Below are 57,671 nucleotides of genomic sequence, written 5' to 3'. Positions count from 1 at the left end.
AGTCGGCCGTCACCAGGCGTCGAACGAGCCACGCCAGTAACTCCCCGAAGCCGGGAGAGTCCGAGAACGCCCCGGGGCGGCGGCCGGACACGCCGGAAAGCGGGCGCCGCTCGTGACGCGTGGCCTCGGCCAACACGGCCACCAATGCTCGCAAACTCAGCCGGCCGGCTCGGCCGCGTACGACGTCACAGGCCGACACGAGTCCGGGTATCCCGCTGCCGAGGCGGACCACCACCTCGGCGAGCTGGCGCTGCAACTGCCCGGTATACGTGGCGATGACGACCCGGTTGCGCGGGGCTGCGGCAAGCCAGTCGAGTGCCGCGGCGATCAGCACGAGGCTCTTGCCCGTGCCGGTCGGGGCCTCGACCAGAGTGTCATGCCCGGAGGCCAACTCCGCGGCGATCAGGTCCGCCATCTCCTGCTGGGCGGGGCGTTCCTCGGCGGGAGGCTCGCCCGGCCGCCGCAGCCGGTCGGCGAGTAGGTAGGGCGACAACCGCCCGTCACGGATGAGCCCCACGGGGATGGACGGGTCGGTGGTGGCGCGGCCACGGCGCACCCCGGCGGGAGACAGCGCGGACGCCAGGGTGGCGCTCACCCTGGCGTCGTCCCATGTCGATTCGTCCGTCGATTCGCCCGCCGTCGCTGCGGCTTCGCCCGACCTACCCTGCGTCGCGGACGCCTGTGCAGACAGGGCGGCGAGGACCGACCACGCCGCGGACCCCCTGGTGACCGAGAAGAGCAGATCGCGCAACTCGGCCGGCCAAGCGACCACTTCGCCTGCCAGACGGCGCAGCAGCCGGGCCGTGACGAGTGTGTCATGCAAGGCGTCGTGGAGACGCAGGCCCTCGATGTCGATGGCGAGCTCGTCCGCGAGCTTGGCCAACCGATGGTCCTTGGCGTGCGGCCAGGCCAGGTGTGCGAGGTAGAGGGCGTCGACGCGACGCAAACCGTCGATCGGGGGCAGGCCGACACGGCTCGTCTCCGCGTCCAGCCAACGGAAGTCCGCCGTCGTTCCGTTGTAGGCGATGAGGATCTCGTCCTCCGCGAGCCAGGCACGGAATTCGGCAAGGACGTCGACGGCCGGCCGTGCGGTGCGCCCGTACTCGAAACGCGTACGAGCGCTCCGGAGCAACAACTCCCATTCGGTATCCGGGAGTTGCACGTACGCGGCGAAAACGTCCTCGTGGTCGGACGCTCCCGCCGTGCTCGGCGCGCCCAGGGGCACGCGGACGGCGCCGAGTTGGTACATCCGTCGTTCGCCCTCGGGCGCGGAAGCGGTGGGGCGGACCACACATTCCAGGTCGACGATGACTACGGACTCGGGCGGCCCGGTGGTCCGCGTCGCGTCGGACGTGTCGGCTGATGCGTCCGTGGTCACCAGGGCGTACTTGTCGTCCGCGAAAACCACCAGACCCGCCGCCACCGCATCGTCCACCGCGGCTCGGAAGGGGCTCTCGCGCACCGCGCCGAAACGTGCGCGGGCCACGCCCAGCAGCGCATCCCACCCCAGCGGCCCGTTGTCGGACAAGAGCCCGACAACGCGCTCCACCCCCGCAGACATCCCACTCCCCATTGGCACCCCACCCCTGAGGACCACTGTTGGTTTTATACCTTGCTGCCACCACCGTTCGGGTGGTGTTCGTGGAATCAGCCATTCACACAGCTCTCTTCGCCACTCGGCGCCGTTACCTGCATGACGCGATATCCCGATGCGGCTCGGGCACGAGACCCGGCCGTGGCGACGAAATCGGGCCCGGCGCGAGCGACGTACCGCTGATCGCAGTAGCGTCGCGACTGCCTGTCACACCTCGCGTCTGCCGAGGTAGTGGTGGCTACGTGCGTCGCGCTGTACCCAGGCCGGGAGGTCGGGCCCATCCGCGACGTAACCCGGCCTGGGCCTTCGAAGTACGTGAGCATCCGGGCCGTCCAGCACGCCGCGATGAACCGGCTCCCGGGATCCTGCGGAGCAATCAGCGCAGTGCGGGCCTACCAGCCGCGGATCCTACGCCCGTAGTCGGTGTCGGGACCGAGCAGCGCGTCGGCGACCCGCCCACCGGAGTCCTTGGCACCGCCGCCGAAGTTCAGCGTTCCGGCCGCGTTCGCGCTGGCGGCGACGCCGTCCCAGTATCGGGCTTCACGCTCGAAGCGCACCGGCTCGACCAACCGCAGCAGCTCCTCGGCGTTCAACCGAGTACCGCCAAGGGCCCAGCTGGTGGCCTGATGAACGGCGATCCCGAGCCCCGCGAGCACCGCGGGCGCGGAGACGGCGTCACGCGCCTCGAAGTGCGGGAAGAGCCCGCCGATCAACTGCGAAAGCAGCGGCACAACCTCGCGCTCGGCCTGCTCGGCGCTCACCCCGTCGGGCAGCTCGCCCTCGTGCATGGTCGCAGAGGAGAGCCCGAGCCCGCCCCTCCCGTGCAGGGTCGTGATCACCAGGACCCGCAGGGCGGACAGGGTCACGACCTCCGGGTCGGCTTTCGTCAACTGCCGCTTGCGCGCCTGCACCAGCTGGCTGAACGGGACGATCTTCCCATCGTGCTCGACCTTCACCGCCTCGGCGATCCGGTGGGCGAGCTGAGTGCCGATGTCACGCTGGTCCATCGACATGGCCAGATTCTTCGCGACCGGCACGCCCTCGACGTTGCGGTCGTAGAAGATCTGTCGCGCGTCCTCGACGCTGAGCCCGAAGTACAGCTCGAACGGCAGCCGTACGCTGCTGAGCTTCTCGTACGTCGTCCCGAACCGCTCGGGGTTGTCGAACAGCTCGTGCCAGGCGGTGACCTGCGTCTCCCCGTCGATGGCCACGACCGGCGACCCCGGCAGCACGGTGACCGTACGGATTCCGCTGCCCGTGATCAGTTCCTCGCTCACCGCACCCGGCTGCCCGTCCAGCCACAGCGTGATCGGCGGCGTGGACCATGCCGCCCCGTGCCCGCCGTCGATTCCGGTGGCGATGTAAGAGGCGTACGAGGTCACGTTCCGCCCTTTCTGCGAGGCCTTCAGCATCCGCTGCACGAGCCCGCGAACTTCGGCGTGCCGGCGCACCGCGCCGGAGGCGTACTTCAGGGCCCGGGTGGAATGCCGTAGGTGGTAGTCGGCCGGAACCAGGCCGGCGCGGTTGGCCTGGGTAACCGCCTTGACATATGCGGATCTCGTGGCGGCGTCCGGGCCCTCGAAGCGCAGCACACCTCCGGACGCGGTGATCCGATCGACGAGGTCCCGTGCCGCCGTGTTGGCGGCGACGACCTTGCGTCCACGGGTTTGGCCACGCTGCCATTGCCTGACACCTCTGTGACTGGCTTGAGCGGTGCCGGAGCAGTCGCGGCTTGGTGCGAGGCGGAGTTGGGGGCAGGCTCCTGCACCGTGCTGTGCTGCCGTCGGGGTGCCGGGTCCGGGCGATCGGGGTGGTGACCGTGCTCAGGATGGAACCGTCCGGCGTCGGTGATCGACGCCCGGAACAGTCCGCCGCGTTTGCTGACCTTCACCAGCCCGCGGTTGCTCAGCCCGTACGCCGACTGCCGGTACGGCAGATCAGCGGCGGCGCCGAGGTCCGCTCCCTCGCTCACGCGCTTGAGTAGTTCGCGTTGGGCGGAGTTCAGCGGATCCCATCGACGCATGTCCACAAGCTCGCACTGCGGCGGTCGGTCCCACAGCGCTTCACGCGAAATCCTGCCGCGCGTGGCGATGGTCGTCCGTGGATCGGCCGTGCAGCCGCTGATCACCCAGTCGTACACGCGCGTGGTGAATGGCCATCCACCACGCGAACGGTCACGGTGGAACAGGACACGATCCGGCAATTCGTCACGGATCTGGTGCTTGTCGACAAACTTGAGCGCCGCCCGCATCGCCGTGCGCGCTTCACGCACACCGTTCGACCGGAACTACAATACGCACCGCCGGCACCGGGAGCTCGACCGGACAGCACCGCACCCGAACCGAGCATCCGATCCCGACGAACTCCAGCGCCTACGCATCCGCCGACACGATCGACTCGGTGGCACCATCCACGGGCATCGGCACGTAGCTTGACCTGCCCGGATGGTTCATTCGGCACCCACAGCCCCGAGCAGGCGCCCTACTCGGGGATCGGCGCCGGACGCGCCGGCGGGGGATGCGGCGTGGTGGCTCAGCCGCCGAGGGCGTCGGTCACCAGTTTGAGGACTGGTATCGGCCAGGGCGCAGGTGTCCAGCGTGGCGCTGCCCTTGCCCGACCCCTGGTTGACGTCGTCCACGAAGGTCTCATCAAGCCGCTCGACGCCTGGCTCGCCGAAGTCTTCGCCCCCGACCGCCTCGCCGACACCATCGAGCAGATGTACAGCGCACAGCTCGACCCCGACCAATCCCTCGCAGCGAACGAGGCAGCTCTTGTGATCACCGACTGCGACCGAATACTTACCCACTATCGCGCGGCCCTCGAAGCCCGCACCGACCCCCAGCTCATCGCGACCTGGACCGCAGAGGTTCAAGCCACCCGCGCCCAAGCCCTCGCTCGCACCCACAGCCTCACGGGCGGTCGCATGGAGAGGGAGGAGGTGGAAGCCCTCGTGCGTGAGATCGGGGACATTCCGGCCGCACTCGCCGAAGCCGAACCACAGCTCAAGGCAGGCACCTACGACGTGCTCGGGCTGCAGCTCACATACGACCCCGGAAACGCAACAAGTGCGGGCCGAGGCAAGCCTCGAACCGCACAAGTTGGGGTTATCGTCTGTGTCCGAGGGGGGACTTGAACCCCCAAGCCCTTTCGGGCACTAGCACCTCAAGCTAGCGCGTCTGCCAATTCCGCCACCCGGACCGGGTGGTCTCCGCGTGTGTTTCGTGCGGCGACGTGGAGAACCATATCAAAGATCCGGAGGGGCGTCGGACCGGGACCAAAGGGGGCTGACCTGGGGCTTGGCGGGGGTGGTGGATTCGGGGGCGGGGTGGGAGTGGGGTGGGTTCGCCAGGGTTCGCCATGCCTCGTTCGGTGGATGGGGTACGGCAGAATGGTTGGCGATGTCGAGCGACGACGGGCTCGTGAGTCGGAGGCCCTTCAGCTACCCGACCGCGCCGAACAGTGCCTTGTATCGGGCGGTCATGGGTGTTTTCGTCGCGGCCAAGCAGCGGTTCCTGGTGCATTTGCGGCCCGAGGACGTGCAGGTGGCGCTGGTGGAGCCGGTCGAGCTCTCGGTCGTGGCGACGGCGCTGGAGCGGCTTGCGGACTGGGGGAATCTGCGGGCGGATGCGGACACCGGGCGGGTGACGTCCGTCGAGGATTTCTATCGGCATCGGTATCTGTATCAGCTGACGCGCGAGGGCGAGGCCGTCGAGGAGGCGTTGAGCGCGTACGACGCGGCGCTCGGCAGGCGGGGTGCGCTTCAGGCGGTGGCCCTGGAGGACATCGCAACGCAGTTGCGTGCCCTGATCGAGTTCGGTGCGGCCGACCGGCTGGATGAGGGCAAGGTTCACCTCGCGCTGATCACCCTGGTGCACCGGTTCAATGATCTTGCGGACAATGCTCGTGCCTTCATGGGGTCGCTTCAGCGGACGATCGATCTACACGACGCCGACGTCGAGGTGTTCCTCGCCTACAAGGATCGGCTGATCGACTACCTGGAGCGGTTCATCGCCGATCTGGTCACGCGTGGTGCGCAGATTGCCGGGCTGCTCGACGAACTGGGTGACCCGCGTCGGGCCGACGGCGCCCTGGGTCGGCTCCTGGGCAGCGCTGCGGAGCGTGAGGCGGGTGATGCCGCGCCGGATCCGACGGAGGTACGTGCGGACGGGGTCGGTGCGGAGGCCGCCGTTCGGCTCGCGCTGTATGAAACGTGGGTCGGGCGCTGGCAAGGGCTGCGTGCGTGGTTCATTGCCGAGGGCGGGCACGAGTCGCAGGCCCGGCTGTTGCGCAGTCGTGCGCGCAGTGCGGTGCCGCAGTTGCTCACCGTGGTCGCCGTGCTGAACGAGCGGCGGGCCGGCCGCTCGGATCGCTCGGCCGACTTTCGGGCCCTCGCGTTGTGGTTCGCGCAAGCCCCCGACGATGCCGCCCGGCATCGGTTGTGGCGGTCGGCGTTCGGGTTGCACTCGTCCAGGCATCTGACCGTGGACGCGGAGACGTTGCAGGCCCGCGAACTGGATCCGCCCGCCGCCACGACCCCGTGGCATGATGCCCCGCCCATCCACATCAGCCCGCAACTGCGCAAAACCGGGTCGTACGAACGACGCGGCAAGCCCAATCGCATCGCGGATCGGTCCGAGGCACGTCGGTTCCTCGCTGAACACGCGCGCCGCGAGCGGATCCAGCTTGCGGCGGCGCGAGCCTTGCTCGCCACGCACGGGGTGACCCGGCTCGGGCGGCTGCCGGAACTGGATCCCGTCACCTTCGGACTGTTCCTGCAACTCCTCGGTGACGCGCTCGCACTCTGGCGCCCCGAGACCACCCATGTGGTGGCCACCGGCCACGACGGCTCGATGGAGATTCACCTCACCGTGCCCGACGACGACGCCCGGGCCGAAGTGCACACCACCGTAGGGGTGTTCAGCGGCCCCGACTTCCTGATCGAGATCATCGACCTCGGGGAGACCGGGGAGACCGGGAAGACCGGGAAGACCGAGGAAGCTCACGAAGCCGAGGAAGCCCACGAAGCCCACGAACCCATGGACGGCGCCCCAGGCATGGCCGAGACCCCAGGGACCGCGGAAGCGGAAGGGGTCGGCGCGTGACGCGGGTGCTGGGATCGGCCCTCGACGAGGATCGTCGGGCCAAGCGGCGTCGGGCCGCGCGAGCCCTCCTGCGCGCCCCGCTGCTCCGCGCCCGAGGGGAGAGCGGCGAGGAATTCCGCCTCGTACAGCAGTTCGCCGCCGAGTTGCGGCCCTGGTTCGAGCGCAACACCGGGTGGCGGCTGTACGTCGACGCCGAGGTCGCGCGCCTGTACAAGGTGCCCGCCGATGCGGGCTCGGCCACTCATCCGGCACGCGATCCCCGTACCAAACTGGCTTTCGTGGCCCGAAGGTACGTGCTCACCTGCCTCGCGCTCGCCGCGTTGGAGCGTTCGGACCACCAGATCGCGCTCGGGCGCCTGGCCGAGCAGATCGTGATCGGTGCCGCCGATCCGGCGCTGAGCGATGCCGGCGTCGAGTTCACGCTGGAGAACCGCGAGGAACGCGCCGACCTGGTGGCCGTTGTCCGTCTGCTGATCCGGCTCGGGGTGCTGACCCTGGTGGCCGGTGACGAGGAGGCATATCTCAAGGCCACGGGGGATGCCCTGTACGACGTGGACCGTCGGGTGATGGCCGGGTTGCTCACCTCCAGGCGAGGCCCCTCGACGATCACCGAGGCCGCATTCGAGGACCGGCTCGCGGGGCTGGCCGACGACCCCGTGCTCGACAACGACGACCTGCGCAATCAGCGCATCCGGCACCATCTCACCCGCATGCTCCTGGACGACCCGGTCCTGTACTACGCGAACCTGTCCGACGCCGAACTCGCCTATCTCCAGAAGCAACGGCCGCACATCACCGGTGCGATCACGGAGCTGACCGGACTGGTTCCCGAGGTGCGTGCCGAGGGCATCGCGATGGTCGATCCCGACGACGAACTGACCGATATCAAAATGCCCGACACCGGCACCGACGGACACGTGACGTTGCTGCTCGCCGAGCGGCTGGCCGCCGAGCCGGGCAGGGTGGTTCCCGTCGCGGAACTACGGCTGCGAGTCCGGGAGTTCGCCCGCGAACATGGTGGCTTTTGGCGTAAGGCCGCAAGTGAACCGGGCGCGGAGCACGAACTCGTCGAGCAAGCCGTGGGCAGATTGACCGCGCTGGGCCTGCTCGCCCGGATCGACGGCGAGGACGGAACGCCCGCAATCGTCGCGCTCCCGGCGCTCGCTCGCTACGCCGTCGGTGAGACCGTTCTCCTCGAACCGGGGGCCAAGTCACCGACCCCGCGCGCGAGGCGAACGGGAGCGAAGGGCACCCGCCGATGACCCGACCCCCGCGCACCAGGCGAACCGGACCGAAGGGCAGCCGCCGATGAGCCCGATCCTGCCGCAGCCCCGCCGCGAGCGCTGGCAGCCGTTGCGTACCGGCCTGGTGGACCTCTTCCACTACGACGTCGAGGAGTTCCACTTCCGGGACGGGCGCCTGCTGCTGCGCGGCAACAACGGGACCGGCAAGTCCAAGGTGCTCGCGTTGACCCTGCCGTTCCTGCTCGACGGCGACCTGTCCGCGCACCGGGTCGAACCCGACGGCGATCCACGCAAGCGGATGGAATGGAACCTGCTCCTGGGCGGCGAACACCCGCACAGCGAAAGGCTCGGCTACACGTGGATCGAATTCGGCAGGCGTGCCGAGGACGGCACCGTCGAATTCCGCACGCTCGGTTGTGGGCTCAAGGCGGTGGCGGGCCGAGGAATCGTCCGGCACTGGTACTTCCTGACCACCCAGCGCGTCGGCGCGGGCCTGTCCCTGATCGACGGTACCCGCACCGCACTTACCCGGGATCGGCTCGGTGAGGCACTGGCCGGCCACGGGCTGGTCTACGACCAGGCGGGCAACTACCGCCGGGCGGTGGACGACGCGCTGTTCGGCCTCGGTGAACAGCGCTACGCCGCGCTCGTCGACCTGCTCATCCAGCTGCGCCAGCCGCAACTGTCCAAACGACCCAGCGAGAAGGCGCTCTCCAAGGCGCTCACCGAGGCCCTCGCGCCGATGGACCAGGCCGTGGTCGCGGACGTCGCGGAAGCGTTCCGCAGCCTCGACGAGGATCAGGCCCGGCTCGCCGCGATGGCCGAGACCGAGCAGGCGGCCACCGCGTTCCTGACCCACTATCAGCGCTACGCCCGGGTCGCCTCGCGCCGCCGGGCCCGATCCCCGCGCAGCGAACAGGCCCGCTACGACGGGCTGCGCGGCGAGCTGACGCGGGCGCAGGCGGAGGAATCCGAGGCCGAACTCCGGGTCGCGGCCGCAGAGAACCTGATCGCCGAATGCAATGCCGAGGCAGCCCGGCTCCAAGCGCAGGACGAAGCCCTGCGCGCGGGGCCGGAAATGCGCAGCGCCCGCGAACTCGACCGAGCCGCCGAGACCGCGCGTCTGGCCCGAGCGGATGCGGCCCAGGCCGAAGCGGACGCACGGCGCGCGGACGAGGACGAACGGCGCGCGAGCGACCGCGCAGCCCAAGCAACCGCCCGGTCGTCCGCCGCCGTCGCCGATGTCGCGGCCGTCCGCGCCGAGGCCGCCGACGCGGCCGAGCAGGCTGTACTGACCGCCGCACACGTCGAACACGTGGCCGGCGCCTCGGTCGACGAACCCCGGGTACGCCGGACCGCCGACGACCTGGTCGACCGCCGTCGGCGTACCGTCGAACTGCTCGCCGAACTGCACCGCGAGGCCGATCGCCTCACCGCCGTGCGCGTTGCAGCCCGGCTGCGACTCACCGACATCGAGAGCGAACTGGCCGCCCAGGCCGAGGAGCACGAACGCGGTGCCGAAGCGGTCCGGACCGAGACGCGCGCCTTCGTCGCGGCCGTACGCGAGTACCTGGCCGGTTGTACCGAACTGCGGCCCGCGGATCCGGTCGGCCTGCTCGACGAACTCACCGTGTGGGCAGGCACGTTGACCGGCCCGGACCCGGTTCGCGCGGCCACTGCCGCGGCGGCTCGCGAGCGGCATGCGGTGCTCGCGGCACAGGCGGCCGGGCTGGCCGCCGAACTGCGCGAAGCCGAACGGCAAGCCGGGCGGTTGCGGGCCGAACTGGCGGAACTGCACGCAGGTGGGACCCGCCCGCCCCGCCCGCCGCACACCCGAAACGACGACGCCCGCGCGTCGCGAACAGGCGCTCCCCTATGGCGCCTCGTCGACTTCACGGACGCGGTGCCCGACGGCGCGGTCCGAGCCGGGATCGAAGCGGCCCTGGAGGCGTCCGGCTTGCTCGACGCGTGGATCGACCCGGACGGTGCGGCGACCTCGGCGAAGACGGGCGACCTGCTCGCCCGGCCCGGGCCGACCGTGGCCGGGCACACCCTCCGCGACGTGCTGCGCCCCGCCGTCGACCGGGGTGACCAGCGGGCGGGCGCGGTACCCGATGCGACCGTGGGTCGGCTGCTCGCTTCGATCGGTTGGGGGTCGGACAGTCGTGCGGTTACCCGGGTCGCCGCGGACGGCAGCTTCACCATCGGCGCCTTGACCGGCCGCTGGACCAAGCCGAGCGCGGAGTACCTGGGTGCGGGCGCCCGGGAGAGTGCCCGGCGCACCCGGATCGAGGCACTGACCGCCGAACTTGCCGAGCTCGACGCCCGGTGGGTCGAACTCGAGGATCGGGCCGGGATGGTGACGGCACGTCAGCACCGGCTCGACGAGGAATCGGCGGCGCGACCGGGCGACGAGACGCTGCGCCGGGCGCACGCGCAGTTCGCCGTGTCCGGCACCCGGCTGGCCGCTCTGGACACGCGCCGGGCCGAGCAGGAGCGGCGTGTGGTCGACGCGGCGACGGGCGCCGACGAGGCCGCGGCCGAGACCCGCCGCGCCGCCGCCGACACGGGGTTGCCCGCCGAACCCGACGCCCTCGCCTCGGTCTCGGCCGGCTTGGCCCGGTATCGCGAGGCGCTGGCCGCGCTGTGGCCCGCACTCCGCGAGCACACCGCCGCCTCGACCGCTGCCGCAAGCGAGCTCGTCGAGGCCGAACGGGCGACGGTGCACGCGGCCGAGCTGCGTGAGCGGGCCGAAGCGGCACGGCGCCGGGCGCTCGCCGCCGAAAGCGGTCACGAAACCCTGGCCGCCACCGTCGGCGCGGCCGTAGCCGAGCTGCAACGCAGGCTCACCGAGACGCGAACGGCCGCGCGCGCATGCGAGGAGGCGACCCGACGGGCGCACCGCGAGCAAACGGACGCGGTCAAGTCCGGGGGAGTAGCCCAAGGGCGCCGCGAGCAACTGGAGCGTGACGTCGCCGAGTCCGCGCGCATCCGGGACGAGGCGGTGGCCGCGTTGCGCCGGTTCGCGAGCACCGGCCTGCTGACGGTGGCCCTGCCGGAACTGGACGTGCCCACACCGGACTCCGGCTGGGCCCCCGATCCCTCGGTCCGGTTCGCGCGGCGCATCGAGCGCGAGCTGGAGCAGATCGAGGATTCGGACCAGGCGTGGGAGCGGGTCCAGCGGCGGGTGGCGGAGGAACTCAAGAACCTTCAGGACGCCCTCGGACGCCACGGACACACCGCCTCGGGGCACATGCTCGAGGACGGTGTGGTCGTCGACATCGTCTTCCAGGGCCGCACTTCGACGGTGGCCGATCTCGCCGTCTCGCTGGCGGCGGAGGTGGAGGCCCGGCGGCGGCTGCTCTCGGCCCGGGAGCGGGAGATCTTGGAGAACCATCTGATCTCCGAAGTGGCGGGCACTCTCCAGGAGTTGATCGGCGCTGCGGAGCGCCGGGTGGCCGTGATGAACAGTGAGTTGGCGGCCCGCCCGACCAGTACCGGTATGCGGCTGCGACTGGTGTGGCGCCCGGCCCGGGAGGCGCCGACCGGCTTGGCCGCCGCACGCAGCCGGTTGTTGCGGCAGACCGCGGATGCCTGGACGGCCGAGGACCGCGCGGCGGTGGGCGACTTCCTCCAGGCCGAGATCGCGCGCGTGCGCAGCCGGGACACCGGCGGCACGTGGGTCGAACAACTCACCACGGCCCTCGACTACCGCTCCTGGCACGAGTTCGGGATCGAGCGGCATCAACACGGCCAGTGGAGCACCGCGACCGGTCCGGCATCCGGTGGCGAACGGGTGCTCGCGGCCTCGGTACCGCTGTTCGCGGCGGCGTCCTCGCACTACGCCTCGGCGGCGAATCCGTACGCGCCCCGGTTGGTCACACTGGACGAGGCGTTTGCGGGGGTCGACGACGACTCGCGGGCCAAGTGCCTGGGCCTGCTCGCGGCCTTCGACCTGGATGTGGTGATGACGAGTGAGCGCGAATGGGGCTGCTATCCCGAGGTGCCGGGTCTGGCCATCGCCCAGTTGTCCCGGGTGGACGAGATCGCGGCGGTGCTGGTGACCCGATGGGAATGGAACGGCGAACATCGTTTCCGCAGCGTCGATCCGGAGCCGATGGAGCCCAGTCCGGTGCCGGTGCCCACGCCGAGGTCCGGCGGCTCGTCCGATGCCGCGCAGGACGGGCTGTGGGCGTGACTCTGTGGGGCGTGACTCTGTGGTGCGTGGCGCAGTGGGTGTGACGCAGTGGGTGTGACCGGGACGCACCTCGAACGGCTGCTCGGTGGGCCGGATCTCGCATGGTTGGTGGATCGTACGCGACAGCGCCTGGAACGTGCCCGGGCACTCGACGGATCGATCACTCTCAAGGAGCCCACGGCCACCCAACGGGCGGCATTGGAAAGGTTGTTGGGCCGGCCCGCTCGCGATGGCGGTTCGTTGTCGGTCGCGCTGCCGGCGGTCGATCGTATTCTTCGTGAATCGGGCGCATGCCCAGCCGGCCTCGCGGCAGCCGTCGAGATCCTCCGCGGCCCGGTGTCGATCCGCCACGAGGTTGCCTCGGCGCAACGCAGCGCATGGGCCCGGGCCTTCCGTGCACTGGATGAACTGGTCGACAGACGACCGCAGTTGTCCGGATGGGCGACGGACATCCGCGCGTCCGGTCTGGTCCGGCGGCTGTGCGGCACCCCGGAGGGCGCCGGGCACGTGTTGGCCGACGTCGTGGCGGTGCTCGGGGCATTGCCGGTCGAGGGCGAGCCGATCGGCGTCTTCGCGGCGCGGGTCTGCGCCGACGCGCACGCGCTCGACGAGGATCGTCCCGTGGCCACGCTGGTCTTCGGAGCGGCGCGGGTGCTCGCGGAGGTGCCGGCCGGGAGTGGTGCCGAGTGGCGGCGGGAGGTCTGGGCGGCTGTCGGGCTGCTCAAGGACGACCTGTCGAGCACGGTGCTCACCCTCGGACTGCCCGGTGACGACGCCTCACCCACGGGGCGGGCACTTGCGATCCTGACCGCGGCCGGGCAGCCGGCGGTGTTGACGTTGCGGCAGATCGTCGGCGACCCGCCTGCGGCGCCGGCCGCGGGGACCGCGGTGTTCGTGTGCGAGAACCCGGCGGTGGTCGCGGCGGCGGCGCACCGGATCGGGGTGCATTGTCCGCCTTTGGTGTGCGTGTCGGGTCAGCCCGGAACGGCCGCCGTGCGGCTGTTGGCGGCGCTGACCGCCGGCGGAGCGGTGGTGCGGGCGCATGGCGACTTCGACTGGGGCGGCCTGCGGATCGTGTCCGGTCTCGCCGCGCGCTTCCCGGTCGAGCCGTGGCGTTACGGCGCCCGGGACTATCGCGCGGCCGTGGCCGTGCGGCCCGGCACCGCGCTGACGGGTACGGCGACGGTCGCCACCTGGGACCCGGAGCTGGCGCCGGCGATGCACGCGGCCGGGCGCCGGGTCGAGGAGGAGGCGGTACTCGACCACCTCCTCGCTGATCTCCGGTCGACGGGGCGAGCGGGAGGACGGTGAGGGGGAGCCCGGTGGAGGGGAGCATGGTGCGGGGATGCGGTGAGGGGAGGCGGTGAAGGGAGGCCGCCCGGTGTGGTCGGCGGGGACGGTGAAGCAGGTCGGGGCTGATCGAGGCCCGATTCGGGCGGCCGGCCGGTCGGTCGGTTGAACGCGGTGCGAACTGCCGTGTTCGAAACGCCTGTTCCCATGCCGGTTCTCCTGCTGCCGCTCAGGCCGGTCCGAGCAGCCGCGCCTCTTCTGCCGCCGAAAGGTCCCTGGGCAACGGGGGTTCGCCTCGGGCGCGGTCCCAGGCCAGTACGTCGGCTGCGGTCGTCGAGAGTGGTGTGGTCGGCAGTCCGGCGGCGCGGGCGCGGGCGGCGCTGCGTTGGCGGGTGTGCCATTGCTCCTTCGGGCAGACCAGGGGGAACGGGCCGGGGACCGCGTCGGGGGAGACCGGCACGATCTCCACCTCGGTGCCCGCCACCTGTGCGCAGACGCCGATCAGGTCGGCCAGTGTGGTCGGTTCGGCCGGGCCGACCGCGTGGAAGGCGCCCGGTCGGTCGTCGATCAGCAGGCGGGTGACCAGGCGGGCCAGGTCGCGCGAGTCGACCACCTGGATCGGCTGTTCGGGCCGGCCCGGCAGCGCGATCCGTCCGCCGCGGGCGGCCCGGCGGGACCAGTACGTGAAGGTGTCCTGCACGTCGTGCGGGCCGACCACGTTGCCCGGCCGCACGATCGTCGCGCGCTCGCCGTACCGGGCGAGTACGTCGTCCTCGCAGGCGACCTTGCACGGTCCGTAGGTGTCGTTGTCGAGCACCTCGGTGTCGCGAACGGGTGCGCGCCGAGGGGTGTCCTCGTCCGAGCCGGGGCCGACGCCGGACTGGACGTAGACCGCCTGGCTGGAGACGAACAGGTACCGGCCGACCCGGTCGCCGAGGACCGCCATCGCCTGTCCGACGTGGCGCGGGACGTACCCGCTGACGTCCACCACCGCGTCCCACTCGCCCTCGCGCAGCGCGGTGTAGTCGCCGGTGTCGCGATCGCCGATCCGTCGGGTCGCCTCGGGGAAGAGGTCCGTTCCGGTGCGGCCGCGGCCGAAGAGGGTCACCTCCGCGCCCTCGCGCAGCGCGTCCTCGACGATCGCTCGCCCGACGAATGCGGTGCCTCCGAGTACAAGAATTCGCATGGTTCGCGACCGTACCGGGTCGGGCGGGCGGAAGGTGGCGATCGTGGTCTTGTCAATCATGGTTGACAAGCGTGCCGTGTCAACGTAGGTTGACATGCATGACCGAAGCAACCGACCTCGCCAGTCGTGCGGGGGATCGCGATCCACGGGTGGGCCTACGGGCCGTGGCCGCCCTGCGCCGGCTGCTCGAACAGCTCGAGGCCGTACAGGTGCGCAGTGCGCGCGTGCAGGGCTGGTCGTGGCAGGAGATCGCCGCGGAACTCGGGGTGAGCCGGCAGGCAGTGCACAAGAAACACGGGAGGAACTGATGTTCGAGAGGTTCACGGGCAGCGCTCGGGGCGTCGTGTACGGGGCCATCGAGCGTTCGCGGCGGGCCGGGGACGCCTGCGTGGAGGAGGAGCACATGCTTGCGGCGCTGTTGGACGCCGAGGGTACGCGGACCTCGGTCGCACTCGCCACGATCGGCTTCGTGGCGAGCCGCGACGAGATCGAACGCGGGTTGGCCCGGGCCCGGCGGCGTGGCGGCATCTCGCAGGCCGACGAGGCCGCGCTCGCCGACCTCGGGATCGACGTGGGCGAGATCGTCGCGCGCGTCGAACAGACGCACGGCGAGGGCGCGTTGGCGCCGGTTAGGCGGACCCGGCGGCTGTGGCCGTTCGGCGGGGGTCGGACCGGGCACGTGCCGTTCACGTCGGGTGCCAAGAAGGTGCTCGAGCAGTCGCTGCGCGAGTCGGTCGCGCGCGGAGAACGGCACATCGGCGACGAGCACGTCCTGCTCGCGCTGACGGCCCGGCCGGGGGTGGTGGCGGACCTGCTCGCGGAGTACGGCGTCACCCACACGGCGGTGCTGAGGGCACTGGCGCCCCAGGCCCAGGCGGGTTGACCGGAGCCTTCGTCCGACAGCAACCCGACGCCAAAGGACTGCGAGAGCCGGGCCCTTCGTGAGCCCGGCTCCCACACGCCCGCCGACAACACCGACCGACCTACGTGGCGACAGGTGACCTACCGACCGGCAGGCCTACGGACCAGCAGGCCTACCGCCCAGCAGGCCTACCAGCAGGCCTACTGACTAACAGACCTACCGCCCAACAGGCCCACCGACCAACAGACCTATTTACCAGCCGACCTCACTCCACCAACCCAGCCCGCCGCAACGCATCCGCGATCGCCCCGCCGCCCCCGGCCGGCCCCTGCGGACCCCGGGTCTGCTTCGGCGGCGCGGCGCCCCGTCGTCCCTGACCCCCGCCGCCCGCACCGCCCCCGCCGCCCGCACCACCATTGCCCCCCTGGCGCGCACCGCCCTGCCGCCCGTCTCCCGACCGCCCACCCCGCTGCCCATCGCCGCGCTGCCCGTCCCCGCGCCGCCCATCGCCCTGCGGCCTACCCACGCGTGAGCCACCTTCGGGGCGCGGCCCGCGCTCCGGGCGCGGCCCGCGGTCGCCGCGGTCCGTACGCGCCCCGCGCTGTTCCGCCTCGTCCTCCAGGCGCAGTGTCAGCGAGATCCGCTTGCGCGGGATGTCTACGTCGAGCACCTTGACCCGGACCACGTCGCCCGACTTGACCACGTCGTGCGGGTCGCTCACGAACGTCTTCGACATCGCCGAGACGTGCACGAGGCCGTCCTGGTGCACGCCGACGTCCACGAACGCGCCGAACGCGGCCACGTTGGTGACCACGCCCTCCAGGAGCATCCCGGGTTGCAGGTCGGACAACTTCTCGACGCCCTCCTTGAAGGTCGCCGTCTTGAACGCCGGTCGCGGGTCGCGTCCCGGCTTCTCCAACTCGCGCAGGATGTCGGTCACCGTCGGCAGGCCGAACTTCTCGTCGGTGAACGCCTTCGGGTCCAGCGCGCGCAGCCGGGGCGCCGCACCGATCAGGGTCCGGACGTCACCGCCCGCCGCCGCGGCGATCTTGCGCACCACCGGGTACGCCTCCGGGTGCACCGAGGACGCGTCCAGCGGGTCGTCGCCGGCCGGGATCCGCAGGAAGCCCGCCGCCTGCTCGAACGCCTTCGGGCCGAGCCGCGCGACGTTCTTCAGGTCGCGCCGGGTCTTGAACGGGCCGTTGGCGTCCCGGTGTTGCACGATGTTCTCGGCCAGCGTCGCGCCGATCCCGGAGACCCGGGTGAGCAGCGGCGCGGACGCGGTGTTGACGTCCACGCCGACCGCGTTCACGCAGTCCTCGACCACCGCGTCCAGCGACCGGGACAACTTCAGTTCGGACAGGTCGTGCTGGTACTGCCCGACGCCGATCGACTTCGGGTCGATCTTGACCAACTCGGCCAGTGGGTCCTGGAGTCGGCGGGCGATGGACACCGCGCCGCGCAACGACACGTCCAGGTCCGGGAGTTCCTGGGAGGCGAAGGCCGAGGCGCTGTACACCGACGCGCCCGCCTCGGAAACCATCACCTTGGTCAGGCCCAACTCGGGGTGCTTGGCGATCAGTTCGGCGGCCAGCTTGTCGGTCTCGCGCGAGGCGGTGCCGTTGCCGATCGCGATCAGGTCCACCCGGTGCGCGGCGGCCAGCTTCGCGAGGGTGGCGATCGACTCGTCCCAGCGGCGGCGCGGCTCGTGCGGGTAGATCGTCTCGGTGGCGACCACCTTGCCGGTGTCGTCGGTCACCGCGACCTTGACCCCGGTACGCAGACCCGGGTCCAGGCCCATCGTGGCGCGGGTGCCGGCCGGCGCCGCGAGCAACAGGTCGCGCAGGTTGGCCGCGAACACCCGGACCGCCTCGTCCTCGGCCTCCTGCCGCAGCCGACTGCGCAGGTCGATGCCCAGGTGCACCAGGATCCGGGTACGCCAGGCCCAGCGCACGGTGTCCGCGAGCCACTTGTCGGCGGGGCGGTCCCGGTTGACGATGCCGAAGGTGTGCGCGATCGAGCGCTCGTACTCGGTCGGGCCGTCGACCTCCTCGTCCGTCGAGGGGGCGAGGGTGAGGTCGAGTACGTCCTCCTTCTCGCCGCGGAACATGGCCAGGATCCGGTGCGAGGGCAGTCGGGTGAACGGCTCGGCGAAGTCGAAGTAGTCGGCGAACTTGGCGCCCGCCTCCTCCTTGCCCTCGCGCACCTTGGCCACGACCCGTCCGCGGGTCCACATCTTCTCGCGCAGCGCGCCGATCAGGTCGGCGTCCTCGGCGAACTTCTCGACCAGGATCGAGCGCGCGCCGTCCAGCGCCGCCTGGGCGTCGGCGACGCCCTTGTCCGCGTCGACGAACGCCTCGGCCGCGGCGCCCGGGTCGCGCGAGGGATCGTTCAGCAGCCCGAGCGCCAGCGGCTCCAGCCCGGCCTCGCGGGCGATCTGCGCCTTGGTCCGGCGCTTGGTCTTGTAGGGGAGGTAGATGTCCTCCAGCCGGGCCTTGGAGTCGGCGGCCAGGATCTGCGCCTTCAGCGCGTCGTCCAACTTGCCCTGCGCCTCGATCGCGGCGAGCACGGCGGTGCGGCGCTCGTCCAACTCGCGCAGATACCGCAGCCGCTCCTCCAGATTGCGCAGCTGCGTATCGTCCAGGGTCCCGGTGACCTCCTTGCGGTACCGGGCGATGAACGGCACGGTCGCCCCACCGTCGAGCAACTCGACCGCGGCCCTGACCTGCCCCTCCCGAACCCCGAGCTCCTCGGCGATCCGCCGATGCAGATCCACCCGCGCGACCTGCTCCGAACCCTGCTGCCCAGACACCGACATCGTCACGTCCCGATCCACCTCATCACCAACCATGCCCCGGCATTCTCCCGGGCCCGCCCACGTTTGTCGTGCAGCGGGGCCGTGGTGCGTCCCGAACGGACACTCGCCGCGACCCGGTGGCCGCACGAGGGGAACGAAACCGGGCCGAGGCCGGACGCGCCCATGGCTACGACGGGTCCTCGCGCAGGGCTGGGACGCGGGTGGGGCGGGGGCGTTTTTGGGCTTCGAGGAGGGGGAGGGTGCGCATCGGGACGACCTCGGACAGGACGATCACGCTCGTGGAGCGGACCACCTCGGGGATGCGGTTGATGTCGATCAGGATCTGTTGCAGGTCCTGATTGGAGGTGGCGGCGATCCGACAGTGCACGTCGCCGATGCCGGTGGTGCCGTACGCCTCCAGCACCTGGGGGACCGCGCTCAGTGCGGTGGCCACGCCGGACAGGCCGCCCTGGGCGATCTCCAGTGTGACGAAGGCCAGAACCGGGTATCCGGCGGCGACCAGATCGACCTCGGGGCCGTAGCCGGTGATCACTCCGGCGGCCTCCATGCGCTCCAGGCGGGCCTGGACCGTGGCACGCGAGACCCCGATCACCCGGGACAGCTCCAACATGCCCGCACGTGGGTGCTGCCGGCCCGCCCGAATGAGACGCACGTCCAATTCGTCGAGCTTACTGCGCGAATCCTGAAGATCGTCTCGCATATGGCCGCCTCACCTAGGCAATGTGCACAGCTCCCGGGGTTGATGTTGTCAGATGTTGCATTCGGAAGTGTACTTCCGGCATCCGTTCCTTTCCGAGGGGATCGCGCGTCATGAGCACCTTCACCACCCTTGAAGACACCGACGCCCTCGTCGGCGCCGTCGAGCACGACCCGGCGGGAGACCCCTTCCCGGTCGTCGCGATGGACCATGTTCGTTTCTTCGTCGGCAACGCCAAACAGGCCGCGCACTACTACTCGACGGCGTTCGGGATGACCTGCGTCGCCTACCGCGGGCCCGAGACCGGGTGCCGCGACGTCGCCGAGTACGTGCTCGTGTCCGGCAAGGCGCGTTTCCGCATCACCGGCGAGGTTCACGCCGGCACCGAGGTCGGCGTCGCGACCGCCGCCCACGGTGACGGCGTCTCCGACATCGCCATCGAGGTCCCCGACGTCGACAAGGCGATCGCCTTCGCGCGGGAGAACGGCGCGACCGTGCTGGTCGAGCCGCACGACGAGAGCGACGAGCACGGCACGGTGCGTACCGCGGTGCTGGCCACCTACGGCGAGACCCGACACACGCTGGTGGACCGGTCCGGCTACAAGGGCCCGTTCCTGCCCGGCTTCGTCGCCGCCGAGCCGCTGTTCCGCGGCAAGCCGGCCGACCACCCCAAGCGCTACTTCCAGGCCATCGACCACTGCGTGGGCAACGTCGAACTGGGCCGGATGGACGAGTGGGTCTCCTTCTACAACCGCGTCATGGGCTTCACCAACATGAAGGAGTTCATCGGCGACGACATCGCCACCGAGTACTCCGCGCTCATGTCCAAGGTGGTCACCAGTGGCAACCACCGGGTGAAGTTCCCGCTCAACGAGCCCGCGGTCAGCCGCAAGAAGTCGCAGATCGACGAGTACCTCGAGTTCTACGGCGGCCCGGGCGTGCAGCACATCGCGCTGGCCACCGGCGACATCGTGGCCTCGGTGCGCGCGATGAGCGAGATGGGCGTCGAGTTCCTGTCCACTCCGGACAGCTACTACGACACGCTCGGGGAATGGGCCGGCGAGACCCGGGTACCGGTCGAGACGTTGCGCGAACTGAAGATCCTGGTCGACCGCGACGAGGACGGCTACCTCCTGCAGATCTTCACCAAGCCCGTCCAGGACCGGCCGACCGTGTTCTTCGAGCTGATCGAGCGGCACGGTTCGCTCGGCTTCGGCAAGGGGAACTTCAAGGCGCTGTTCGAGGCGATCGAGCGCGAGCAGGAGCGGCGCGGCAACCTCTAGGTCCGGTCCCCAAGGATCAGGACCCAGGCCGTCGGCCGCCCGTCGCGTGCGAGGGGCGGCCGACGGGAGTCGGGCCGGCAGGGCACCGGGAGCGGACGGAGGAGTCGGGCAGTCATGGCGTACTACCGCAGCGTGGGCGAGGTGCCGCCGAAGCGGCACACCCAGCACCGCCGCCCGGACGGCGGCCTGTACTACGAGGAGCTGATGGGGGAGGAGGGCTTCTCCTCCGACTCCTCGCTGCTCTATCACCGCGCGATCCCCTCGGCCATCGCCGACGCGAGCGTGTGGGAGGTCCCCGACCAGAGCATCGTCGCCAACCACCCGCTCAAGCCGCGCCACCTCAAGCTGCACGAGTTGTTCGCGGACAACGAGTGGAAGGCGGTCGACGCGGTCACCGGCCGCCGGCTGGTGCTGGGCAACGGCGACGTACGGATCTCCTACGTGGTCGCGGGCAGCCCCTCCCCGCTCTACCGCAACGCGCTCGGCGACGAGTGCGTGTACATCGAGTCCGGCTCAGGGACGGTGGAGACCGTCTTCGGCGCGCTCACCGTCGGCGCCGGCGACTACGTGATCCTGCCGCGGGCCACCACCCACCGGTGGGTGCCCGGCACCGAGGAACCGCTGCGCGCGTACTGCATCGAGGCCAACTCGCACATCGCACCGGCCAAGCGCTACCTGTCCCGGTTCGGCCAACTGCTCGAACACGCGCCGTTCTGCGAGCGCGACCTGTGCGGGCCGGTCCAGCCGCTGCTGGCCGAGGGCACCGACGTCGAGGTGCTGGTCAAGCACCGCGGCCTGGGCGGCGAGATCGCCGGCACCCGTTACGTGTACCCCACCCACCCGTTCGACGTGGTCGGCTGGGACGGGTGCCTGTACCCGTACGTGTTCAACATCTCCGACTTCGAGCCGATCACCGGCCGGATCCACCAGCCGCCGCCCGCACACCAGGTGTTCGAGGGCGAGGGCTTCGTGATCTGCAACTTCGTGCCGCGCAAGGTGGATTACCACCCGCTGTCGATCCCGGTGCCGTACTACCACTCCAACGTGGACTCGGACGAGGTCATGTTCTACTGCGGCGGCAACTACGAGGCCCGCAAGGGGTCCGGGATCGGCCAGGGCTCGATCTCGCTGCACCCGGGCGGGCATTCGCACGGGCCGCAGCCCGGTGCCTACGAGCGCAGCATCGGCATCGAGTTCTTCGACGAGCTCGCGGTCATGGTGGACACCTTCCGGCCGCTGGGCGTCGGCGAGGGCGGCATCGCGAGCGAGGATCCGGGTTACGCGTGGACCTGGGCCGGGAAGGCGCCTCGACCATGAGCGCACCCACCGACGCCCCCGAGACCCTGCACCAGGCCCTGTTCACCGGACTGTGGGACGACGCGGCGCTGTTCCCGCCCGGCAACGCCCCGATGGCCGAGGCGGTGCCGGCCCACCGGCTGTACCGCACCGAGTGGTTCGCACCGTTCGTGCGCAGCTTCCTGGTCGGCACGGCGCACGTGCCCGACCTGCTCGACCTCGCCGATCCCGACGCACCGCTGCGGATCGTGCTCGTGGCTCCCGGCGGCCCCGCCACGGTGGGGCCCGCGGTACGCACCATCCTGAACACCCCCGGGTTGATCCTGGAGGGCATCGAGGTCGCCGGCGACGGCGAGATCGGCAAGGCGGTCGCGGCGCTGCACGAACACCTGCCGGAGATGACGGCGGGCTACGTCGAGGTCCTCAAAGGCGCGGGCCTCGACGCAGACCTGGACAATCTCGCCGGCACGTACGGGCGGCCCAAGTTCCGCACCGGCGGTACCGCCGCGCACGCGTTCCCGGACGAGGCCGAGCTGGCCGCGTTCGTGCACGCGTGCCGGATCCGCGAACTGCCGTTCAAGGTCACGGCCGGGCTGCACAACGCCGTGCGGCACACCGACCCGACCACGGGTTTCGAGCACCACGGTTACCTCAACCTGCTGCTCGCCACCCACCACGCCGTCGCCGGCGCCGAATCCGACGCGCTCGCGGACGTGCTCGCGATCCGCGACAGCGCCGAACTCACCCGGATGGCGCACCAGCTGACCCTGACCGAGCGCACCCGCCTGCGCGGCTACCTGACCTCGTACGGCACCTGTAGCGTCGCCGAGCCGCTCCAGGACGCGCTCACGCTCGGTCTGCTCGGCGAGCCCCCGAACCACCGCGACTGATCCGATCGAGGAGCCCCACGCCATGCCCACCACCTGGGTCCCGCTGCCGACCGACACGGTGTACGGCATCGACAACCTGCCGTACGGCGTGTTCACCACCGACCGCGAACCGGATCGGCCGCGCGTGGGTGTGGCGATCGGCGACTTCGTGCTGGACGCCGGCGCGGCGGCACACGCGGTGGGCGCGCCGGTCGACGTGCTGGACGCGCCGAGCCTGACCGAGCTGATGGCGGCCGGCCGGGCGACCTGGAGCGCGGTGCGTGCCTCGCTCACCACCTGGCTGACCGACACCGACCTGCGGGCGAGCGTCGAACCGCACCTGATCCCGCGTCAGGAGGTGGTGCTCCGGCTGCCGTTCGAGGTCGCGGACTACGTCGACTTCTACGCCTCCGAGCACCATGCGACCAACCTCGGCAAGATCTTCCGCCCCGGCTCCGAGCCGCTGACGCCGAACTGGAAGCACCTGCCCATCGGCTACCACGGCCGGGCCGGCACCGTGGTCGTCTCGCATACGCCGATCGTGCGGCCCAGCGGGCAGCGCAAGGCGCCCACCGACGCGGCGCCCTCGTTCGGGCCCACCCGCCGACTGGACATCGAGGCCGAGGTCGGCTTCGTGGTCGGCACCGGCTCCGAACTCGGCACCCCGGTCGGCCTGGGCGACTTCGCCGACCACGTGTTCGGGGTGTGCCTGCTCAACGACTGGTCCGCCCGCGACATCCAGGCCTGGGAGTACGTTCCGCTCGGCCCGTTCCTGGGCAAGTCCTTCGCCACGTCGGTGTCGCCGTGGATCGTGCCCCTCGAAGCACTCGGCGCCGCGCGCGTGGCACCCCCCGCGCGCGACGTCGAGCCACTGCCCTACCTGGACGACCGCGCCGGCAAACCATGGGGCCTGGACCTGGCCCTGGAGGTCCGGCTCAACGGTCACCTGATCTCCCGGCCGCCGTTCGCGGCGATGTACTGGACGGCCGCGCAGCAGCTCGCGCACATGACCGTCAACGGCGCGGCGCTGCGCCCGGGCGACCTGTTCGCCTCCGGCACGGTCAGCGGCCCCGAGGCGGATCAGCGCGGTGCGCTGATCGAGATCACCTGGAACGGCGAGAACCCCCTCAAGCTCCCGGACGGGTCCACCCGGACCTATCTGGAGGACGGCGACGAGGTCACGATCACCGCTACCGCTCCCGGCCCGAACGGCACTCGTATCGGATTCGGCGAGGTAAGCGGACGCATCCTGACGGCGCGCTGACTCGATGCCGGCTCCCGCAACTTGCGGGAGCCGGCATTTCGCTGCGTGCAGGAATTCCACGAGGTGCTCGCGGCGGCCCGTACCGGGGGCCACGGCGGCCTCGTGCGGCTCTGCCGTGAGCTCCCGGCCGTCCGGCCGCGGGTTGCCGTCGATGCCGGCCACGAGCGTCCGCAGGGGCGGGCGAGCCACCCGGTGCGGACCCTCGTCCCGGTCATGCGCGGCGGATCATCCGGTCCGGATCGCCCGATGTTCGCCGCTTTTGTCGTAGTAGCCGGGGCCGGCCACCAGTGCGGTACGGAAGTACAGGCCCTCGCCGACCACGCCGTTGTTGTTGCCGTGGCCGGGCACGAACGGCTGCCACAGGGCCACCAGCAGCTCCGGGGCCACCAGCGACGCGCCCTCGGTCTCCACCCGCACGGGTGTCAGTTCACCGAGCAGTCGGGTGACGTCGACGGCGGGCGTGCCGAAGACGTCGACGCCCAGACACAACACCGTGTCCGCGAAGTCGTCCTCGGACCGGTGCACCTCGATCGCCTCGACCAGTCCGTCCTTGTCGCTCACCACATGAATCGAGAGGTCCGCACCGAAGTGGGCGAACCCACGAGTGCGTCCCGACAGATCTCCTCCGAGTTCGCGCAGAGCCGCCTCTGCCTCGTCCATGGACATGCCGATCTTGATCGGCCCTACGCCGTAAGGCGGATCCAACTCAAGCTGCACGTGATCTCCCTCGCCTCGAACAACCGAGTATGGCGCACCCTCATCGAGGCCCCTCGCACCCGGTTGCCGGTTCGGCGCCCCTGGGCGACCCGGTGCCCGTACCCGAACGACAACGTTCCGGTCGCCGCCGGCACCGACTTCGCCTTTGTACCCATTCGGGTCAATCGAGCCGCCGCCGACACCGGCTCCGGGGCGTCAGCGCGGGGTGCCGAAGACCTGGGTCCACGAGGTGCCGTAGGTGCCGCCGGTGACATACCCGACACCGATCTCGGTGAACTCCGGAGTGAGGATGTTCCTGCGATGACCGGGAGAATCCATCCAACCCTGCACCACCTCGGCCGGGCTCCGCTGGCCACAGGCGATGTTCTCGCCTATCCGGCTGTACAGGTAGCCCGCCGCGATCGCCCGGTCCCACGGCTCGCGGCCGTCCGGATCGGTGTGCGAGAAGAACGCCCGGCTGATCATGTCCGCACTGAATGCCTGTGCACACGCGGTCAGTTGTGGCTGCGGGGGCCAGCGGACCCAGACCGTGCCGGGCCCGTTCGGCATTGGTCAGCTCGACCACCCCGCGCTGGAACTCGGTGAGCCCCGCCGGGGTTTGCGTCTCCTCCTCGACCTCGACGCCGAAGTCCCGAGCGATCCCGGCCAGCCCGTCCGCGTACCCCTGACCCAGCGCGCGCACCTTCCAGCCCGCGCCGCGCCGGTAGATCTCCGCCAACAACAGCACCGTCTCGGTACGCGGCCGAGGCGGGGTGAACCGGGCCAACAGCGTGCCGCCCGCACCGGTGAGCGTCATCGCCGGCGGCGGCAACTCGCCCAGGGTGTGCGTGGTGTCGGCGGGGCTGACCACCACCGTCACCCGCACGGCGCCCGCCCGCAGGCCGCTCGGGTCCACCGTGACGGTGTCCCCGCCCAGGCGCACCCCGGGTGCGGAGAGCTGGTTGAAGAAGACGAAGTCCGCGTCGCCGGACACCTGTCGATCCTCACCCGTGATCAACGCGGAGATGTCGAACGGACCGGGCACGCGTACGCGCACCACGCCGCCCGGCAGGGATTGGTTCGCACCCGGCGGCAGTTCGTTCATGACCTCGGATTCTAACGACGGATCAGACCTGGTGGCCCGGCCGTCCACGACCCGGATCAGGGCTCGGTGACCCGGCCGTCCGCGACTTCGATCCGCCGGGTGGTGCGCACCGCGTCCAGCATCCGCCGGTCGTGCGTGACCAGGAGCAGCGTGCCCTCGTAGGACTCCAGCGCGGACTCCAACTGCTCGATCGCGGGCAGGTCCAGGTGGTTCGTCGGCTCGTCCAGAACCAGCAGGTTGACCCCCTCGGCCTGGAGCAGCGCCAGCGCCGCACGCGTGCGCTCACCCGGGGACAGCGTCGCCGCAGGGCGCAGCACGTGCGCCGCCTTGAGCCCGAACTTGGCCAGCAGCGTGCGCACATCGGCCGGAAGCAGGTCCGGCACCACCGCGCAGAACGCGTCCAGCAGCGGCCGGTCGCCCAGGAACAGCCCACGCGCTTGGTCCACCTCGCCGACCACGACACCCGAGCCCAGCGCGCCGTGACCGGCCGTCAACTCCACCCGCCCGAGCAGCGCCGCGAGCAGCGTGGACTTGCCCGCGCCGTTCGCGCCGGTGATCGCGACCCGGTCCGCCCAGTCGATCTGCAGCGTCACCGGGCCCAGCGTGAAGCCGCCGCGCTCGACCACCGCGCCGTTGAGCGTGGCCACCACCGCGCCCGCGCGCGGGGCCGCGGCGATCTCCATCCGCAGCTCCCACTCCTTGCGCGGCTCCTCGACCACATCCAGGCGCTCGATCATCCGCTCGGTCTGCCGCGCCTTGGACGCCTGCTTCTCGCTCGCCTCGGAGCGGGTCTTGCGGCTGATCTTGTCGTTGTCGGTGGACTTGCGGCGCGCGTTGCGGGTGCCCTTGTCCATCCACCCGCGCTGCATCCGGGCCCGGGCCTCCAGGTCGCCGCGTTTGTCGGCGTACTCGTCGAACTCCTCGCGCGCATGCCGGCGGGCCACCTCGCGCTCGGTCAGATACGCGTCGTAGCCGCCGCCGTAGCTGCGGATCTGCTGCTGGACCAGATCCAGCTCGACCACCCGGTCCACCGTGCGGGCCAGGAACTCGCGGTCGTGGCTGATCACCACGGTGCCCGCACGCAACCCGGTGACGAACTTCTCCAACCGGTCCAGACCGTCCAGGTCCAGGTCGTTGGTCGGCTCGTCGAGCAGGAACACGTCGTAGCGGCTCAGCAGCAGCGACATCAGACCCGCGCGGGCGGCCTGGCCACCCGAGAGCGCGGTCATCTCCCGATCCAGGTCCACGGCCAGGCCCAGATCGGCGGCGACCTCCTCGGCCCGCTCCTCCAGGTCCGCGCCGCCCAGGTCCAGCCAACGATCCAGCGCGAGGCTGTACTCGTCGTCGGCGCCCGCGCGGCCCTCGACCAGGCCCTCGGTCGCGGTGTCGAGCGCGGCCTGTGCGGCGGCCACCCCGGTGCGTCGGGCCAGGAACGTCCGGACCGTCTCGCCCGGCCGGCGCTCCGGCTCCTGCGGCAGATGGCCCACCGACGCGGTCGGCGGGCTCAGGTGGATGGACCCCGCCTCCGGCTCGGCCAGGCCGGCCAGCAGCCGCAACAGGGTGGACTTGCCCGCGCCGTTCACCCCGACCAGGCCCACCACATCGCCCGGGGCGATCACCAGGTCCAATCCGGAGAACAGGACACGGTCACCGTGTCCGGCAGCAAGGTCTTTGACGACGACTGTGGCGCTCATGAGGATATGAATCCTATCGGCCGCCGGCAGGATGACGACGTCCGCGTAGCACCGGCCCGTGCGGCCACCTGGGAAGGACCAAGCGATGACCACCGAACCCCGGCCCGAACCGTACGAGGCGCTGCCCGAGGACTGGGAGCGCGCCGTCGCCATCGTGGCGCACCCGGACGACCTCGAATACGGCGCCGCCGCCGCGATCGCCCGCTGGACCCGGCAGGGCAAGCACATCACGTACGTCATGGTCACCAGCGGCGAAGCCGGCATCGACGGGCTCGATCCGGACGAGTGTCGCCCGCTGCGCGAGGCCGAACAGATCGAGTCGGCGCGGATCGTCGGCGTGGACACGGTCGAGTTCCTCGGTTACCCGGACGGCGTGCTCGAATACGGCCTGCCGCTGCGCCGCGACCTGTCCCGCGTGGTCCGCCGGCACCGGCCCGAGATCGTGATCACCGGCAACTTCCGCGACACCTGGGGCGGGGCCATGCTCAACCAGGCCGACCACATCGCGGTCGGCCGGGCGGTCGTGGACGCGGTGCGCGACGCGGGCAACCGCTGGGTGTTCCGCGAGCTGCTCGCCGAGGGGCACGAGCCGTGGGGCGGGGTGCGTGCGGTGTGGGCGAGCGGTTCGCCGCAGGCGCGACACGCGGTGGACACCACCGAGGACTTCGCCCTCGGCGTCGCCTCGCTGGAGGCGCACGCGGCCTACCTGGCCGGGCTGGGCCAGGCGCAGATGGCGGACGCGGGGGAGTTCCTGGAGGGCATGGGCCGGGCGGCCGGAGGGCGCCTGGGCACCCGGTTCGCGGCCGCGTTCGAAGTCTTTCCGATGGCATGACGATCAGCTGACGAGTGCTCGGTACGCTGCCCGGACGACGCATGGGCAGCGATCGACCCGGCGCTGCGCGACCGAGCCGCGGTCGGGTACCGCCGCGGCTCAGTGCGATTCGCGGCGCGTGGCGTTGAGCACCTCCACCGCTCCCGCCGCGTCGCCGATCGTGGCGTAGTCCACCGCGACGAAGTTCACCGGCCGGCCGCGCTGCGCCTCGCATGCGCGGGCCCGGTCGAGCACGTACTGCCGGGCGTTGACCAGACCCGCGTCCAACCGGCTGCCGCCCAGGTTGGTGATGAAGTGGTTCAGCAGGAACAGCCGCTTGTCGGTACCCCCGCGGTTGGGCACACACGACATCTCGGCGGGGGAGGTGAACGTGAACGGCGTCTCCATGCCGTATTCGTAGAAATTGCGGTACCACGGCGCGGGACCGCTGCCGCGCTCGGCGAACACCACCAGGCGTTTGTCCTTGCGGACCATCTCCCCGAGTTCGGGCCACTTCGCCGCGGGATCCGGGGACGGCGTGTACAGCAGCCGTTCCACGCCCGCCTCGCGGAACGCCTGCTCGGTCTGCTCGCCGGTGATGTCGTTCTGCAGGATCAGCGTCACCACCTCCCCGGGATTGTCGTCCAGCCAGGCGCCGATCTTGTGCAGCGTCGGCGCCAGCGGGATCGCGCCCGCGCGGCACAGCGCGTGGCACAACCACAGGCCCGGGCGCGGCGGGTTGGCCAGGTCGATCAGGCGCAGGATCTCGGCCTGCATGTCCGGCGCGAAGCTGGACAGGCTCAGTCGAGGTTGCACCTGATCGGGCAACTCCCAGGTGTAGGTGTCCAGTTGCAGCCCGCGGGCGCCCGCGTTGAGCTGCGCGACGACATCCGGATCCTGGAGCGGGCCGATGAACCGGTCGGCGGTGCTGGCCATCGCGTTGTGTGTGGTCAGATAGGCGACCTCGTCGTAGCGGCGCTCGCACAGCTCGATCGAGCCCAGGCAGTGCCGCTCCTCGGTCCTGCCCGCCGCGACCGGGACCACAGTCGCGCCCAGGACCACGGTGGCGACCGCGAACACGCCCACCGTCGTGGCGATCGCGATCCGGTGCCGCGGCGGCAGGTCGAGCGCACGGCGCGCGGCCGCCCGCCGCCAACTCCACGCGCCCGCGGCCAGAACCAGACCCAGCAGGAGCGGGACCAGCGCGGCGAACAGGCCGACGCGGGTCAGCGACGAGATCGCGGCCTGCTGGACGTCGCTCACCAGCGCATTGACCGAGGCCGGCCAACTCGGCGAGGGTTCGGCCAGCACATTCGGCAGCCGCGAGCGGATGAGCAGCACGAGCGCGCCGGAGAGCACCCCGCCGATCGCCAGCGCCCAGGCGATCGCGGGCACCCGGCGCGACCAGGATTGCGGGCCGGTGACCCAGAGCAGGACCACCGCGGCGATGCCGAGCACGGTGGCCAGGGTCTGGACCGTGCCCAGTGCGAGTTCGGTGAAGCTTCGCGCGGTCGAGATGCTGCTCAGGTTGAGGCCGGCGTGCTCCAGATCGGGGAGTACGTCCCACTGTCCGCCGTCGGTGCGGGCGGCCAGGTCGGAACCGGCCGAGCCGGCGCTGCCGCCCAGTACGTACGGCCCGACCACCGCCAGCGCGCCCGCGATGTCGCCGGTGGCCAGCGCGGCGGTGACCTGGGCGCGCAACTGGGTCCGGACGTCCGCGGGCACGATCGCCACCAGTGCGTCGGTGGTCGTGGCGATGCTCGAGGCATCCAGGGCGAAGGTGGGGAAGTCGGTCGGGCGGCGCCCGGCGGCCAGATCGTCGAGGGCGACGTCCAGGCCGGATCGGAACGCGGCGAAGTCCGCCGACGGCCGGCCCTGCACATTGGCGATCAGATCACCGAGGTAGAGCTCGGCGAGGTTGCCCACGTTGTCCAGCACCGGGCGCAGGTCCACCGTCAGGCGCAGCGTCGATTGTTCGCCGCGCAGATAGCCGATGGTGTTGGCGATCTGATCGTCCACGATGCCGCGCAGGGTTGCGGGTGGCAGCACGGTCTTGAGGTTGGCGGTGACCACGGACGGCGGCACCGGGATCCGGGCCAGCAGGTCGCGGGTGACCTGTTCGGCCGCCGGGTCGACCAGGACCTCGTCGTACATCCGGTTGTAGGCGCGCTCGTCGTCCAGGGCCGCCTGATAGAAGGCCCGGTTGAGCACGGTGCTGCGGGCGGTGCCGGCTGCCGTGAGCACGACCACGGCGAGCACGACCACGACCCCCGCGGCCACCCGCAGCGCGATCACCCATCGGCCTGCCACCATCTCCCGACGGTCGCCCCGCCCGGATGGCCTCAAACGCCGGCCGGGCCGAATTCAGCCCGACCGGACGCATGCGGAACGGCCGGGCCGAGGCAGTATTCGTGCGGCCCGGCCGACCAAGGCCCGAGGGCCCGGCCGGACCGGCACGCCTCGGCCCGGCTCGGCTCGGCCGAAGCAGTACTCCCCGGCCCGGCCGGACCAACACCCGTCGGTCCGGCCGAAGCAGTATTCGCTGTTCCGGCTGGACCAACCGCCTTCGGCCCGGCCGGGCGAACGTCCGTCGGCCCGGCCGGCGTCTGAGGCCAATGGTCCGGGCGGCGTGTGACGCCCGGCGGGCCGCAGGCGGGTCGGGCGGGTCTAGCCGGCCACCCGGACCTCGCCGGCGTGCGCATGCAGTCGGATCACCGCGTCCGCGACGCGGCGAACCGTCGGCTCGTCCATGTGCGACCACAGCGGCAGCGTCAACACCCGCGACGAGACGTCGTCGGTGATCGGCAACGGCCGCGAAGGCAGGTGCGCGTACGCCTTCTGGCGGTTCACCGGCGGGTGGAAGTAGCGGCGCGAGTCGATCCCGTCCGCCTTCAGCGCCCGGGCCAGCGTCGGTGCGTCCAGGCCGAAGGCGTCCGGGTCGACGATCAGGGTCATGTCCTTCCAGGTGGACACGTCGCCCTCGGCGAGCGCCGGCAGCCGCAGCCCCGGCACCTCCCGCACCGCGTCCGCGAACACCCCCACCAGGTGCGAGCGCGTGGCCACCCGCTCCGCCAGGCCCCGGAGCGAGACCAGCGCCAACGCCGCGTGCAGCTCGGACATCCGCGCGTTCAGCCCCGGGAACAGGCAGTCGTAGTCGCCCGGATTGCCGTACCCGCGGCCCAGTCGGCAGGCCTGCGCCAGCCCCTCGTCGCGGGTGGCGATCAACCCGCCCTCGCCCGCGATCACCACCTTCGTCGGACTCAGCGAGAACACCTCCGCCGTGCCGAAGCCGCCGATCGGCGTCCCCGCGCGCCGGCTGCCCAGCGCGTGTGCCGCGTCGTAGACGATCGGCACGTTCGCGTCGGCCGCGACCTTCGCCAACTCCTCGACCCGGCACGGCGTCCCGTACACGTGTGTGGCCATCAACGCGGACGGGCCCGACTCGGCCAGCAGCGCCGCCGCGTCGGTCGGGTCCAGGGTCAGGCTGTCCGGGTCCACCTCGGCGAACACCGGGGTCGCCCCCGCCCAGTGCGCCGCGTGCGCGGTGGCCGAGAAGGTGAACCCCGGCATCGCCACCGAACCGCTCACCCCCAGCGCCTGGAGCGTGAGCATCAGCCCGCTCGTGCAGTTCGACACCGCCACCACGTACGGCACTTCCAGCAGCGCCGCCGCGGTCTCCTCCAACTCGCGCACCGTGGACCCGTCGGTCAGCTGACCACTGGTCAGGATCGCGTCCAGCCGCCGGGTCAACTCCTCCCGCTCGGGCACCTGCACGCGGGTCAGCGGCAGCCCCTCCGCGAACATCGCATCCCCACCGAGTACTGCCGGCTTGCCGGTCACCGCCATACCCCATCCCCCCTGGATTCACCGGGATACCCCGGACTGGTCGAACTTGCTTCCCCACTCATGGCATCGGCCGCGGTGGCCGGCGAATGCCGCCCCACCGTGCGCCGCCGCCTGCGTTCCGAACTCCCGCCCTTGTCGGTATCGGTGCGATCCGGCTTCGACACCGCGAGCAACACCAGCACGAACGGGAACACCTGGACCCGTTCGCGGGTGAGGATGCCGAAGTTGCGGATGTTGGCGAACGCGAGCGCGAACACCAGCGTGTAGACGATCACGAAGGCCACGTAGGGTCTTCGGATCAGCAGACCCGGGATGCGTTTCAACCGGGGCAGCGCGACCACGAACAGCCCCATCAGCACCACGCCTTCCAGCGACGCCACCAGCGCCTGGATGTTGTGCGCCTCGAACGGGAACGGCCGGAAGAGCACGGTCACCAGCGACTGCGGCAGCGCGGCCGGCGAGATGGACAGCGCCGCCGAGTCGTCCACCGCCTGCGCCGAACCGCCCTGCGCGGTCTGCGTCTGGGTCTTGGCGATCACCTGATTGGCCTGCGCGGCCCCGATGCCCGGGGTTCCGAAGAAGGTGCCGACCTGCTGGAGCGCGAGCACACAGCCCACGCCGAGCACCAGGATCCCGAACCCGGCCCGCAACGGGCCCAGCGCGGACGCCTGTTGCGGCCGATTGCGCAGCAGATAGCCGACACACAGTCCGCACAGCAGCAGCACCGTGACATGCGGGCGCACCATCGTGGTGCCCACCGCGCCCAGGATCAGGAAGACGAACGCGCCACGCCGGCGCACCAGGAGCAGCGCCACGCCGTAGGCGGCCATGCCCAGCGTGAACATCATCCAGGTGTCCTTGCCGATCCCGGACGGCCAGAACAGCAGCGACGGCAGGAAGAACAGCAACTTGCCGTAGCGGCGCCGGTCGCCGTCCGGATAGGCCACGTTGAACGCGCGCCAGAACAGGTACAGGCCCCAGAACCCCAGCCACGAATAGACCAGGTAACCGGCCAGCAGCGACTGCCCCACGATCGCGTACACGATCCCGGTGACGATCATGATGAAGCCGGTGCCGATCACCTTGCGGCCGATGTCCACGGTGAAGTCGCCGTCCCGGAAGTGCGGCGCGATGGCCCGCCCGACCAGGTCGTAGGTGGCCGCATCGGCTCGGCCCTCGTAGAGCACGAAGGACATCCAGTACCGGGCGAAGCAGGCGAGCAGCTTGGCCACCAGCGCGCCGATCACCAACCGGCGCACCCACGGCGGTTCGTCGCGGGAGAATCGGGACAACAGCGGCACGCTGATGGTCAGCAGCAGCGGGAAGACGATCAGCGCGCCCCACGTGTCGTACGGGCGATACTCCATCGCCCACGCGAACACCGAGACGTAGCAGCCCACCGCGGTGAGCGCGAGCAGGGAACCCCACGGCAGTCGCGACGGAGGCACCCACCGGGCGTACGGCGCAAGACGGGACGACAACGGAGCTCCTTGCAGGGACGACGTACCTGTGCGGCGTCGGGCGGGCGGCGGCGGGTGCCGGTCGGGACCGGTCCGGCGGCTGCCCGCCGAATGGCTAGAAGACCTCCAAGTCCCCCAGGGAGAGCTGCCACGAGCGCAGGTCGTGGACGTCGATCGAATGCGGGTGCACGGTCCGCGCGACCAGCAGCATGCCGGTGCGCGGCGGTGTGGCGTATCCCGCGTAGCGGGCCGCCCGCGCCGCTTCGGAGCCGCGTGCCAGGTGCGTGGCGACGTGGTCGCAGCCGGACATGGCCACCCCGGAGAACAGCTTGCGTGCGGTGTCCCGGTCACCGGGGCGCACCACCATCTGGGACAGCGTGAATTCGACCAGCGGACCGCGCAGCCGCGGGCGGCCGAACACCACGCCGGTCAACTCGCCGTTCTTGTACGAGGCGACCACCCGGTAGTCCAGGCCGGGCGCGTCGCCGTAGCGCCAGCGCAGGAAGTCGCCGGTGAGCGCGGTGCGCAGCTTGTCGTGCCCGATCGCCGCATCGCCCGCGTCCGCCTCGGCGACCAACTCGTCGAAGCCCACCGCGGCCTTGGGGTCGGAAAAGAACTGACGCGCCGTCGGGAAGCGGCACCGCGCTGCCGGGTCCACCGAGTTCCAGGACTGCGAGGTGCCGGACAGGTCGCCGGTGGCACGCAGCTCCTTGAGCCCGCGCGCGAACGCGATCGGCCGGATCGGGTGCAGCGACACCGGCACCTTCCCGACCTCGTGCCAGCCCATCTTCAGATAGCCCGGCAGGCTGTTGCCGTTCGGGGTGTTGAACACCAGCGAGGTGTCCGCCTCGATCCGCTCCAGCAGATCGGTGGTCAACCGGCGGAACAGGCCGCGGCCCTGGACGTCCGGGTGGGTCGCGGTGTCCACCGCGCGCACCGCCCGGATCACCTCGCCACCGAGCACGAACTCCCAGCGCAGGAACAGCCGTACCGCGACCACCCGGCCGTCCGCCTCGGCGACCAGGCCCGGGCTGGCGCCGAACGGGTTGTCCCGATGCTTCCACCGAAAGAACTCCGAGGTGCGTTCGCCGGTCGGCCCGCCCGACAGCGCGTCGCCGAGCAGCGCCAACACCCGGGGCTCGTCGTGCTTGCCCAACTCGCGGACGGTGAACGGCGAACCCCCTGCCTCCGGCCCACTCACCGCGATCCCTCCAGTACTCGCGCGTACACGTCCTCGATCCGGCGTTGCGCCCCCGCGACATCGAACTCGTCCGAGCGCTTCGCCGCGGCCTCGCCGCACGCCCGCCGGCGCGCCGGATCGGCGGCGAACGCGGTCAGGGCGTCGGCGAACGCCACCGGATCACCGGCCGGCACCACCGTGCCCTCAACCCCGTCGGTGACGATCTCCGGCATGCCGCCCACGGCGGTCACCACCGACGGCAGGCCGACGGTCATCGCCTCCATCAGCGAGACCGGCAACCCCTCCTGCCGCGAACTCAGTGCGAACACGTCGAACGCCGACAACAGCGCCGGCACGTCGCCGCGCGAACCGGCGAAGACCACCGCGCCCTTGAGGTCGGGCCGGCTCGCCCGCTCGCGCAGTGTCGCCTCCAGCGGCCCGGAGCCGATCAGCACCAGGACCGCGTCCGAATGCCGGGCCCGGAGCAGCGCATGCGCGTCGAGCAGCCCCAACTGGTCCTTCTTCGGCGTGAAGTTGGCCACCGTGCCGACCGTGAACGCGTCCTGGTCCAGGTCCAGCGCCTGCCGGGCCCGCTCCCGCGCGCCCGGGCCGGCGAACGCGTCGCCCAGGTCCGGGCCGTGATGGATCACCGTCGGCGCGGTCCCGGGCCGCAGTCGGGCCGGTCGGATGCTCTCCGCCACCGCGCCGGAGACCGCGATCACCCCGCTGTTGCGCCGGTAGGTCCAGGCGTTGGCGATCCGGGTGGGCCGCCGATACCGCGGCCACATGTTGTGCTCGGTGTGCACGATCGGCACGCCGCGCGAGAGCACCCGCGCGGCGACCGCCGGAACCGGCATGTGCGTGTGGATCAGGCCGTAGCCGCGCGCCCGCAACAGCGCACGCAGCCGCAGCGGCCAGGTGCGGCCGCCGCCCAGGCAGTGCACCGTGATGCCCAGGGCGCGCAGGTTCGGCACCAGCGCGTCCTTCCACGGCAGCACGTAGGCGACCTCGACCTCGTAGCGCTCGTCGTCCAGGTGCCGCGCGCAGTTGACCAGCAACTGCTCGGCGCCACCGCGCCCCAGACCCTTGGCGAGCCACAGGACACGAACGCGGTCACCCATCAGCGTTCCTCCGAGCCGAGTTCGACGCCGGACCACGTGTCGAAGTGCGGCCCCAGGTGCGCGCCGTCCCGGGCGCCGTTGTGCAGCGCCCGCTCCGCCGCGGACTGCACCCGGAACCCGGGGGAGTCGCTCGGCTCCTCGGTCGGGGCGAGCGGATCGGCGCGGTGCGCCCCCCGGCTGTCCGACGGCGACTCGTGCTCACTCTCGGTGAGTTCGCCGCGCTTGGCCCAACTCGGCGCGGGTCGCTCGGTGTCCTCGTCCCCGACCGGGCTCGCGTGCGCCGAGCGGCCGCGCAGCACCAGGCCCGCGGTGGAGCCCATCCGGCCCACCGCGCCGGTGCGGGTTCCGCGCTTGAGCCCGCCGCCCATCGATCGTTGCGGGTCCACCCCGAGCAGCACGACCCCGGCGATGGGCACCCCGGTACGGGTCAACAGCTCACCCACCCGGGAGGCCTGATCGGCCGTCAGGTTGCCGCTGCGGGCCACCACCAGCATCGCGTCGGCGTGCTGCACCAGGTCGTTGGTGTCGTTCGCGTACAACAGCGGTGCGCTGTCCACCAGCACCACGTCCGCGTGATGCCGGGCCCGCTGGACCACCTCGCCGGCGCGCAGCAGCAGTGCGGCCGGGTAGGCGGCCGGGGCGCCGGCGGTGATCACCCGCACGTTCGGGATGTTCGTGCCGCGCACCACGTCCTGCAGGTCGGTCTCCTGCTCGGCGAGCAGCGCCTCGGACATGCCCTTGCCCGGCTTGGCGCCCAGGTAGAGGTGGGTCGCCGGATTGCGGAAGTCGCAGTCCAGGACCAGCACCGAGCGGCCCGCCTCGGCCAGCGCCGCGGCCAGGTTGGCCACCGTGCTGGTGCGGCCGTCGCCCGGACGCGGCGAGACCACCAGGATCACCGGCGCCGGGTCGCTGATCCGGCGCACCGGCATCGCGGTGGCCCTGGTCTGCCGCGGATCGGTGCCGCTGAGCCGATAGGCCAGCCCGGGCGGACCGGACAGCAACAGCGCCGAGCGCAGGGTGCGATACGCCTCCGCGACCGGGCTCTCCGGCCGGCCGGCGACCAGCACCGCGTGCCCCGCGCGCTGACGCCGGGTCGCCCGCGGCACCTCGGCGATCACCGGGAGACCGAACGCGTCCTCCAACTGGATCCGCCCGCGCAGCCGTACGTCCATCCGGTCCACCATCAGCGCCGCGATCAACCCGAGCGCGAGCCCGAGTGCCGCCGCCAGGCCGATCCGCAGCGGACGCGAAGTCGGCGCCAGGATGCTCGTGGTGGAGTCCGGCGTGCTCTTGAGGCCGTCCATCACCTCGACCTTGGGGTCGTTCAGCGGGTTGACCAGCTCCTGCTGTTGGCCCACCAGCGTGGTGTACTGCCCGCGCTTGGCGTCGAACTCCGCCTGGAGCGTGGCCTTCTTGCCCACCGGTGCGTTGGTGGTGCTCTTCTCCAGACCGTCGATGTCGGTCTTGAGCTTGTCCAACTGGGCGGTCATGCTGTCCGCCTGGCCCTGCCGGGTCCTGCGCTGCGACTCGGCGAACGCGGCCACGGTCTCCTGTGCCCACGCGGTGGCCAGATCCTCGGCCGCCTTGCGGCTGGGCGCCTTGGCCGCGATCTGGACCAGACCCAGGTCCGGGTTCAACTGCGAGGTGACCTTGCTCGCCAGGACGGCCGGATCCGGGTTGTTCAACCGCTTCGCCGCCCGGCGGGCCACCTCACCGCCGTCCGTCATCAGTTGTACGGGCGCGAGATTGAACTCCTTCGCCGAGTTCGGCGCCGGCACCACGTTGACCGAGCTGGTCCACTGATTGCCTGTGCCCTTGGGGTCCGATGGGGTCAGGATCAACCCCGCGAGCAGTCCGATCGCCAGACACGCGAGTACCAGCGGCCAACGGCGCTGGAGCACGGAGAAGTAGCTAGAGGTTTCCACCGGTCCCCCTCCGGTTCGAGTTGCCGCCCTGCGAGCAGACCGCGGGGCAGGCCAAACGTAGAGCACGCGCGGTGCCGATCGGGCCCGGGACTGTGCCGGAAGTGTGGAGATTCCGTCGAGATCCGAACGGGTGTGTTCGCGTGGCCGTCACCGCACCGGACCTGACGCCACGTCACGGTCGGCTCGCGGGTCGACGGCCCGGGCATAGAACGCGACCATCCGGTCGCAAACGCTGTCGATCGTGTACTCCTCGCCGAAACGTCGATACGCCGCTTCCGTGCGCATCGCGGTCTTCTCCCGCTCCGTCAGGGCCGCGACCAGCGCCGTCGCCAGTGCCTCGGGCGAGTCCGGCGGCACCAGCGCCGCACAGTCGCCCGCCCCGGTGATCTCGCGCACCGGAGGCAGGTCGCTGGTGACGATCGGCGCCCCCACCCCCATCGCCTCGATCAGCACGCTGCCCAGCCCCTCCCAGCGCGAGGGCAGCACGAACACATCGGCCGCACCCATCAGATCGGGCACGTCGTCGCGGTGTCCCAAGAACCGTACGGGCTCCGCAGCGCCGGCGGAATCCCCGATTCCGCCGGTTTCGGCGGCCAATCGGCGCAGCGACTCGGTTCGGCTGCCGTCCGGGCCGGCCAACAGCAGCACCGCGTCCGGGACCTCGCGGCGCACCCGGGCGAACGCGGTGATCAGCACGTCCAGGCCCTTTTGGTACTCCTGCCGGGCGGCTGTGACCAGCACCGGGACGTCCGCCCCCAGGCCCAGCGCGGCCCGGGTGAGCTCGCGGCGATCCCGCGCGGCGGCGAGCAGTTCGGGGTCGCGTCCGCGCGGCACCACCTCGATCCGCGAGCGGCGCACGCCGAGCCGACGGGACATCACGCCGGCCACGTGCTCGGTCAACGCGTGGAAGCGGCGCACCCCGCGCGCGCTGGCCGCGTCCAGACCCTGGGCGGCCCGCAGCTTCCACGGCCGAATCCCGGGCTGGGAGCGCATCTCCGCACCGTAGGAGGTGTTCACCAGGCTGGACACGACCGGAACGCCGGTCGCCAGGGCGGCGATTCGTCCGGCGATGTCCGCCTCGTACAAGGTCGTGTGCACCAGATCCGGTCGCCGGTCGCGGATCACCCGCGCGAGTCCGCGCGCCGAACCCGCCCGCGAGCTGCGATGCACGCCGAACAACGACGCGCCAGCCGCCGCCAACTCCGGTTGAAATCCGTCCATATCCAAGAGATACGCGATATCCAGCGTGATTCCCCTGCGGATCAACTGCGGCGCCATCGCCACAGCCGCCCGCTCGGCCCCACCGACCCGATCCACGCTGTCGATCACCTGGAGCACGTGCACTGCATCACCTCTGCCATCCCCGCCATCTCCCCGGCAAGCCGCCGACCACAGGGCGCCCCCACCCCACACGGCTGAGCATGTCATCGATACGCCCCCGGCGGGGCGGGATTCGTGACAACCTGTCACCTCATGGGGACACCGACGGACCGGCGTGCGGTCCTGCACGTCGTGACCGACCCACGGCGCCGGGGCTCACAGGCGTTCGCCCACGATCTGGACGTGGCGCTGCGCGAACGCGGCCGGGCGTCCTCGATCGTCGCGCTCGCGGGCACCGGTGAGATGGACATCCCGGTCCTGGGGCCCGGCCGGCTGCACCCGCGCACGCTGCGCGCACTGCGCCGACGTGCGGGCGGCGTGGGCCTGGTGATCGCCCACGGTTCGACCACGCTGGACGCCTGCGGGATCGCGCTCGCGGGCGCCGGGACGCCATTCGTCTACGTCAACATCGGCGATCCGCGGCACTGGGCCAAGGACGCGCTGCGCCGAGCCCGAGTCGGGGTGATGCTGCGCCGCGCGGCGGTGATCGCGTCGGTGTCACCGATGGGTCGGGAAATCCTGCTGGACACCCACCGGTTGGCGCCGGAGCAGGTGCGGGCGATTCCCAACGGCCGCCGGCCGGAGCGGTTCCCGCCGCCGGACGAGACCGATCGGGGCAAGGCCCGGGCCGAGTTGGGGCTGCCCGCGGAGGCGACGGTGCTCGCGGTGGTCGGCGCGTTGGCCGGCGAGAAGCGTGTCGCGCTCGCGATCGAGGCGTTCGCGCTGCTCGCCGACTCCGCCTCCGACTCCGGGACCGGCGGGGCGGGCGCCCAAGCCCCGGACCATCGGCTGCTCGTGGCCGGGGAGGGGCCCGAACGGGCGGCCCTGGAGGCGCTTGCCGAACGGCGGGCACCGGGCCGGGTCGTCTTCACCGGCAACCTCGCCGACCCGGGCCCGGTGTACCGGGCGGCCGACGTGCTCGTGTTGTCCAGTACCAGCGAGGGCGTCCCGGGCGTGCTCGTCGAGGCGGGCATGAGCGCGATCCCCGCCGCGGCGACCGATGTCGGATTCGTGCGCGACGTGGTCGTGGACGGGGTCACCGGCGCGCTCGCCGACGTCGGCCCCGGCGCCGGGGACCCCCGGGCGCTGGTCGCCGCGATCCGCCGGGTGTTGGCCGATCGGGGCACGATGGGCCGGGCGGCCAGGGCTCGTTGCCTGGAACGGCACGCGATGGACACCGTGGTGGACGCGTGGATCGCGCTGCTCGACGAGCACCGCCGATGACGCCGCGGCGCCGGGTGGAGGGGAAGCGGTAGGGCGGGAGCGCCGATTCCCGTACGGCCGAATGCGACTCGTGGGGAGATCGCATGTGCCAAGGTTGTTGTCGAACCAGGGAGGGGGAGTCCGTGGGGGAGTATGTGGGGGGTGCCGTCGGCATGCCCGGCGACGGCATGGGCCGGGTCGACGGCGTCGGCCGGGTGGGCCGGCACGCGCGGCCGGGCGGCAGTGTCGACGAACCCGCCGACCACCGAACACACGTCAACGGAGCGCCCATCACGGGCCACGGGGGAGCGACCACGCCGACCATCGACAGTCGCACCGGTACCGGACGACACGCGGCGCCCACGGCGGGCGTCGGCAGCGGGACCGGCCGGATCGCCGCAGCACAGGCACCCGACCCCGAGATCAAGGGACCACCACCGGAACTCAAGTTCAAGCGCCGCACCAGCCTGATCCGGGGCATCCGCGAGCTGTGGCATTCGCGCGAACTCGTGCGCACCCTGGCCGAGCGCGACCTCAAGGCCCGCTACAAACAAGCCGTTCTCGGCTTCGCGTGGGCGGTGATCACCCCCGTGTTGCTGATGGTCGTGTTCACCGTCGTCTTCCAGCGCGTGGGCAACCTCAGCGAGACGGCGCACAAGTACGACGTGCCCTATCCGCTGTTCAGCTACCTCGGGTTGCTCCCGTGGACGTTCTTCATGTCCTCGGTGACCCAGGGCTCCTCGTCCCTGGTGTCCAACGGGCCGCTGCTGAACAAGGTCTACTGTCCGCGCGAGGTCTTCCCGTTCGCCACCGTGATCGTGGCCACCGTGGACATGCTGATCGCCTCCTCCGTACTGGTCGTGCTCTTCGCGGCGTACACCACGCCGCCCGCGGCGACCAGTTGGGCGCTGCCGATCCTGCTGCTCATCCAGTTCGAGGTCACCCTCGGTGTCGTGCTCGTGCTGTCCGCGGCGGTGGTCTACTTCCGCGACATCCGACACGTGCTGCCCCTGCTCATGCAGATGGGCATGTTCGCCACCCCGGTCGCCTACGGCATGGACCAGATCACCAAGGAATGGCTGCTCCCGTACGTGATCTTCAACCCGCTCGCCGCCGTGATCGACGGTTACCGGCGCTCGATCCTGTACGGACAACAACCCGACTGGGAACTCACCGGCGCCGCCGCCGGATCGGCGACCGTGCTCCTGATCGTCGGATACAAGATCTTCAAGAAGCTCGAAGCGGGGATCGCCGATGTCGCCTAGCCTCACGACGATCAAGGCGCCGGCCAAGCCGGGCGCCCTGCCGCTGGGCACCATCCGGGCCGAACACCTGTGGAAGCGATTTCGCGCGGACAGTCAGCGCATGCTCCTGCGGGACAACCTGGGCCGCATCGCGCGCAAGCTGTCCGGCCGCGACCAGGCCGACTGGCGCTGGGCGTTGCGCGACATCGACATCCACATCGACCCCGGCGAGTCGGTCGGCCTGATCGGCTCCAACGGGTCGGGCAAGTCGACGCTGCTCAAGATGCTCACCGGAGTGATGTACCCCTACGCCGGCCGGCTTCAGGTGCGCGGCCGGGTCGGCGCCCTGATCGAGGTCAGAGCGGGCATCCACCCCGACCTGACCGGACGTGAGAACGCGTTCCTGTACGGCTCGTTGCTCGGCCTCAAACGGGCCGAGGTGGCCAACCGGTTCGACGACATCGTGGACTTCGCCGAATTGGGCACCGCGATCGACCGGCAGGTCAAGTGGTACAGCTCCGGCATGCAGATGCGCCTCGGCTTCGCGGTCGCCGCCTTCCTGGAACCGGACGTGCTCCTGGTCGACGAGGTGCTCGCGGTCGGCGACGCGCTGTTCCAGCAGAAGTGCCTGGACCGGATGCGGGTGGTGCTGGAACAGGGCACCACACTCGTACTGGTCTCGCACGACCTCGCGTCGGTGGAGTCGATCTGCACACGCGGAATCTGGCTGGAGCAGGGCGAGATCCGCAGCGACGGCCCGATCCGGCAGGCACTGCGCGGGTATCGGGACAGCGTCGAGGAGGAGACCGAGGCGCGCACCCGCACCGACGAGGCGATCCGCACCACGTACGTGGACGTGCGCGGCGTGGACACGGCCGGCCCCACCACGAACCGCTCGATGGTGGTCGAGGCGGAGTTCACCGGCGACCACCACGGACCCGCCACCGTGCACATCGGTGTCACCGAGGGCACCGCGAGCCCGGTCTTCACCACGCGCCGGGACGTGCAGTTCGGCCGATCGGGCAACCGGGTCAGGTGCACCCTGGACCGCCTGCCGCTGCCGCGCGGGCGATACGCGCTGTGGATCGGGGTGTACGACCGGGACGGCCACCCGCTGACCACGTGGCATCCCGCGAAGCAGTTCGACGTGGCCGGGCCCGAGTTGGACACCCCGCCGCGCGCGGTGGTGCTGGCCGCGCCGGTCTACGTCGACCACACCTGGGAGGGGTGACCGGCCGTGCGCATCCTGGTGTGTCCGCACGACATGCAACTCGGCGGCAGCTCGATCAACGCCGTGGACCTGGCCCGCGCGGTCCGCGACCTCGGCCACGAAGTGTGGGTGATGGGCCGTCAGGGCCCGCTCCGGCAACGGGTGGCCGCCGCCGGGCTGCCACTGCTCGCGCTGCCCGAGCGGGCACACGTACGGCCCTCGCCCGCGGTCTCCCGCACGATCGCCGCGGCGGTGCGCCGGCACCGGATCGACGTCGTGCACACCTACGAATACTGGCCGCTGGTCGAGGCGTTCCTGGGCGCGTTCGTTCCCCGCGGCACGCCCGTGCTGGGCACGATCATGTCGATGGGCAGCCTGCCACCGTACTTCCCGCGCACCGGCGTGCCGTTGACCGTGGGCTATGGCGAGCTGTACGAGGAGACCGGCGAACTGCGCGGCCTGGAGGGTGCCCGGGTGCACCTGCTGGAGCCGCCGGTGGACACCGCGATCGACCACCCGATCACCGCGCCGGCAGCCGGCGGCGAGCCGGACGTCGACGTCGACGCCTTCGCCGCCGAACACGGCCTGCTCAAGCCCGCACCCACCGTGGTGGTGGTCTCGCGGCTGGCCAGGCACCTCAAGCAGGAGCACCTGGAACGCACCATGGACGCCGTCGCCCGGCTGGCCCCGGAGCTGCCCGGGTTGCGTCTGGTGATGGTCGGCGGCGGCTCGATCGAGCGCGAACTCCAGGCCCGGGCCGCGGCCTTGAACGGCGACCTGGGGCGGCGGGCGATCGTGCTGACCGGCGAGATGGCCGACCCGCGCCCGGCCTACGCGCTGGCGGACGTGGTGGTGGGCATGGGCAGTTCCGCGCTGCGCGGGATGGCCTTCGGCAAGCCCACCATCGTGGTCGGCGAGCAGGGCTTCGGCAAACCGGTGACACCGGAGACGATCGGCGACTTCGACGCGCTCGGCTTCTACGGTCTGGGTGCGGGCCGGGTGCCCGTCGAGCAGGACCCGCTGGTGGGCCAACTGTCCGCGCTGCTGCTGGATCAGGCCGAACGCGAGCGGATCGGCACGTGGTCGCTGGACCTGGTGCACGAGCGCTTCGCACTGGAGGGCCAGGCCGCCCGGCTGGTCGAATGGTACGAACAGGCCCGCCTGGAGCGGCCGGTGGCCCGCGGCCGGGTGGGCGAGGCGGTCCGGGTCGGCGGGCGTTTGGTGGGCTTCAAGGCGAGCCAGCGCGGCCAGGCGCTGCGCGCACGCACCCGCGGCCCGCGCGGAGCCACGACCGGATGACCGAGCCGACCGGCCGGTCCGGGCTGACCATGCTGCACGTCGGGGCGTTCTCCGGGTCGGTACCGGCGTTGCGCCGGGCGCTGGCGGAGCGCACGGCGGTCGAGGCGCACGACCTGATGCCGCTGGCCCGCGCGCCGGGCCTGGCCGGCGCACGGCTGCGGGCCGTGCGCGAGGCGCGCCGGGCCGGGCCCGGGACGCCGTGGACCAAGACCGACGCCTGGACGGCGGCACTGGACCGCAGGGTGCGGGCGCGCGGACTGCTCGGCCCGCGCCGCCCGGTGCTGATCGTGCAGACGCTGCCGGCGCTGGTACCGCCGGCGGGAGTGCGCTACGGGGTGTACACCGACCGGGTGGGCCTGGAGGGCGCGGCGGTCGGCGGCGTGCACCGATCCCGGTACACGCAGGGGTGGTTGGCCCGCGAACGACGGCTGTTGCTGGGCGCACACCGGGTGTTCGTGATGGGACCGAGCACGGCCGACGTCCTGGTCGCCGAGTACGGCCTGGCTGCGGACCGGGTGCACGTGGTGGGCGCGGGCACCAACGCGGCGCCCGCCGCGGCGGATTCCGGCCCACGCGCGGCGGATCCGCCACGGCTGCTGTTCGTGGGCACGCAGTGGGAGCTCAAGGGCGGCCCGACCCTGCTCGAAGCCTTCGCGCGCCTGCACGCCCGCGACCCGCGCCGGACGCTGACCCTGGTCGGCAGCGGGCCCGACGGCCCGCTGCCGCCCGGCGTGCGCGCGCTGGGGCGGGTGCCGCATGCGGCGATGGGCGCCGCGTACGACCGGGCCGACGCGCTGGTGATCCCCACGCACATGGAGGCGTTCGGGATCGCCCTGGTCGAGGGCCTGACCCGCGGCCTGCCGTGCGTGGCCTCCACGGTCGGCAACCAGCCGTGGATCGTGGGCGACGCGGGGATCGCCGTGCGGCCGGGGGATGTGGACGCACTGACCGAGGCACTCTCGCGGCTGACCACCGACTACGCCGCCTTCCGCGCGCGGGCGTTGGCGCGCGGCGCGGAACTGCGCGCGACGATGACGTGGCCGTCGGTCGCCGAGCGCATTCTGACCGAGCTGAGCGGTGGTTGACATCCGTCTCGTCCCCATCTGAGATGAGGGCCATGGAGACGCTTTTCGAGCACGCGGGCGGACACGAGGGTCTTCGCCGGTTCATCGACATCTTCTACCGCAACGTTCTGGCCGACCCGCTGCTGCAACCCCTCTTCGGCTCGGGGCGCCCGGAGCACGTGGACCACCTGACCGCCTTCACCGCCGAAACGTTCGGCGGCCCGGACGACTTCACCCGGAACATGGGCGGATTCCTGCACCTGATCGAGGTGCACCGCGGCCTCAGGATCACCGAGGAACAGCGCCAACGCTTCGTCGACCTGTACCTGGCCGCCGCCGACGCGGCCGAACTGCCCTCCGACGCCCCGTTTCGGGAGGCGCTGCGCTCGCACGTGGAGTTCGGCACCCACGTGGCCAAGCAGAACTCGCACGCCGAGACCGACGACGAACTGCACCCGCTCCGTGAAGTCCCGCACTGGGACTGGCCGCCGACCGACTGACACCCCGCCCGCCGGCCGTGGTCCGGCCCGCACCCGAGCCGGACCACGGCCGGGGGGCAACGAGACCCCGGCCGGTTGGCGGGCAACGAGGCCGCGGCGGTTCGCCCGCTGCGACCGACCGCCGCCCGGTTACCCCCGGCGGCGGCGCAGCGCCGCGCGCTCGTAGACCTGGGCGAAGCCGTCGAGCATGTGTCGGCGGGTGAAGCGGGACAGCGCCCGTTCCCGGCTCGCCGCGCCCATACGGGCCCGCAACGCGTCGTCGGTGAGCAGTTCCCGGCACGCCATCACCAGGCCGCCCCGGTCGCCCGCGCGCAGCAACCGCCCGGTCACGCCGTCCGCGACCACGTCGGTCACGCCACCCACCGCCGTACCGACCACCGGTACGCCCGCCATCATCGCCTCCGCGACCGCGAGCCCGAAGCCCTCGTAGTGCGACGTGGACAGGAACAGGTCGGCCGCGTCGAACGCGTCGCTCAGCCGCGCCAGCGGCGGGACCACCCGGACCTGCTCGCCGACCCCCAACTCCTCGATCAGCGCCGGAATCTCCGGCTCCTGACGGCCGATCACCAGGAACACCACCGGCGGACCGGCGCCGCCGAGCTTGCGCACCACGTCCGCGCCGACCCGCACCATCAGCGGGATGTTCTTCTGCGTCGCCCGGCCGACCCCGACCACGACCCGCGCCTCGCGCGGGATGCCCAGCTCGGCGCGCAACGCGAGGCCCGCCGCCGGGTCCGGCACATGCACCGGAACGCCCAACGGCACCAACGGGATCCGTTCCGGCCGCCACCCCACGATCGCCGCGGTCGCGTCGCGCACGTGGGTGGAGTGCGCGAACGGGCGGAAGCCGGCCGCCTTGACCATGCCGACCTCGATGCCGTTGGTCAGCCGCGAGTGCAGGCCGTCCTTGAGCGGCTCGTGCACCTCCAGCACCCGGGGCATCCCGGGGGAGCCCAGGGCGGCGGGCAACGAGAGTCGGGCCGTGCCGCTGTGCGCGTGCAACACGTCCGGCCGCAACTCGCGCACCCGCGAGGCGATCCGCAGCCCGAGCCGGATCTCGTCCTGCGGCCGGGTGGGCCCCTCGTGGTCGAGGGCGTGCACCGTCACATGGGCGCCCAACTCGTCGAGCCGATCCTCCTCCCAGGCCGGCCTGGCGATGATCGCGTGGCAGTCGAAGCGCTCCGGGTCGAGCCCGGCCAGCACCTGCCGGCTCACCTGCGGGATCCCACCGCCGACGCTGAGCCGCCACACCACGTGCACGAGCCTGATGCGATCCTTCACGCTTCCCCCCGAGCCGGCCGCAGCCGGCGATCCCTGACCCGGCGGGCCGCGGACTTCGCGCCCAACAGCGCGCCGCCCGCCCCCCGGGCCACCAGCCATGTCGTGTCGTATCGATCGGTGGCGCCGAATCGGTGCTTGAACTCCTCGGCCCCACGCAGCAAATCGAAGGTCCGGACGCCGCGGGCGGCCAGCGCGGTGAGTGTCTCGTGGAACAACACCGTGCCCAGACTCGCCTTCGCGTAGGCCGGATCCCAGCCCAACTGGTAGTAGGCGAAGGTGTCCTGCCACAGGAACCCGTACAGGATCCCCACCGGTCGGCCCGCCGGATCGCGGGCGACCAGCGCACACGGCCCACGATCGGCCGCGGCGCGCGCCGCCAGCGCCGCGTGCAACGGGCGCCGGGTGGCGTCGAACGCGCTCGACCCGCCGATCGCCTCCCGGCGCAACCGGTGCAGCCGCAGCAGGTCGTCGAACAGCCCGGGGGTCATCGCGTCGGGTGCCACCCACGTGAAGGTGATCCCGTCCTCGGCCAGCTTGCGCGCCTTGCGCCGAACTCCCTGCCGGTGCCGGGCCGAGCCGAGCGCGGCCGGGTCGGCGGGCATCACCGGGCACGCGGTGCGTTCGATCTCGCGGGCGCCGGGCGGCAGGAACGGATCACCGGTGCCGGGGTCCAGGTGCGGGAAGACCATGGTGCGCCGCCGGGCGAGCGAGGCCAGCCAGGCCCGGACGTCCTGGTGCCGGCGCGGATCGACGGCGAACCCGCAGTGGTCCGCGGCGCCGGGCCCGGTGCCGAGCAGCGTCCAGCTCAGCACGCCGCCGGGCAGCCGCGGATGCAACCGCTCACGGGTGCGCAGCAGCGGTACGACCGCCTCCGCGGTGCCGTCCTCGGCGCGCCACACGGCCACCACCGCGCGGCCGGCCTGCTCCCGGCCCAGCGACTCGGTCCAGCCCAACACCCAGTCGGGCGTGGTGAAGTACGACGTCCCGGGCGTCGCGGCCACCAGCGCGCGCCAGGACGGAACGAGAGCCGCCAACTCGCCGGGCGAGCGCAACAGCGTGGGCAGAGCAAGCACGGTGATCCCCCCGGATCTGTCCGTCGACCGGATCCGGCGCTTCGCCGACCCGAACAACCCGCCGATTCAAGCAGGTCAACGGCCGCCGCGCAGCGCGTGCAGGGCCGGATGCAGCCCGGACAGGATCGTCGCGAAGCGATCCGGGCGAGTGTTCGAGCCCACCCGCAGGCGGGAGATCCGCAACGGATGATCCGGCAGCCGAGGCCCGAGCCGGTGATCGAACAGGAAGCCGGTGCGGTAGCCGAGTTCGGCCAACAACCGCTCGGCCCGCACGTCCCAGTTCCCGTTCGGATACGCGAACGAACTCGGGGCCCGACCGAGCAGCTCGGTCAACCGCTCGTGCGCCCGCACCACTTCGGCCCGTACGTCGGCGTCCGAGCACCGGTCGAGCAGCGGATGGGTGAGCGAGTGGTTCTCCACCCGTACGCCGCCCGACTCCAGGGTGCCCAGGTCGGCGCCGGTCAACTGCTCGGTCCGCACCGGCTCGTGACCCTCGCGCAGGGCCGCGAGCAGACGCAGACGCCGCTCCTGCGGCACCGTCTTCAGGTACGCCACCCACCCGCTCGGCGACCGCTCCGGCTCACCCGCCACTCGCGCCCCGGCGGCGACCAACCGGTCCGCCTCGTGCCACCAGAACGGCGTCCCGGAGTCGATCGCCGAGGCGACCACGTAGGCCACACCCGGGATGCCGCGCTCGCGCAGCAGCGGCAACCCGTGCTCCAGGATGCTGCGTTCACCGTCGTCGAAGGTGAGCAACACCGCCTTGGCCGGCAGCGCGCGCCGCGTCGCCAGCGCCGTCTCCACCTCGTCCAGGGACACCGGCCGGGCGATCCGGCGTAGCCGGTCCAACTGCCCCGCGAACGTGTCCGGATCCGAGATCCCGTGATACCCGAGCACCGCGAGCCGCAGCCGGGCGCGATGCGCGAACCACACCTGCGCCGGGGAGCGCCGCAACAACGCGTCGCCCCCGGACCGTACCGAGCCCACCATCGAACCGCCCACCCAAGCCTCCCCAGCCCCGCGGCTCCCGCTGCCGGAACCGTAACAGCGGGGTCGGGTCCCGTCAGCCGGTCGCCGAACGTCCGTCCACGGGCCGTCACCCGACGTCCGACCACCGGCCACATCGGGGCAAGCCGGCGAACCCCGGATATCGGGGAACATCACGGACGACTCGTGGACGGATTGCGAAACACCCTTCACGCGTGACCCATCCGGCCTAATCTGGTCGGCGGGTGACTCGTGTCCCGGCCGTGTGGGGGCGGGGGACGCCGGTTGGGCACAAACGTTCCGATGCCGCTCACATCGGGACCGCGAGGTGGGGGCCGGGCGATGGTCAATCGTGCATCGACCCTGCACGCCGAACAGATCGACAGCGATCTGGCGCGTGCGTGGGACGAATTGGTGGCAGGACGGGGGGTCCAGGCAGACGTCTTCGATACTCACGCGTGGACGTCCTCGTGGCTGACGAGTCGCCCCGAACGGACCGAACACGTGCGCATACCCGGGGTATTCGCCGCCGGCCGCCCGCTGGCCCTGCTCCCGCTGGAACTCGACGCCGGCGGACGCGCCCACGAACTCGGCCGCGGCCAACGCGAACGCACACGTGTCGTATTGGGCACCCCCGAGCCGCAGCCCGCCGTCCTGCGCCAACTCGTCGGCGAACTGCGCCGGATCGGCATCCGGGAACTGACGCTGTACCGCATGCCCAGCCGGGACCCGGCCACGCACGCCCTCCTGGCCGCGCTGCGCGAGGCGGGCTACGCGGTGGACGTGCGCGAACGCATGACCGACATGATCGAGGCCACCCCCGACGGCTGGTCCGGCTATCGGACCCGACACCGCGGCTTCGACAGCGCGATCGCCCAGACCACCCGGCGGGCCGGACAACTGTGGACACTGCGGGTGGCGGCGTTCGGCGCGCCGGGCACCCCGCCGCTCGCGGCCGGCCTGGCCGACCACGACGAACTGTTCGACCTGAGTTGGAAGGGACGACTCGGCGCCTCGCCCGAGCGCCGCCGGTTGCTCACCCGTGCACTCGACGCGCGTGGCATGGCCCGGCTGTACGTGCTCTACGCCGACGACCGCGCCATCGCCTCCTGTCTGGGCGTGCGCATCGGTCCGGTCGTGCAGTGGCACACGATCGCCTACGACCCGGCCGCCGCGATGCTCTCCCCGGGCAACGTGGTGCATTGGCGCGCCCAGGAACTGGCTTTCGCCGAGGGCGGTCTGGCGTTGATCGACCTGCTGCCCGGGGCGAGCCCGCTCAAGGACCGGATCAGCACCGAACGGCCCGCGCTGCTCGACGTGTGCGCCGCCCGGGTGCCCCGCCGGGTGTTGCCGCTGCTGCGCGGCGCCCGCGAGATGCAGCGTGCGGTCCCGATCGCCGCCCGGGCCCGGATCCGCAGCCTGCGCGCGCGAGTGAGCACGGTCGACGCCGGCTCCTCCGGCACCGCCCGCCGACTCGAGGCCAGCCCCGCGACCGAGATCCCGACCCGGGCCGGCGTCCGGCTGACCCTGGACCAACCCACGCTGCGCCTGTTGGCCGTGGCCTGCGCGCGCAAGGGCCCGCAGGAGATGCGGGCCGACTGGGGGCCGGACGACCGCTGGTACCGGATCGGCACCGGCCCGCTGGCGGTGGCCCGCGTCGACCACCACGAACCCGTACCCACCCTGCGCGAGGTCGTGCGCTACGACCCCACCTACACCCTGGAGGCGATCGCGCTGATGCTGGCCGACCTGCTCGCGTCGCCCGTCCGCTACCTGGACGAGGTGCCCGTGCGCGACCCGCGCCTGCGCTGGCCCCGCGCGTGGAGCCCGCCGACCGCCGAACCCGCCCCCACCGACGCCGAATCGGACCCGCCCGGAGCCGCCGTCGCCGGCACCGGCCCGCGCGGTGCGCTCAGTCGCGCCGAGGGGGCCTGATGCGGGCCCGCCCGATGCACCCGCTGGAGATCGATCCCACCTTCGCCGCGTCCTGGGACCGGCTGGTGGCCGCCCGCGGCGTGCACGCCGACCCGTTCGACACCCACGCCTGGTTCGCCTCCACCCTGCACGGCCACCGCGACCCGCTCGACGACATCCGTGTGGTGTCCGTGCTCGACGACGCCGACCAGCCGCGTGCGCTGCTGCCGCTGGAGCGCATCGGCGCCGACCGATGGGGGATCTTCTCGGCACACCGCCGACCCCGCAGCCACGTGGTCGTGCACCCCGACGAACCGCACGGCGCCGACTCGATCGCCGACGCCCTCGCCCGCGCCGGCATCCGCGAACTGCGCCTGCACCGGATGCCCAGCCGGGATCCGGAGACCCACCGGCTGATCGCCGGACTACGCGCGTGCGGCTACACCGTCAACGCCCGGGAGAAGGCCTGCGACATGCTCGCCGGCGTCGAAGGCGGCTGGGCCGGCCACAAGGCCCGATTCCGCAGCTTCGACCGCTACGCGCACCGCTTCGCCGCCCGGGTGCGCGCGCACTGGGACCTGACCGTCGAGGAGACGGCCGGCGCCGCGACCGCGCGCGACCCGGACGCCGGATTCGCCATCTACACCGACCTGTTCGCCCGCAGCTGGAAGGGCCCGCTGCAACCTGCCGCCGCCGAGGCCCGCCGCGAGCTGATCGCCCGCGCGGCCCGGCACGACTGGGCCCGGCTGTACATACTGCGCGTGGACGGCGTACCCGCCGCGATGCACCTGTGGTTCCGCCTCGGCGACGTGGCCACCTGGCACTCCACCGCCTACGACGAGCGCTTCGCCGCGCTGGGCATCGGCACCGTCGTGCAATGGCAGGCCCAGGAACGGGTGTTGACCGAACCCTGGCCCGCCGGCAGCAGCCCGCGCCTGGTCGACCTGATGCCCACCCGAACCCCGCAGAAGTTGCGACTGGCCCCCGAACGCCCCGCCCTGTGGGACATCGAGGCCGTCCGCGACCGACGCGTGCTGGCGGCCACCCTGCCCGCCCGCGGTTTCGCCCGAGCCACCCGGATGTCGGTCGAACAACACCTGCGGGTACGCCGTGCCAAGGCCGCCGACCCGGCGCCGACCCCGGTCGCCGAGACGGTGATCGCGCCCGCCATCAACCCACACGGCGAGCCCGGCCACAAACTCGACCCGGTGCACGAAGCCGGCGTCGAGGACAACCGCCCCATCGCGCTGGCGTGCGGCTACCGCGGAACCGACGTGGTCGACGGCGGCCGGGCTCGCGGCGAGACGTGGTGGCTGGTCGGCGAGGAGCCGCACACCCTCGTGCACCTGGCCGCCGACCGCACCGTGCACACGGTCGCCGCACTGGGCACCCGGGACCGACCACGCGTGTGGGAGCCCGGCGAGGCGGTGCGCAGCGTGGCCACCGCCCTGGGTGAGACCCTGCGCCTGTACGTGCTCGACCCCGCCGGCAGCGCCGGCACCCCGCTTCGTCAGGAATCCGAACCGGTCCCGTGGCCCCACGCCCGCACCGCTCCCGCCCCGCACACCTCGAAGGGCACCACCCGATGACCGCCATCAGCGGCGACCGCGTGCGCGCCACGCTCAAACGCGGCCTGGCCGCCACCGCCCTCGCCCGCGATCCGGCACCCGGCGCGACACTGCTCATCTATCACCGCGTCGGTGGCGGCAGCCGCGACGAACTCGACCTGCCCGCAGAAGCGTTCCGCACCCAGCTCGACCTGCTCCCGCCCGCGCACGTGGTCTCCCTCGACACCGCGGTGGACCGGCTCGCGGCCGGCGACCCGACGCCCTCGATCGTGCTCACCTTCGACGACGGCTTCGCCGACGTGTACGCCAACGCCTGGCCGGAACTGCGGGCCCGCGCGCTGCCGTTCACCCTGTACCTGGCCACCGGCTGCATCGGCGAACTGATGCGCTGGGAGGGCTCCACCGGCACCAGCGGCGGATCCGCCGCGCTGAGTTGGGACCAGATCGCCGAACTGACCGAGTCCGGCCTGGCCACGATCGGCAACCACACCCGCAGCCACGCCCGCCCCGAGGCACTCACCGCGGCCGAACTCGACGACGCCTCCGACGACATCGAACGCCGACTCGGGCTGCGCCCGGCCCACTTCGCCTATCCGTGGGGGATCGCCGTCCCGGACATGGAACACGCCCTGCGCTGCCGGTTCCGCAGCGCCGCCACCGGCGTGCTCGGCCGCAACCTCCCGGGCTGCGACCCGATCCGGCTGCGCCGGGTCCCGGTCCGGCGCACCGACCCGCCCGCGTTCTTCCGCGCCAAACTCGGCGGCCGGCTCGCCCAGGAGCGCGCCTACGCCGCCGTGGTCGGTCTGGGCAAGAGAGCCGGTGCGCATGCGTGAGCCGCGCGGACCGGGCGGTCGACCCCTGCGGGTCGCCCACCTGACCACCATCGACATGAGCCTGGCCCTGCTCCTGCGTACCGAACTGGAGGAGGACGTCGCGGCGGGCTTCGAGACCTACGGGATCAGCGCCGCCGGCCCCTACGTTCCCGAAATCGAGGCACTGGGCGTCACGCACGTGCCGCTGAACTCGCTGACCCGCGCGTGGAGTCTGCGCAGCGACGCCGCCGCCGCAGGCGAACTGGTGCGCACACTGCGCCGATTGCGCCTGGACGTGCTGCACACGCACAACCCCAAGACCGGTGTGCTCGGCCGGATCCTGGGCCGTGCGACCGGTGTCCCGGTCGTGGTCAACACCTGCCACGGCCTGTGGATCCGGCCCGGCGACCCGTGGGCCCGCCGGGCGTTCGTGCTCGGCACCGAGGGCCTGGCCGCCCGCGCCTCGCACGCCGAGCTGTACCAGAACGCCACCGACCACGCGACGCTGCGCCGGGCCGTGCCCGGGTGGCGCTCGCGCGTGGTCGGCAACGGTACCGATCTGACCCGCTTTCGACCCGACCCCGTCGCTCGGGCGAGCGTTCGGCGGGCACTGAACGTGGCCGAAGACGAACTACTCGTGGGCGGAGTCGGGCGGCAGGTCGCGGAAAAGGGCATCCTCGAATACGTGGAGGCAGCCGGACTGCTCGCAGGCAAGGCCCGATTCGTCTGGATCGGCCCGGAGGACCCGGACAAGGCCGACGCGGTGTCCCGCGCCGTGCACGGCTCCCGGGTCGAATTCGTCGGTGCGCGCTCCGACATGCCCGCGGTGTACAACGCGCTCGACGTGTTCGTCCTGCCCTCGCACCGCGAGGGCTTCTCACGATCGGCCATGGAAGCCGCGTCCTGCGGGCTGCCCATGGTGCTCAGCGACATCCGCGGCTGTCGGGAGATCGGCACCCACGGTGAACATCTGCTCCTTGCACCACCCGGCGAGCCCCGGTTGTTGGCCGCCGCGATCGACCGCCTGATCACCGAACCGGACCTGCGCGCCGAACTCGGCGCCGCCGCCCGGCTGCGCGCTCTGGCCGAATTCGACCAGCGCAGGGTGGCGGGCATCTCGATCGACACCTATCGGGCCGTGGCCGGGCGCCGCGGCCTGGGTTGGACTTGACGCACAACGGGCGACGGCCGGTGAGGGAGACACCGCCGGCGCCCGAGACACGCAACACCGAACGCCACACCAGGGGAGGGGCATGGAATGCGACGACTGTTCGACATCACCGTGGCCGTGCTGGCATTGGTTCTGATGGGACCGGTCCTGCTAGCGATCCACGTGATGATCCGCGCGACCATGGGTGGGCCCGTACTGTTCCGCCAGACACGCAGCGGCCTGCGCGGCCGCGACTTCGAGATCCTCAAGTTCCGCACCATGCACGACCCGCGCTACCCGGACGAACCCGACGCCACCAGGATCACCCGGACCGGGCAACTGCTGCGCACCACGAGCCTGGACGAACTGCCGCAACTGATCAATGTGTTGCGCGGTGACATGGGCATCATCGGGCCGCGGCCGACGCTGCCGAGCCAGGTGGTGCACTACACGCAACGCCAGCGGGGCCGGCTCGACGTGCGACCGGGGTTGACCGGTTGGGCCCAGGTCCAGGGGCGTAACGCGCTCAGTTGGCCGGTGCGGATCGAATACGACCTCTGGTACGTGCGCAACCGCAGCGCCCGGGTCGACCTGGTCATCCTGTGGCGCACGATCGGCGTGTTGCTGCGGCCGACCGGGATCACCGCCGCCGGCGGGGTCAATCCGGGCTTCCCGGTGCCGATCGCCAACCTGCCCCAGGAGGATCCGGGGCGCGGGGCCGCGGCTCGGCCCGGCACCGTACGGCAGGACCGGGGCGAGACGTTCCCGCTGCCCAGACCCATCGTCTGGTCCGCGCCGATCACCCACTCCCCGGTCGACCCGACCCGGATGTTGCCACCGCAGCGGCCGGCGGGTGAGTCGTTGGCCGAAGAGGTCTCCTGACGCCGAAGCGGCCGGATGTGCGGATGTCCGTGCTCGATCGTGGGGATCGAGCACGGACGTCACGCCGTCAGGTGCCGGGGTGCCCGGGGAGTTCGGGGAGGCCGGTGGGTTCGGTGACCTCGGTGCGCCCCGTGCTCGGGATGCATCAGGCGGAGCCCGGAACCCCCGCCCGGGACGCGGCAGATGTGGTCGCGGACGATCCCGTTGCGGCAGTCGGATCCGAGCCCGACACGCGTGCGCCCCCGGAGGCCCCGGCCGACGTTCCGGCCCCGGTGCCGCGTGATTCGGTGCCCGCGGCAGCGGTGGCGTCCGCAGCAGGGTCGCCCGTCGTGCCCGGAGTCCCGCCGCCATGCGACGAACGGCGCCGCGAACGCCCGCCCGGTCGCAACGATCTGCTGCGACAACCCTCGGAACAACCCGCGTGGGCCCGCCCGTCGAGCCAGCACCCGCAGCAACACCAGCAGCAGCACCACGAGTTCGAGCAGCGCGAGCCACGCGATGCCCCGGTCGCCGCTCCAGAAGTCCGTGCCGAAAGGATTCGCGGCCGTTGTGCTGCTGATCGTGCCCTCCCACGGAACAGGTGAGGCCGAGGCCACCCGAAGATCAGTGAGCATTGAAGCAGTTGCGCAGCGTATTCGAAAAACCTGAGGCGATATTGCGCAAAAGGCTTTCGAGAATCATCCGACACCGTTTCGGGGGTATGGAAGGACATCCGCGCACCGCGTCGACCGCATGCTCGACCGGCCCCGTGTCCACCTGCTGTAAGGGCTGTGACCTGCACATACAACGGGATGCCCAGGGCTCGTCCACACCTGCGCGGCAGCGGCCCCCCGGACCGCCCGTCCCGCTTTTCTCATTTTCTGGAAAATCCCGCAACGAACTCGAAACGGGATTCCGGCAATCCTGCACGCGGATCGACAAACCTGCGAATCGACGTGACATTCCCCTTGCCTGGGAAATATGTGCGCCGTGTTGCGGCGATTCCACAAAATAGACGCGGAGCCGTCCGCGCGACACGGATCTGAGCATCATCTGAGGTTTCACATGCGGAGACTCGGGTGAATCCGGCATCAGCCCCACAAGCCCTGAAGGGGCCATGACGGACAATACGACACCATGCGCCGGCAGCCCCGCAATTGACCGGAAACCAACCGGCAACCGACCATGAACGGCCCCGCAGCCGACCCGTGAACCGCTCCGCGGCCGACCCGGAACCATGCCGCAGTCCACCCGGAGCCCCCCGCAGCCGACCCGCGACGCCCCCGCCCTAAACGCCCCCGCGCGCCAATCGTGCCCGCAACTCCGGATCCGGACCGGCCGTCGCCGCCCCCGCCAGCAACCCGACCGCCACCAACACCACCGGAAACTCCGCCACATAGTCGATCGACGCCTGCGCCACGAACGCCGTGAACGTCGCCGACCCGACCACCACCACCGCAACCGGTTGCGGCGAGCGCCACAACCGCACGTACACCCACCCCACCAACGCCACCAGACACAGCGCGCCGGGCAGCCCCTGCTCGGCGCCCTGCCGCAACCACAACGAGTGCGCCGAGTGCACGTCCGCGTCCGAACTCGCGGTCGGACTGTTCGTCACGAACATCCCCGGGCCCGTCCCGCGCAGCGGGTGACTTTTCGTCAGATGTACGCCGTCGCCCCACAGTTGCACCCGACGCTCGGTCAGACCGGCCTCGGCGGCGCCCTCCAGGCCACCCGTGCGCGTACCGAGCGCCCCGAGCACCACGGTGCCCAGTGCCACGCCGACGACACACACCGCCGACACCAGCACGACCGTGCCCTTGCGCTGCACCGCCGCCGACGACAACCCGGCCAACAACACCACAAGCGCACCGACCGCCGCCGCCACCGAACGCGTCGCGAACGCAGCGAGTACCAACAACCCGGCCAATAACAGGATTTCACCCCGTCGCCGATCGGATGCGGCGACCAGCGCGGCCAGACACGCGGCACCCACCGCCTGCGCCACCAACGCGCCGTTCGCATTCCCGTAGTGCAACGGTGGCGCAGTCGCGTCCCCGCTCAACGCACCCGGCCACAACAGCAACATCCCCGCCACCGCGCCGGCGACCACCGCCGGCGGCAGTAACGCCGAACGCGCGCCGAGCAATCGCCCCAGCACATACCCGCCGACCGCGGCCGACAGCGCGAACAAGAACGCCTCCGGCTCACCGGCCCGATTCGCCGCCGCCATCAGTGCCCACATCGCGGTCGTCGCGACCACGGCCGTGCCCAGCAGATCAAGCCGGGACAGATACCGCGTCGAACCCCGGACCCGATGGTCCCCTTCCCGGTCAGCCCCCATCGCACAACCCGCTTCCGCTCGACGATCCGGACCCACCCGTACCGCGCCCGCGTGCGCGTGCGCTCATCCCGGCCGCCCGGCGATGCCAGGATGTCCCCCATGCCGCTCTACATCTGCGGGGCCGGCGGCGTCGGCCGCGAAGCCCTCGACGCCGCGCTCGCCTCCACGCTCACCGTCACCGCGTTCCTCGACGACGCCCGCGCCGGCGAGAAGGTGCGCGGCCTGCCGGTGCTGCGCCCG

General features: G+C 71.7%; 42 protein-coding genes, 1 tRNA gene and 1 pseudogene (2 of these 44 only partly in view). 24 read left to right on the top strand and 20 right to left on the bottom strand.

Translation table 11 applies throughout. The features are described 5' to 3' along the window. Both ACZOOI_RS04015 and ACZOOI_RS04010 read right to left on the bottom strand, forming a co-directional pair. On the bottom strand, window positions 1-1,561 hold the start of the coding sequence (locus ACZOOI_RS04015) for a DEAD/DEAH box helicase (RefSeq protein ID WP_465279428.1). 4,487 nt of this gene lie to the left of the window's left edge; 1,561 of the gene's 6,048 nt are visible here — the first part of the coding sequence; the start codon lies at window positions 1,559-1,561; the stop codon falls past the left edge of the window. A gap of 425 nt (window positions 1,562-1,986) precedes the next feature. Next, window positions 1,987-3,186, bottom strand: coding sequence for a DNA sulfur modification protein DndB (locus tag ACZOOI_RS04010; RefSeq protein WP_465279427.1), 1,200 nt, complete (start codon window positions 3,184-3,186; stop codon window positions 1,987-1,989). 932 nt (window positions 3,187-4,118) lie between these two features. Here ACZOOI_RS04010 and ACZOOI_RS04005 point away from each other — a divergent pair. Continuing rightward, window positions 4,119-4,727, top strand: a complete 609-nt coding sequence (locus ACZOOI_RS04005) for a hypothetical protein (protein WP_465279426.1) — start codon at window positions 4,119-4,121, stop codon at window positions 4,725-4,727. Here ACZOOI_RS04005 and ACZOOI_RS04000 read toward each other — a convergent pair. After that, window positions 4,709-4,792, bottom strand: a tRNA-Leu gene (locus ACZOOI_RS04000). The two genes, ACZOOI_RS04005 and ACZOOI_RS04000, sit on opposite strands and share 19 nt — an antisense overlap. 14 nt (window positions 4,793-4,806) lie before the next feature. Between ACZOOI_RS04000 and ACZOOI_RS03995 the strand changes: the two genes are divergently transcribed. The 4 genes from ACZOOI_RS03995 to ACZOOI_RS03980 are packed head-to-tail and all read left to right on the top strand — an operon-like array spanning window position 4,807 to window position 13,449. Next, a complete protein-coding gene (locus ACZOOI_RS03995) occupies window positions 4,807-6,696 on the top strand; it encodes a TIGR02677 family protein (RefSeq protein ID WP_465279425.1) in 1,890 nt (629 codons plus the stop codon). Beyond that, window positions 6,693-7,958, top strand: a complete 1,266-nt coding sequence (locus ACZOOI_RS03990; RefSeq protein WP_465279424.1) for a TIGR02678 family protein — start codon at window positions 6,693-6,695, stop codon at window positions 7,956-7,958. Before ACZOOI_RS03995 ends, ACZOOI_RS03990 begins: the two co-directional genes overlap by 4 nt. Window positions 7,959-8,004: 46 nt before the next feature. Next, complete coding sequence (locus tag ACZOOI_RS03985; protein ID WP_465279423.1) at window positions 8,005-12,138, top strand: TIGR02680 family protein; 4,134 nt, start codon at window positions 8,005-8,007, stop codon at window positions 12,136-12,138. 54 nt (window positions 12,139-12,192) lie between these two features. Next, the gene (locus ACZOOI_RS03980) at window positions 12,193-13,449 is read left to right on the top strand and encodes a TIGR02679 family protein (RefSeq protein WP_465279422.1); all 1,257 of its coding nucleotides are present in this window, start codon (window positions 12,193-12,195) and stop codon (window positions 13,447-13,449) included. Window positions 13,450-13,657: 208 nt separating this feature from the next. Here ACZOOI_RS03980 and ACZOOI_RS03975 read toward each other — a convergent pair whose 3' ends face one another. After that, window positions 13,658-14,614, bottom strand: a complete 957-nt coding sequence (locus ACZOOI_RS03975) for an NAD-dependent epimerase/dehydratase family protein (protein WP_465279421.1) — start codon at window positions 14,612-14,614, stop codon at window positions 13,658-13,660. A gap of 98 nt (window positions 14,615-14,712) precedes the next feature. Between ACZOOI_RS03975 and ACZOOI_RS03970 the strand changes: the two genes are divergently transcribed. Beyond that, window positions 14,713-14,922, top strand: a complete 210-nt coding sequence (locus ACZOOI_RS03970; RefSeq protein ID WP_026218136.1) for an RNA polymerase sigma factor sigma-70 region 4 domain-containing protein — start codon at window positions 14,713-14,715, stop codon at window positions 14,920-14,922. Continuing rightward, a complete protein-coding gene (locus ACZOOI_RS03965; protein ID WP_465279420.1) occupies window positions 14,922-15,497 on the top strand; it encodes a Clp protease N-terminal domain-containing protein in 576 nt (191 codons plus the stop codon). Before ACZOOI_RS03970 ends, ACZOOI_RS03965 begins: the two co-directional genes overlap by 1 nt. Window positions 15,498-15,741: 244 nt before the next feature. Here the strand turns inward: ACZOOI_RS03965 and ACZOOI_RS03960 are convergent, their stop codons facing one another. Together ACZOOI_RS03960 and ACZOOI_RS03955 are read right to left on the bottom strand one after the other, a co-directional pair. After that, window positions 15,742-18,294: a Tex family protein gene (locus ACZOOI_RS03960; protein WP_465281107.1), complete on the bottom strand. Its 2,553-nt coding sequence runs from the start codon at window positions 18,292-18,294 to the stop codon at window positions 15,742-15,744. Window positions 18,295-18,460: 166 nt separating this feature from the next. Next, entirely contained in the window at window positions 18,461-18,952 is a 492-nt protein-coding gene (locus ACZOOI_RS03955) for an Lrp/AsnC family transcriptional regulator (RefSeq protein ID WP_465279419.1), read from the bottom strand. A gap of 242 nt (window positions 18,953-19,194) precedes the next feature. Between ACZOOI_RS03955 and hppD the strand changes: the two genes are divergently transcribed. The 4 genes from hppD to fahA all read left to right on the top strand — a co-directional run bounded on the left by hppD (window position 19,195) and on the right by fahA (window position 23,703). Then, complete coding sequence (gene hppD / locus ACZOOI_RS03950) at window positions 19,195-20,274, top strand: 4-hydroxyphenylpyruvate dioxygenase (RefSeq protein WP_465281106.1); 1,080 nt, start codon at window positions 19,195-19,197, stop codon at window positions 20,272-20,274. Between the two features lie 114 nt (window positions 20,275-20,388). Further along, complete coding sequence (locus ACZOOI_RS03945) at window positions 20,389-21,591, top strand: cupin domain-containing protein (RefSeq protein ID WP_465279418.1); 1,203 nt, start codon at window positions 20,389-20,391, stop codon at window positions 21,589-21,591. Continuing rightward, window positions 21,588-22,460: a hypothetical protein gene (locus ACZOOI_RS03940; RefSeq protein WP_465279417.1), complete on the top strand. Its 873-nt coding sequence runs from the start codon at window positions 21,588-21,590 to the stop codon at window positions 22,458-22,460. Before ACZOOI_RS03945 ends, ACZOOI_RS03940 begins: the two co-directional genes overlap by 4 nt. Window positions 22,461-22,482: 22 nt before the next feature. Next, complete coding sequence (gene fahA / locus ACZOOI_RS03935) at window positions 22,483-23,703, top strand: fumarylacetoacetase (protein ID WP_465279416.1); 1,221 nt, start codon at window positions 22,483-22,485, stop codon at window positions 23,701-23,703. A gap of 225 nt (window positions 23,704-23,928) precedes the next feature. Here fahA and ACZOOI_RS03930 read toward each other — a convergent pair whose 3' ends face one another. The 3 genes and pseudogenes from ACZOOI_RS03930 to ACZOOI_RS03920 all read right to left on the bottom strand — a co-directional run bounded on the left by ACZOOI_RS03930 (window position 23,929) and on the right by ACZOOI_RS03920 (window position 27,198). Next, complete coding sequence (locus ACZOOI_RS03930) at window positions 23,929-24,420, bottom strand: hypothetical protein (RefSeq protein ID WP_391589803.1); 492 nt, start codon at window positions 24,418-24,420, stop codon at window positions 23,929-23,931. A gap of 195 nt (window positions 24,421-24,615) precedes the next feature. Beyond that, a pseudogene (locus tag ACZOOI_RS03925) lies at window positions 24,616-25,504 on the bottom strand (CAP domain-containing protein). 56 nt (window positions 25,505-25,560) lie between these two features. Continuing rightward, entirely contained in the window at window positions 25,561-27,198 is a 1,638-nt protein-coding gene (locus tag ACZOOI_RS03920; RefSeq protein ID WP_465279415.1) for an ABC-F family ATP-binding cassette domain-containing protein, read from the bottom strand. Window positions 27,199-27,283: 85 nt separating this feature from the next. On the opposite strand from ACZOOI_RS03920, the gene ACZOOI_RS03915 reads away from it, so the two are divergent. Beyond that, entirely contained in the window at window positions 27,284-28,030 is a 747-nt protein-coding gene (locus ACZOOI_RS03915) for a PIG-L deacetylase family protein (protein WP_465279414.1), read from the top strand. A gap of 99 nt (window positions 28,031-28,129) precedes the next feature. On the opposite strand, the gene ACZOOI_RS03910 is transcribed toward ACZOOI_RS03915, so the two are convergent. The 7 genes from ACZOOI_RS03910 to ACZOOI_RS03880 form a co-directional block, all read right to left on the bottom strand. Beyond that, window positions 28,130-30,322: a PI-PLC domain-containing protein gene (locus ACZOOI_RS03910; protein WP_465279413.1), complete on the bottom strand. Its 2,193-nt coding sequence runs from the start codon at window positions 30,320-30,322 to the stop codon at window positions 28,130-28,132. A 354-nt stretch (window positions 30,323-30,676) separates the two neighbouring features. Continuing rightward, a complete protein-coding gene (locus ACZOOI_RS03905; RefSeq protein WP_465279412.1) occupies window positions 30,677-31,855 on the bottom strand; it encodes a DegT/DnrJ/EryC1/StrS family aminotransferase in 1,179 nt (392 codons plus the stop codon). Next, window positions 31,846-33,336: a hypothetical protein gene (locus ACZOOI_RS03900; protein WP_465279411.1), complete on the bottom strand. Its 1,491-nt coding sequence runs from the start codon at window positions 33,334-33,336 to the stop codon at window positions 31,846-31,848. The genes ACZOOI_RS03905 and ACZOOI_RS03900 overlap by 10 nt, the downstream gene beginning before the upstream one ends. Before the next feature lie 94 nt (window positions 33,337-33,430). Then, complete coding sequence (locus ACZOOI_RS03895) at window positions 33,431-34,516, bottom strand: GNAT family N-acetyltransferase (RefSeq protein WP_465279410.1); 1,086 nt, start codon at window positions 34,514-34,516, stop codon at window positions 33,431-33,433. Further along, complete coding sequence (locus ACZOOI_RS03890) at window positions 34,513-35,616, bottom strand: glycosyltransferase (RefSeq protein WP_465279409.1); 1,104 nt, start codon at window positions 35,614-35,616, stop codon at window positions 34,513-34,515. The genes ACZOOI_RS03895 and ACZOOI_RS03890 overlap by 4 nt, the downstream gene beginning before the upstream one ends. Next, entirely contained in the window at window positions 35,616-37,541 is a 1,926-nt protein-coding gene (locus ACZOOI_RS03885; protein ID WP_465279408.1) for an AAA family ATPase, read from the bottom strand. Before ACZOOI_RS03885 ends, ACZOOI_RS03890 begins: the two co-directional genes overlap by 1 nt. Before the next feature lie 147 nt (window positions 37,542-37,688). Further along, complete coding sequence (locus ACZOOI_RS03880) at window positions 37,689-38,885, bottom strand: glycosyltransferase (protein ID WP_465279407.1); 1,197 nt, start codon at window positions 38,883-38,885, stop codon at window positions 37,689-37,691. A 129-nt stretch (window positions 38,886-39,014) separates the two neighbouring features. Here ACZOOI_RS03880 and ACZOOI_RS03875 point away from each other — a divergent pair, with 129 nt between their 5' ends. The 6 genes from ACZOOI_RS03875 (at window position 39,015) to ACZOOI_RS03850 (ending at window position 45,441) form a co-directional block, all read left to right on the top strand. Then, window positions 39,015-40,145: a glycosyltransferase gene (locus ACZOOI_RS03875; protein WP_465279406.1), complete on the top strand. Its 1,131-nt coding sequence runs from the start codon at window positions 39,015-39,017 to the stop codon at window positions 40,143-40,145. A 122-nt stretch (window positions 40,146-40,267) separates the two neighbouring features. Then, the gene (locus tag ACZOOI_RS03870) at window positions 40,268-41,389 is read left to right on the top strand and encodes an ABC transporter permease (protein WP_465279405.1); all 1,122 of its coding nucleotides are present in this window, start codon (window positions 40,268-40,270) and stop codon (window positions 41,387-41,389) included. Continuing rightward, the gene (locus ACZOOI_RS03865; protein ID WP_465279404.1) at window positions 41,379-42,599 is read left to right on the top strand and encodes an ABC transporter ATP-binding protein; all 1,221 of its coding nucleotides are present in this window, start codon (window positions 41,379-41,381) and stop codon (window positions 42,597-42,599) included. Before ACZOOI_RS03870 ends, ACZOOI_RS03865 begins: the two co-directional genes overlap by 11 nt. 6 nt (window positions 42,600-42,605) lie before the next feature. Next, window positions 42,606-43,877, top strand: a complete 1,272-nt coding sequence (locus tag ACZOOI_RS03860) for a glycosyltransferase family 4 protein (RefSeq protein WP_465279403.1) — start codon at window positions 42,606-42,608, stop codon at window positions 43,875-43,877. Further along, entirely contained in the window at window positions 43,874-44,962 is a 1,089-nt protein-coding gene (locus tag ACZOOI_RS03855) for a glycosyltransferase family 4 protein (RefSeq protein WP_465279402.1), read from the top strand. Before ACZOOI_RS03860 ends, ACZOOI_RS03855 begins: the two co-directional genes overlap by 4 nt. 32 nt (window positions 44,963-44,994) lie before the next feature. After that, window positions 44,995-45,441: a group II truncated hemoglobin gene (locus tag ACZOOI_RS03850; RefSeq protein WP_465279401.1), complete on the top strand. Its 447-nt coding sequence runs from the start codon at window positions 44,995-44,997 to the stop codon at window positions 45,439-45,441. Window positions 45,442-45,570: 129 nt separating this feature from the next. Here the strand turns inward: ACZOOI_RS03850 and ACZOOI_RS03845 are convergent, their stop codons facing one another. The 3 genes from ACZOOI_RS03845 to ACZOOI_RS03835 are packed head-to-tail and all read right to left on the bottom strand — an operon-like array spanning window position 45,571 to window position 48,797. Further along, complete coding sequence (locus tag ACZOOI_RS03845) at window positions 45,571-46,722, bottom strand: glycosyltransferase family 4 protein (protein WP_465279400.1); 1,152 nt, start codon at window positions 46,720-46,722, stop codon at window positions 45,571-45,573. Continuing rightward, window positions 46,719-47,852 carry a GNAT family N-acetyltransferase gene (locus tag ACZOOI_RS03840; protein ID WP_465279399.1) on the bottom strand — a complete coding sequence of 378 codons (1,134 nt, stop codon included), beginning with the start codon at window positions 47,850-47,852 and terminating at the stop codon, window positions 46,719-46,721. Before ACZOOI_RS03840 ends, ACZOOI_RS03845 begins: the two co-directional genes overlap by 4 nt. Window positions 47,853-47,870: 18 nt before the next feature. Further along, on the bottom strand, window positions 47,871-48,797 hold the full coding sequence (locus ACZOOI_RS03835; protein WP_465279398.1) for a polysaccharide deacetylase family protein: 927 nt from the start codon (window positions 48,795-48,797) through the stop codon (window positions 47,871-47,873). A gap of 327 nt (window positions 48,798-49,124) precedes the next feature. Here ACZOOI_RS03835 and ACZOOI_RS03830 point away from each other — a divergent pair, with 327 nt between their 5' ends. The 5 genes from ACZOOI_RS03830 to ACZOOI_RS03810 all read left to right on the top strand — a co-directional run bounded on the left by ACZOOI_RS03830 (window position 49,125) and on the right by ACZOOI_RS03810 (window position 55,108). Next, on the top strand, window positions 49,125-50,717 hold the full coding sequence (locus ACZOOI_RS03830; protein WP_465279397.1) for a GNAT family N-acetyltransferase: 1,593 nt from the start codon (window positions 49,125-49,127) through the stop codon (window positions 50,715-50,717). After that, window positions 50,717-52,285, top strand: coding sequence for a GNAT family N-acetyltransferase (locus ACZOOI_RS03825; protein ID WP_465279396.1), 1,569 nt, complete (start codon window positions 50,717-50,719; stop codon window positions 52,283-52,285). Before ACZOOI_RS03830 ends, ACZOOI_RS03825 begins: the two co-directional genes overlap by 1 nt. Continuing rightward, the gene (locus ACZOOI_RS03820; RefSeq protein ID WP_465279395.1) at window positions 52,282-53,097 is read left to right on the top strand and encodes a polysaccharide deacetylase family protein; all 816 of its coding nucleotides are present in this window, start codon (window positions 52,282-52,284) and stop codon (window positions 53,095-53,097) included. The genes ACZOOI_RS03825 and ACZOOI_RS03820 overlap by 4 nt, the downstream gene beginning before the upstream one ends. Next, window positions 53,090-54,247, top strand: coding sequence for a glycosyltransferase (locus tag ACZOOI_RS03815; RefSeq protein ID WP_465279394.1), 1,158 nt, complete (start codon window positions 53,090-53,092; stop codon window positions 54,245-54,247). The genes ACZOOI_RS03820 and ACZOOI_RS03815 overlap by 8 nt, the downstream gene beginning before the upstream one ends. Window positions 54,248-54,334: 87 nt before the next feature. Further along, a complete protein-coding gene (locus ACZOOI_RS03810) occupies window positions 54,335-55,108 on the top strand; it encodes a sugar transferase (protein WP_465279393.1) in 774 nt (257 codons plus the stop codon). Window positions 55,109-56,375: 1,267 nt separating this feature from the next. Here the strand turns inward: ACZOOI_RS03810 and ACZOOI_RS03805 are convergent. Beyond that, the gene (locus ACZOOI_RS03805; protein WP_465279392.1) at window positions 56,376-57,431 is read right to left on the bottom strand and encodes an O-antigen ligase family protein; all 1,056 of its coding nucleotides are present in this window, start codon (window positions 57,429-57,431) and stop codon (window positions 56,376-56,378) included. 99 nt (window positions 57,432-57,530) lie between these two features. Here ACZOOI_RS03805 and ACZOOI_RS03800 point away from each other — a divergent pair, with 99 nt between their 5' ends. Further along, window positions 57,531-57,671: the 5' portion of a NeuD/PglB/VioB family sugar acetyltransferase gene (locus ACZOOI_RS03800; RefSeq protein WP_465279391.1), read on the top strand. The gene runs 477 nt beyond the window's last position; only the first 141 of its 618 coding nucleotides appear in the window; its start codon is at window positions 57,531-57,533; the stop codon falls past the right edge of the window.

Source organism: Embleya sp. L77 (genome assembly GCF_055557415.1).
Note: the sequence above shows the minus strand (reverse complement) of the source record. Positions and strands in the feature narration are given on the sequence as shown.

What these genes read in the sequence shown, in the direction of transcription:
- ACZOOI_RS03810 (WP_465279393.1), top strand. Translation starts at nt 54,335, where the DNA reads ATGCGACGACTGTTCGACATCACCGTGGCCGTGCTGGCATTGGTTCTG.
- ACZOOI_RS03975 (WP_465279421.1), bottom strand. Translation starts at nt 14,614, where the DNA reads ATGCGAATTCTTGTACTCGGAGGCACCGCATTCGTCGGGCGAGCGATC.
- ACZOOI_RS03970 (WP_026218136.1), top strand. Translation starts at nt 14,713, where the DNA reads ATGACCGAAGCAACCGACCTCGCCAGTCGTGCGGGGGATCGCGATCCA.
- ACZOOI_RS03905 (WP_465279412.1), bottom strand. Translation starts at nt 31,855, where the DNA reads ATGGCGGTGACCGGCAAGCCGGCAGTACTCGGTGGGGATGCGATGTTC.
- ACZOOI_RS03815 (WP_465279394.1), top strand. Translation starts at nt 53,090, where the DNA reads ATGCGTGAGCCGCGCGGACCGGGCGGTCGACCCCTGCGGGTCGCCCAC.
- hppD (WP_465281106.1), top strand. Translation starts at nt 19,195, where the DNA reads ATGGACCATGTTCGTTTCTTCGTCGGCAACGCCAAACAGGCCGCGCAC.
- ACZOOI_RS03985 (WP_465279423.1), top strand. Translation starts at nt 8,005, where the DNA reads ATGAGCCCGATCCTGCCGCAGCCCCGCCGCGAGCGCTGGCAGCCGTTG.
- fahA (WP_465279416.1), top strand. Translation starts at nt 22,483, where the DNA reads ATGCCCACCACCTGGGTCCCGCTGCCGACCGACACGGTGTACGGCATC.
- ACZOOI_RS03915 (WP_465279414.1), top strand. Translation starts at nt 27,284, where the DNA reads ATGACCACCGAACCCCGGCCCGAACCGTACGAGGCGCTGCCCGAGGAC.
- ACZOOI_RS03855 (WP_465279402.1), top strand. Translation starts at nt 43,874, where the DNA reads ATGACCGAGCCGACCGGCCGGTCCGGGCTGACCATGCTGCACGTCGGG.
- ACZOOI_RS03830 (WP_465279397.1), top strand. Translation starts at nt 49,125, where the DNA reads ATGGTCAATCGTGCATCGACCCTGCACGCCGAACAGATCGACAGCGAT.
- ACZOOI_RS03960 (WP_465281107.1), bottom strand. Translation starts at nt 18,294, where the DNA reads ATGTCGGTGTCTGGGCAGCAGGGTTCGGAGCAGGTCGCGCGGGTGGAT.
- ACZOOI_RS03890 (WP_465279409.1), bottom strand. Translation starts at nt 35,616, where the DNA reads ATGGGTGACCGCGTTCGTGTCCTGTGGCTCGCCAAGGGTCTGGGGCGC.
- ACZOOI_RS03945 (WP_465279418.1), top strand. Translation starts at nt 20,389, where the DNA reads ATGGCGTACTACCGCAGCGTGGGCGAGGTGCCGCCGAAGCGGCACACC.
- ACZOOI_RS03940 (WP_465279417.1), top strand. Translation starts at nt 21,588, where the DNA reads ATGAGCGCACCCACCGACGCCCCCGAGACCCTGCACCAGGCCCTGTTC.
- ACZOOI_RS03820 (WP_465279395.1), top strand. Translation starts at nt 52,282, where the DNA reads ATGACCGCCATCAGCGGCGACCGCGTGCGCGCCACGCTCAAACGCGGC.
- ACZOOI_RS03965 (WP_465279420.1), top strand. Translation starts at nt 14,922, where the DNA reads ATGTTCGAGAGGTTCACGGGCAGCGCTCGGGGCGTCGTGTACGGGGCC.
- ACZOOI_RS03825 (WP_465279396.1), top strand. Translation starts at nt 50,717, where the DNA reads ATGCGGGCCCGCCCGATGCACCCGCTGGAGATCGATCCCACCTTCGCC.
- ACZOOI_RS03875 (WP_465279406.1), top strand. Translation starts at nt 39,015, where the DNA reads ATGGGGACACCGACGGACCGGCGTGCGGTCCTGCACGTCGTGACCGAC.
- ACZOOI_RS03865 (WP_465279404.1), top strand. Translation starts at nt 41,379, where the DNA reads ATGTCGCCTAGCCTCACGACGATCAAGGCGCCGGCCAAGCCGGGCGCC.
- ACZOOI_RS03805 (WP_465279392.1), bottom strand. Translation starts at nt 57,431, where the DNA reads ATGGGGGCTGACCGGGAAGGGGACCATCGGGTCCGGGGTTCGACGCGG.
- ACZOOI_RS03910 (WP_465279413.1), bottom strand. Translation starts at nt 30,322, where the DNA reads ATGGTGGCAGGCCGATGGGTGATCGCGCTGCGGGTGGCCGCGGGGGTC.
- ACZOOI_RS03920 (WP_465279415.1), bottom strand. Translation starts at nt 27,198, where the DNA reads ATGAGCGCCACAGTCGTCGTCAAAGACCTTGCTGCCGGACACGGTGAC.
- ACZOOI_RS03850 (WP_465279401.1), top strand. Translation starts at nt 44,995, where the DNA reads ATGGAGACGCTTTTCGAGCACGCGGGCGGACACGAGGGTCTTCGCCGG.